We start from the raw sequence: 57,671 nt of genomic DNA, 5'->3' as shown, positions 1-57,671 counted from the left end.
AGCATCATGGGCTTTACCGGGGTATATTTTTCCTGCATCGGGGAATCCAACGTGAATGTAGACAGCCCAGCCTGCCTGCTGCCCTCCACCATCGCCCATGAGCTGGCCCACCAGCGGGGCATCGCGTGGGAGCAGGAGTGCAATTTCTTAGGCGTGCTGGCCTCCGTCACCAGCGGACTGCCGGATTATGCCTACTCCGGCTGGCTGTTGGGCTTTATCCATCTGGGAAATGCCCTGTACGATACCGACCCGGCGGCCTATTGGGCCATCCGGGATACCCTGCCGGAAACGGTGGAGGCGGACCTGCGGGACAACAATGCCTACTGGGACCAGTTCCGGGACAACATAGTGGAAAAGGTGTCCGACACCGTGTATGACGCGGCGCTGAAATCCTACGGCGATGCCAACGGAATGCGCTCCTACAGCATGGTGGTGGAGCTGCTGGTGGCCTATTATCGGCATATAGTGTGAAAAAAGGACCTTTGCGGTTTTTACCGCAAAGGTCCTTTTGTTTGTGTTTCCGGTCAATCCGGCCGCTCGTTTTCCTTGGGCCATGGGTGCAGCGTGTAGGACTGCTCCGGCGTCATAGCGAAGTATTCCTCCGCTGCCGTGGCTCCCTGATCGCCCCATGTGGCATCAATATGGACGGTCTTCCCATCCAGCACGGCGACCGTCCAGATGTGAGTGGCGTTGGGGAGAGCATAGCAGTCGATGCCCTCTAACTTCAATAGAAGGTTATACGCGCCGGTGTAACCATCGCACACAGCCTTGCCGTTATGGAACACGCTGTAGGGCAGATGGCTGACGGAGGTATTGTCCCCGGCGTCATCGTAGACGCAGTTGGCGGCGATCCACTGATAGTAGGCCCACGCGGTCTCCCGCTGGGTAGAGGCGGCGGTGATGATGCCCTGCTCCCACAGCTGGTCATGCACGGCGATGGCGGCGGAGAGGGCCTCCGCCCGGTATTCCTCGGTTTTGTCCCCGGCGATGGAGCTGAACTTTACCGTCATGGTGCCGGCGGGCGAATAGGTGCAGGCGGCGTTGTTGTAGCCCTGCTCACAGTAGCGCTTTACCGCAAGCAGTGCGGCGTTCAGCGTTTCCTGTGCCGCCGGGATGGTAAAGCCGGCGGGATTTTGGACAGTCAGCGTATGCTCCCCCTGTGCGAGCATATAGCGGATGTCCGAATCGTAGTCCGCCGCCGTGGCCGGGGCGGCAATGTATTCCCCAATCGTCACGAAATCCTCGTAGGCCGCGCCCTCGGCACTGAAAAGGTCAGTGAGATTCCAGTCCGGCGTCAGCCGCAGGGTCGGGTCCACGATTCGGGTCAGCATGGCCGCCGCCGCGCCTCGGGTAATGGGAGCGTTGGGGAAAAACGAGCCGGCGGTGTCGCTGCCGATGCTGACGCCGCAGCGGTAGAGCTTTAAAATGTCCTGATAGTAGGGCGTGTATTCCGTGACGTCCGTAATTCGGCGGCGGCTGGCATAGCCCTGTGTGACAAGGGAATCGTTGATGAGGGGCAGTGCCTCCTCCGGCAGAAGATTTGCCAGCACATGGGCCATCTGCGCCCGGGTGGCAGGCTGGGTCAGGCAGTCATCCAGCGCCTTATCCAATACGCCCTCGGATTGGAGATACCAGAGATAGGGGGCATAGACCCGCCAGGCGTCCTTCTGGCTGACAGCCGCCGCAGCAAAGGCGGCGGGACCTGCCTCCGGGTCTCCGGTGCGGTAAAGGCTGCGGATACGTCCGGCAAAAATAACGGTCTGCCCCACGGTCATGGGGGCGGTGAGGCCGAAGGTCCCGTCGGCCTGTCCCACGGAGAGGCCGTATTCGTACAGAGCGGCTACATTTTTATAAAAGGTGTGGTCCTCCGGCAGATCGGAGAACTGGCCGGTGTAGGTCTTGGAGCGGACAAGGTTTTCCGTGCCGCTTTCCGCCGCCAGTGCGGGGACGGACAGCATGGACAGCGCCAGAAGACAGGAGAGAATGCGTTTTTTCAAGAGCTTGCTCCTTTCCGGAGGTCAGGACGGGAGATTCAGGTCCTCCGCAGTCCGGTCCTCCACATAGGGATTGAGGTAGGTGTTCACCACCGTCAGGGTCTCGGTGGGGTCCAGATAAATGTAGGGAGAGTGCCATTCATTCGGCAGTGTGGAGAAGTCGATTTTGTCCACACCCATTTTCAGCACCTCCGTTCCCAGCCAGACGAGGTTTCCCAGCGTCAGGTCGGTTTCCACGTACTGATTAAAAATGCGGGCGTAATCGTCGATTTTTGTGGCGATGTTCCCGGCGGTGAACATCTTTTTTGCCACGGCCTTCAAAAAATTTTGCTGGGTGGACATACGGCCCAGATCCTCGCTGCCGTAGCCGGTACCGTCGTTATTGTGGCGGAAGCGGACCACCCGCAGGGCGTCCGCGCCGTTGAGGTGCTGCATTCCCTTCTGGAAGTGGATGCTGAGGTTCTGGATAGGGTCATCGTAGTTCATGTTGATGGGGACCTCAAAATCAATGCCGCCGATAGCGTCCACCAGCGCGGTGAAGCCCTTCAGGTCCACGCAGACGGTGTGATCCACGGGAACCCCCAGCTGCTCGGAGACCGTGTCCGCCAGCAGGGAGATTCCGCCCTTATTGTAGGCGTAGTTGATTTTGTGGGCCTTACCGTCAATGATGGCCTTGGAATCCCGGGGGATGCTGACGCCGTAAACATAGCCGTTCACCGTGTCCACAGCCACTAAAATGTTCGTGTCGCTGCCGCCGTTTCCGTCATCCACGCCGGAGACAAGGATGGTATAAAAGCCGCCCTTGCGCTCCAGATGGGAGCGCAGCGCCTCCTGCGCGGCCTGCTCCTCATCGGAAGGGCTGTTTTCCTCCTCTGCGGGCTGAGAGGCGGGCAACTCCGCCGCCTTCTGCTCCGGGGCCTTCAGGAAAAAGGCCTTTACCACCACGCAGGCGGTGAGAATCACCAGAATAACGGTGAGAAAAATATGCAGGCCATGGGACTGCCGGCGGCGGGCTGCTCTGGACATAAAAAATGACGCTCCTTTGTACGCGGCGGATGGCCGCAGTTCTTTTACTCGATAAGGAAGAACCGGCAGCGGACAGCACCGGCCGATTTACATAACACATCACCCATTCTATAAGGCCGGAGAGAAAATTACAAGGGGTTTCGACAAATTTCAAATCTGTTCACAAATTTGCGGTCCGCTCCGGGCCCACAAAAAAGAGGCCCGACAGGGCCTCTCCTGCTTCAGCGGTCGACGCGCCGCTCCAACAGTGTGCGGATGTCCTCCAGCAGCCGGGTCTGGCGGGCCAGCTCGCAGTCGATGCGGCACAGCGCCGCGGACAGCGTTTCCTCCGGTTGGGTGTCCGCCTCCGCAATGGGGTGGGGCCAGCGGCGCATCACCGGCTCCGCCGCTGTTTCCGCCACGGGCAGCGGCGGCACGGCAGGCTCCTGCGGCGGATTTGGCCGGCAGCAGTTGTTGTTGCGTACAGCCATGAACGTCTCCCCTTTCCGCGCTACGCGCCCCGGTATTTTTTCCGGGTGGCGATGCCGCCCCGGATATGGCGCTGGGCCTTGTTGACGTCCAGCACCTCCTTGACCTGAAGATACAGCGTGCGGTTGAACTGCGGCAGCCGCTCGGAGATGTCCTTATGTACCGTGGATTTGCTGATTCCGAATTTGGCAGCGGCGGCGCGGACCGTGGTCCGGTTTTCTATGATGTAAAGGGCAAGGCGCTCGGCCCGCTCCTCCATGTTTCCCTTCAAAGCACAACACTCCCCGCCTTTTGTTGGTTCATCCTATGCGGGGAGGCGGGGGCTTATGCGCCGGGGGACCTTGAGCGGGCGAAAAAAGCGCCGGGGCTGCCGACAGGCAGTCCCGGCGCAGTGCGGGTATGGTTCAGGTCTTATAACAGCCGCCGCCCACGAACTCCCGCAGCAGCGAGGTCTTGGGAACGTTGTCCGCCGGCAGGGGCAGGAAGTAGTTCAGGAATTTCAAAAGCCGCTTGGCCTCCAGATATTCCGGGCAGTCATGGGGCACGCCGAACAGCAGCGGCTCCACATAGGGCTTCAGCAGGGCTGTTTCGTAGATCAGAGCGGAGTTGAACACGGTGTCGGCGCTGTCCTGATAGGGGAAGATGTTTTCCTCCTCGCCCCGGCGGACGGAGGGCCACATTTTAATGGTGGCCCGGGCACCGTAGCCCCGGGTGCGGGCATCCCGCTCAATACGGCGCAGCAGACGGGCGTCTGTGGTGGGGATGCGGTTGTGGTCATCCACATTCAGGGTGGTCAGGCAGCTGATGTAGATGCGGTACTTGCTCTCCTTGGGCAGCGCCTTGGAAAATTCATCGTTCAGGCAGTGGATGCCCTCAATGACCAGCACATCGTTCTCCCCCAGCGTCAGTGTCTCACCGTTGTACTCCCGGACACCCTTGATGAAGTTATAGGTGGGCATCTCCACGGTCTCGCCGTTCAAAAGGCGGTTCATATCCCGGTTGAAGCCTTCCACGTCCATGGCGCCCAGACACTCAAAATCGTATTCGCCCCGCTCGTCCCGGGGGGTGTCCGCACGGTTGCGGAAATAGTTATCCGTGGCGATGGCGTGGGGCCGCAGACCGCAGGCGATGAGCTGGGTGGAAAGACGATGGGAGAACGTGGTCTTGCCGGAGGAGGACGGGCCCGCGATCATCACGAAGCGAACGCCCTTCCGGGCGGCGATCTCGTGGGCGATGTCGCCGATCTGCTTTTCCATCATGGCCTCGTGGGAGAGAATCATCTGTGTGGCCTGCCCCCGGGAGATGACATCGTTCATCTCCCCTACATCGGAGATGTGGAGTACTGCGGAGAGGTCCTCAGCCTCGTGCATGGCCTGAAAGACCTTCATGGGGGGCTTGAAGTCCCCTAACTTTTCCGGGTCTGCCTGATCCGGCAGACGGAGAATGAAGCCATCGGCAAAGGACTCCAGTGCGAACCATTTGAGATAGCCGGTGTCCGGCACCATATAGCCGTAGAAATAATCCGTAAAACCGTCCAGCGTGTAGACGTTTACATGGGAGTTGATGCGGTAGCTCAGAAGACGGGCCTTGTCCTCAAGGCCGCAGGCGCGGAACATGGCTACGGCATCGTCAATGTTGACGGAGCGCTTTTCAATGGGCAGCGCCTGGGCGGCGAGCTCCCGCATCCGGGCCTCTACCCTTTCCAGCAGAGCCTTATCCGGCGTGAACTGCCCTTTGGCGCGGCAGAACAGAGCGTTGCTCAGGGAAAACTCCACGGTGATTCGCTCCGCATTTTCCCGGCCTACCGTATCATAAAAGGCTTTCAGCATCAGCAAGATGGCGCTGCGCTCATAGGTCTGGCGTCCGGGCTTGTCGGCGGCGGTGATGAAGGACAGTGTGCAGTCCCGGTCCAGTACTTTGTGCAGCTCCCGGAGCTTGCCGTCCCGGTTTACCAGCAGAATATCGTGGGGAATCTCAGCCTGATGGTCGGCAGCAATGACGCGAAACGGCGTCCCGGCGGGGTATTGGCGAGTGCTTCCGTTTACGGTGACGTTCAGCATAGTCTGTTCCATAGTGGGTCTCCTTCCAATATCAGATGGCGGATTTGATGACTTTATTATAAAGGCGTGGACCGGGCGGTTCAATGGTTAAAATGTAAACATCTGTCTGAGCCGTTAAAAAAGCGGCCGGGGGAGCATTTTGGCGAAATAACCGTTGGCGATTTGAAAAAAGCGTGATACAATAGCCGCAGAATGAAAAAAGCGCCCGGCGAAGCACCGGAGCATTTGAGAAAGGGAGCAACGAGCATGAACGAGACACTGAAGATTTTAAAGGAGCGCCGCAGCATCCGCAGCTTTCGCCCGGAGCCTGTCCGGGAGGAGGACCTGAACGCCATTTTGGAGGCGGGCATTTACGCACCCTCCGCGAAAAATCTCCAGAGCACCAAGCTGGTAGTGGTGCAGGACCGTGAGACGCTGGCACTGCTGGAGCGGGTGAACGCGGAGCTGTTCGGCGATGCCGACGGACATCCCTTTTACGGCGCGCCGATGGCGGTGGTGGTGCTGTCCGACAGCACATACCCCTGCTGGCTTCAGGATGGCGCCCTTGTCATTGGGAACCTGATGAACGCGGCGGCGGCGCTGGGCGTGGGCTCCTGCTGGATCAACCGGGCCATCGAGACCTTTGAACGGCCCGAGGGCAAGGCGCTGCTGAAGAAGTGGGGCCTTGGCGAGACGTGGAAGGGTGTCGGCAACTGCATCTTGGGCTATACCGATGCGCCGGTTCTGGGTGACAAGCCCCGCAAGGAGGGGCGTATCCTTCGCGTGTAAGGAGGACGGGATATGGACGAGAATATTCGCAAGGTGACCCATGTGCAGAACATCCGCTATGATAAGGCGGCGGAGCGGCTGTACATCATTGACCAGACGCTTCTTCCCAACGAGGAGCGGGAGATCGAGCTGCGGACGCCGGAGGAGATGGTAGAGGCCATCAAAAAGCTCCGCATCCGTGGCGCACCGGCTATCGGCATCTGCGCGGGGTACTGCCTGTACCGGCTGGCCCGGGATATCGACGCAAAGGATACCGAGGTATTTTTGAGGAAGCTCAGCGTGGACGCAGAGCTTCTGGGCGCGGCGCGGCCCACGGCGGTGAATCTCCGCTGGGCGCTGGGCGAAATGATGAAAACGGCGCAGGCCCACCGGAGCGAGGACCGGGAGGCGCTGCTGAACGCGCTGTACCAGCGGGCCGTGGCAATTCACGAGGACGATATTGCCAAGTGCAGGGCCATTTCCGAGTATGGACTGAGTTTGCTCCACGAGGGAGACGGTGTTTTGACCCACTGCAATGCCGGGCCGCTGGCTACCTCCCGATACGGCACGGCACAGGGGCCGTTCTTTTTAGCGGCGGAGCGTGGCATGAGGGTGAAGGTATTCGCCGACGAGACCCGTCCGCTTTTGCAGGGCGCCCGGCTCACCAGCTATGAATTGCAGCGGGCAGGGGTGGATGTGACCCTTATCTGCGACAACATGGCCTCTATGGTGATGAAAAACGGCTGGGTGCAGGCCTGCTTCGTGGGCTGTGACCGCATTGCCGCCAACGGCGACTTTGCCAACAAGATCGGCACCAGCGGCGTAGCCATTCTGGCGAAGTATTATGGCATCCCGGTTTACACGCTGGGGCCCACCTCTACCATTGACATGAGCTGCCCGGATGGGGCGCATATCCCCATTGAGTTGCGGGACGGTGATGAGATCAAAAGTCTCTGGTACGAAAAGCCCATGGCTCTGCCGGAGGTCAAGTGCTTCAATCCCTCCTTTGATGTGACGGACCACAGCCTGCTCACCGGTATCGTGACGGAAAAGGGCATCTGCTATCCGCCCTTTACCGAGAGTCTGGCGGCACTTTTTAAAACGAAGTAATTCAATAGGAAATTTATACAAATAGGAATACGGCGGTGCGCTTTGCGCCGCAGCGGAGAAACAGGAAAGGCAACGCATGATGTATCGTACTGTTATTTTTGATTTGGACGGTACGCTGCTGGACACCATCAGTGATCTGGCGGCTGCCGCCAATTATGTCTGCCGGGAAAATGACTGGCCGGAATATACCGTGGCGGAAGTGGAGTCCATGGTGGGAAACGGGATTCCGAAGCTGGTCGAGCGGTTTTCACCGGAAAACGCCCGCAGTCCCCTGATGCTGGCGAATACGCTGCATCAGTTCAACCGCTATTACGGCGCACACAACATGGAGAGCACAAACCCCTACCCCGGCATCCCGGAGCTGCTGCGGGAGCTGCATGACCGGGGGCTTCAGATGGCGGTGTGCTCCAACAAGGCGGACGAGTTCAGCCGGGTCATCGTGGAGCACTACTTCCCCGGAATATTCCGGTTGGTCCGGGGAAATATCCCGGGAACGCCGGTGAAGCCGGACCCCGGCGTGGCAAAGGGCATTATGGAAAGGCTGGGGGCAGAGCCCGGCGAGACCCTGATGGTAGGCGACAGCGATGTGGACATCCACACCGGGCACAACGCCGGACTGCGGGCCTGCGGCGTGACGTGGGGCTTCCGCAGCCGGGAAAATTTAGTGGACGCCGGGGCGGATGTGCTGGCGGACACAACGGCGGAGCTGAAGGCGGTTATCTTGGGCTGAGGTTCCGAACTGCAAATTCGTATAGGGCGGCGCTCTCTGCAAGCGCCGCCCTGATTTTATTTTACGGGCCGACGGATCTCGACAGGAGCCGACCGGGTATCTCCTATAAAATGGAAGCGTGGAAATGGGCGGCACGGCGCCGCCGCCCATGCGCGGAAAATCAGGAAAAGCCGCTCTGAAATTGCGGAGCGGCTATCGTTGAGGTGATAGCCGGTTATAGAAAATAAACAGTAACAGTTTGTTCACAAATTGTGCTATACTCACAATAGAGGAGAGAGGAATCCGAACCTGTTTGTGCTAAGAGACAACTGGAAACCAAGACGTAGCAACAAAATCGTGAAAGAACAAGAAGGAGGAACCCACATGGGCAATACTCTAAACAGCAAAAAAGCCAATGGTCTTGCGCTGATCCCGTTCCTGATCTTTATCGTTGTTTACATGGGCGCCGGCCTCATCTATCAGGCGCAGGGCGTTGAAATGGCATTCTATCAGTTCCCCTCTGTTACGGCAATGTTCCTTGCTGTTCTGGTGGCATTCATCATGTTCAAGGGCAGCATCAATGAAAAGTTTGATACGTTCGCCAAGGGAGCCGCCAACGTGGATGTGCTCACCATGCTGATCATTTACATCCTCGCTGGCGCATTCGCTACCGTGGCAGCCTCCATGGGCGGCCGCGACGCCACCGTGAACATGGGCCTGAGCCTCGTTCCCGTCCAGTTCCTGGCCGCCGGCCTGTTTATCATCGGCGCGTTCATGGGTACGGCAACCGGCACCTCCATGGGTACCATCTCCGCCATCACTCCCATCGCTGTGGGCGTTGCGGAAAAGGGCGGATTGAACCTGCTGGTGGTTCTGGGCGCCGTGATCGGCGGCGCAATGTTCGGCGATAACCTCTCCATGATCTCCGATACTACCATCGCCGCTACCCGCAGCCAGCACTGCGAGATGCGCGATAAGTTCCGCGTGAATTTCATGATTGCACTGCCTGCAGCCATTCTTACCATCGTAGTTCTGCTGCTGGTGGGTCGTCCCGAGACCGTGACCGCTGTGGGCGACCTGTCCTACAGCTTCATCAAGGTCATTCCCTATCTGCTGGTTCTCATTCTGGCTCTGGTGGGCATGAACGTGTTTCTGGTGCTGACCATCGGCATCTTCGCTGCCGGTATCGTGGGTATTGCCACCGGCTCCATGGATCTGGCCGGTTTTGCTCAGGCGATCTACAACGGCTTCTGCGGCATGAACGAGGTCTTCTTCCTGACCCTGCTGTGCGGCGGCCTTTCCGAGCTGATTACCAAGAATGGCGGCATTGAGTGGATCATCCAGAAGCTGCACAATGTTATGAAGGGCAACAAGTCCGCTCAGGTGGGCATTGCCGCTATGGTCTCCCTCTGCGACTGCGCTACTGCGAATAACACCGTGGCTATCATCGTGGCTGGCGACATGGCCCGTCAGGTCTCTCATGAGTACAAGGTGGACCCCCGCCGCACGGCTTCCCTGCTGGATGTGTTCTCCTGTGTGTTCCAAGGTATTATCCCCTACGGCGCACAGCTTCTGACCGCTGCCGCTCTGTGCAATGCCACTGTGACCAACGGTTCCGTTATCAGCGGCGCCAACATCCTTGGCTCTCTGTGGTATTGCTGGTTCCTGGCTGCCTTTGGCCTCCTGTCCATCTTTATCCCCTTTGCCGATGGCGTCTGCCGCAAGGACCCCTGGAACTGGGAGTATGACTGCGCTGAGTCCAACGTGGCTGCCAAGAAGGCCCTTATGGAAAAGGAAGCCGCTGAGGCCAACCAGTAAAAAAAGCAGTAAAGTCTGTAAAGGCTATTCTCTCCCCCGATTATACTCCGACTCTCCTACTCTCAAAAGCGCGGTACCGGCCAAATGGCCGGTACCGCGCTTTTTTAAGGCCGTATTGCAGCGGCCATCTTTTTCATTATAAAAAATGTTGGATGCGTCAGCCCTTTTCGGCGGAAAGCTGTTCGTGGACTTGTGAGGTATAGGCGATAGAGCGCTGAATTGATGCCTCCAGCAGATGAACAAACTCCTCAGCGTGGGAAGAGAGCTTTGCGTTTTTCAGGGCAATCCAGCCCAACCGGACCGGATCCTTGGCCTCCAGCGGAATCGTCACTACACCGGCAGGTGACAGGTCCTTGACCAGAAGGCCGCTGCCGGTACTGAAGGCGTCCGTATTGGCGAGGACGTTCATGGCGGTGGAGCGGTTGTTGACAATGATGCACTTGGAGGGCTTCCGCATGGAGACCATTTGGCACTCCTCAGCGAAATCCACGGCAACGCCCTGTGCCTGCTCAAAGGAGCTGTAGGGGTATCCGTCCAAATCCTCCTCCGTAATGTGCTCCAGCTTGGTGAGAGGATGTCCCTTCCGCACAAAGACGCAGGGCGGAACGGCTGCCAGCTCATGAAAGGTCAGCTCCCGGGCGTCCAGCAGGCGGCAGATAATCTTTTCTGTCAGCTTTGTGAGGAAAATCACGCCGAGGTCCGCCCGGTGGTCATATACATCGTCGATGACGCCATCCATGCCGGTTTCCTTGATGGTAAACTGATAGCGGTTATCCTGCGCCCGGCGGAGCATTTCCAAAAAGGCGTCCTCCGTAAAGGGATAGCGCTGGGTGGATACGCTGAAATGCACCGGCGCTGCCGTGGTGCGGGCCTCGCCGTACAGCCGCTCAATTCGCTGTTTCTGCTCCAGGAGCGACACGGCATAGCCTAAAAATTCCTTGCCCGCCGGCGTAAACTCCACACCCCGGTTGCTGCGGACGAAAAAGCGGATGCCAAGCTCCTCTTCCAGCTCCCGGACAGCTGTGGAAATGCCGGACTGAGAAAGGAACAGTTTGTGGGCGGCCTTATTGATAGAGCCACACTTGGAGATCTCGACCACATAAGTCAACTGCTGGAATGTCATGGACTCCCTCCCCTCCAAAAATCAAAGAAAACGGTTCCCAACGGAAAATCCATGCTCAAGAGACAAACGGCACGAAAAAGTCCGCCTGCGCTGGAAACCTTTTCCAATTTACTTAATGTTATTATAGGAACCGTATTTTGAAAAGTCAATCCATTATTAAAAAAACTGTGAATGGATTGCGAAAAAGAGTTACTAACACCTTTTGCCAGACTGTGGTACTCTAATAGTAGAAAGCAACAAAAGCACCGAGCGGGTCACCGATGAATTACGGCATTGTACACATAGAAAACCCGCATGTACATCTCTCCTCATTCTCTGGCCTCTCTCTCCGCCGGAAGGCAGCGGTCCCCGCTTCGGTAAAGGGAAAAACGATAACAATAATTGCCGGCATTGCCGGCCGAGAAAAGAAAGGATGGCATATTTATGGATTGCAAAAACATGGGCTTTGCTACTCGTCAGATTCACGCCGGTAAGCACGATAACGGTGTCGGCGCGCTGTGCACCCCGATCTATCAGACCTCTACCTTCGAGTTTGATACCGTGCAGCAGGGCGGTGCCCGCTTTGCCGGTCAGGAAGAGGGCTACATCTACTCTCGTCTGGCCAACCCCTCTTTGACTCAGGTCGAGGAGAAGCTGGCGGCTCTGGAGGGCGGCGAGGCTGCTCTGGCTACCGCTTCCGGCATGGGCGCTATCTCCTCCGCTCTGTGGAGCTCCGTTGAGGGCGGCGACGAGATCGTTGCCAGCGATACCCTGTACGGCTGCACCTTCGCTCTGCTGAACCATGGCATGACCAAGTTCGGCGTCAGCGTGAAGTTCGTTGACTTCGCCGATCTCGCTGCCGTGAAAGCCGCTCTGACCGAGAAGACCAAGGTTGTCTATTTGGAGACCCCCTGCAACCCCACTCTGAAGGTGGTTGACATCGCTGAGGTCGCCAAGATCGCTCACGAGTACAACAAGAACATCCGCGTTATCGTGGATAACACCTTCTGCTCTCCTTACATCCAGCAGCCCCTGTCCTTGGGTGCCGATGTGGTTGTCCACAGCGCTACCAAGTACATCAACGGCCACGGCGACGTGATTGCGGGCTTCGTGATTTCTGACGCTGAGTTCATCGGCAAGTGCCGTATGTTCGGCCTGAAGGATATGACCGGCGCCGTTATGAGCCCGTTCAACGCTTTCCTGATTGCCCGCGGCCTCAAGACGCTGGACATCCGTATGGAGCGCCACAGCGCCAACGCTATGAAGGTTGCTCGGTTCCTGCACGATCATCCCGCCATCGATAAGGTCTATTATCCCGGTCTGGAGGACTTCGAGGGCCACGAGATCGCCAAGAAGCAGATGAAGCTGTACGGCGGCATGATGTCCATTGAGCTGAAGGCCGACCGTGACGCCGTTGCCAACGCTCTGAACAAGCTGCAGCTGTGCACCATCGCCGTGTCTCTGGGCGATGCCGAGACGCTGGTCGAGCACGCTGCTTCCATGACCCACTCCACCTACACTCCCGAGGAGCTGAAGGCTTCCGGCATTTCCGAGGGTCTGGTCCGTATCTCCATCGGTCTGGAGGACCCCGAGGATATCATCGCCGACCTGAAGTCTGTTCTGGATACGCTGGTCTGATCTGTTCTATAAAATCCGCCGCTCCTCGTGGGAGGGGCGGATTTTTCCAAACGCCTGTTGAAAAGCGCAGCGCGAAATGCTATACTTGATATATGGATGCGTCCCCGCCCCCTGTCCTTTGCGGAGCGGGAGATGCATTTTCAGCAAGGCTGATTCCATTATAATATGAAAGGAAGTATCTCATTATGAATTACACAAGCACTCCTGATGCACCCGCCGCAATCGGCCCCTATTCTCAGGCTATCTCCGCCAACGGTTTCCTGTTCGCCTCCGGCCAGGTCGCGCTGATGCCCGGCACCGGCGAGGTTGTCGGTACCACCATTGAGGAGCAGGCCGAGCGCTGCTGCCAGAGCATCAAGGCAATTCTGGCCGCCAACGGCCTCGGCTTCGAGGACGTCATCAAGACCACCTGCTTCCTCGCCGATATGGGCGATTTCGCCGCGTTCAACGCTGTGTACGGCAAGTATTTCACCGGCAAGCCCGCCCGTTCCTGCGTTGCCGTGAAGGAGCTGCCCAAGAAGCTGCTTTGCGAGGTCGAGATCATCGCTGTCTGCAAGAAGTAAAAAAACGGCCCTGCCGTTAAACTCCCCGTCGCGCTTTGCGCGGCGGGGAGTTTTTTGCGTCTTGGGAAAGAAACCGCCACTATCGGCAATCAATGTTACAACCGTGTAACAAATAAACCAAACCTCTTGCGATTTAAAAATTGAAATGTTATCTTAGCATTACAAAACATGCAGAACTATGAACCGTCCCGGTTCAGATACCGGGTAGGCTAGCCACGATATGTAAATCGGGGCGCGGAAAAGGGACGCTCGTTTTGTAAATCAACTCCCCACGCGGGAGAATCTAAAAGGAGGAAACCCCATGAAGAAGTTCCTTTCTCTGGTACTGGCTCTGGTGATGACCATGTCTCTGGTCACTGTCAGCGCCGGTGCCAAGGACTTCGCCGATGACAGCAAGATCACCTACAAAGAAGCTGTTGACGTGATGTCCGCCGCGAAGGTAATCGACGGTTATACCGACGGTTCCTTCAACCCCACCGCCACTCTGACTCGTGGCGCTGCCGCCAAGATCATCTGCAACCTGATCCTTGGCCCCACCACCGCATCCGCTCTGGTTGCTGACGCCGCTCCCTACAGCGACGTTCCCACCACCCACACCTTCGCTGGCTATATCGCATATTGCCAGAAGGAAGGCATCATCTCCGGTTATGCTGACGGCACCTTCCGTCCCGCCAACACCCTGACCGGCTATGCCTTCATGAAGATGCTGCTGGGCGCCCTGGGCTATGACGCCGAGGTCGAGCAGTACACCGGCGCTAACTGGTCCATCAACGTTGCCAAGCGCGCTCTGAACATCGGCCTGGACGATGATCTGGTGGGCGACTTCAACGGCGTTAAGGCTGTCACCCGTGAGGAGGCTTGCCTGTACGCTCTGAACACCATGACCGCTGACATGGTCGAGTATGATGCCAAGACCACCGTTTCTACCAACGGCACCACTGTTGTCATCGCTGGCTCCAAGGCCAAGGAGATGGTCAACAACGGCAACACCGATGGCAAGATTTTCGGCAAGGACGGCGTCATGCAGTTCGCTGAGAAGTACTTCGACAACCTGTCCGTCAAGACTGGCTCCGACGAGTTCGAGCGTCCCGCTAACGTGTGGAAGCTGAAGGCTGAGGAGATCGGCACCTACACCAACACTCCCGACCTGACCTACACCAAGAAGGTCGAGGCTGGCGACATCTACAAGGATCTGAACCTGGGCAGCACCGTTGCCGCCAAGGACGTGACCGTGTATGTCAACGGCGTTGAGGCTACCGCTGCCGAGATCGACATCAAGAAGGGTTCTGATGTTGCTATCGGCAAGGCTGTCAACACCAATGGCAACGGCGTTCTGACCGAGGTCTTCTATGATGACGATGCCGATACCATCACCATCACTCAGGTCGTCACCTACATCGGTGAGATCGCCAAGACCGTCAAGGCTACCGACAAGAAGGACGCCTATGTGGTCGTCACCGGCAAGGCTGCTGAGAACAACAGCTTCGCTACCATTCCCGTCTCCGTGACCGGCACCAAGGCTGGCGCTCTGGAGTTCGAGACCGACGAGAAGTTCGCTGACGAGACCTATGTTCTGTACACCTACTCCTTCAAGGAGAACGAGGTTGAGTCCGTTGCCGCCGCTCAGAAGGTCGAGGGCTATGTCTCTCAGACCATCAACAAGGCCAACAACGAGGACCAGAACAACGGCATGACCATTGCTGGCACCGCTTACAAGATGTCCAAGGCCAACGCCGGCGAGAAGCTGGGCAACGTGTCCGTGAAGCAGGATTACACTGTCTATCTGGACCAGTACGGCTACATCATCTATGTTGAGGAGATTCAGGAGATCGGCAACTATGCTCTGCTGCTGGCTACCGCTTCTAAGGGCTCCTTCATCGGCGATAAGGCTCAGATCCTGACCACTGAGGGCAAGGTCAAGTTCGTCAACACCGACGAGAACTATGCCTCCGGCGACAAGAAGATCGCTGACAACACCATCGTCACCTTCCGCGAGAACTCCGATGGCACCTACACCCTGAAGGCTGTCAAGAAGGACGGCAAGATTGCTACCGTTGCTACCGATGCTGCTAAGGCGTTCAGCATGAAGAACGACAAGGCCGGCATCGAGCTGTACAAGGCTGGCGAGGCTACTTCTACCGTTGTCACCGCCAACAGCGCTTCCGTGTTCGTGGTTGCCGATCAGGACGATTACAACAGCAAGTTCTCTGAGATCGACGATTGGGATGCTTACACCGGCATCAAGAACGCTCCCACCGTCACCACTCTGACTGATGCTGGCTCTGCTATTGCCGGCGCTCAGGTCACCGCTTACTACTACTGCAAGAACAGCATGGTCACCGTGATGTTCGTGGTTCCCAACAAGCTCGCGAACGTTGAGGACGGCACCAAGAACGCCATCTACTTCGCTGTCGAGTCCGTTTCCGACCTGATCCACGATGAGGACGGCGACTACTTCACCTACAACGCTATCGTTGATGGCAAGATCACCACTGTGAAGGTCGACTCCGACCTCACCGGCGCTGCTTCTCTGAACGGCCTGTACAAGTCCTACGGCACCAACAGCAAGGGCTACATCACCAGCCTGAAGGCTTATGACACCTACAGAGTTGGTAACAACAAGGAGGCTCTGAACGAGGGCATTGGTATTGCCAAGACCTCCAAGGAGTACACCGTTACTCTGGACACCTACACCGGCCTCATGACCGATGGCACCACGCACACCGGCAAGAATGCCACCATTACCGTTGATGACAACGCCAAGATCTACTTCGTGGATAAGGACGGCGTCATCACCGACTCCAGCTACGCCGCTCTGTATCCCGATGACAACGACTTCGTGTACGCTGTTGTTGAGGATTACCTGGTGAAGACCCTGGTCGTTGAGGAAGTCAAGGACGCTGACACTGTTGTCACTCCGACCCTGAAGCCCGGCCAGAAGCCCGTGACCACCATCTCCGGCGCTACCATCACCGTCCCCGAGATCGACGTTGCTAAGAGCACCGCTGTTCAGATGTCCGATGCTGTCAACGCTCTGACCGATGCCGGCTACACTGTGACCGGCTCTCTGGGCACCGGCACCATCATGGCCTCTAAGGACGGCAAGAGCTATTCCTTCGTTATCGTCACTGCGCAGTACATCACCCTGACTGTGGATGGTAAGGTCGTCGAGTATGTGGCTGCTAACGGCTCCTTCAAGGCTACCGCCGACTCTACCACCGTTGCGAAGGACATCGCCGGTAAGGGCACTGGCTATCTGAAGAATGGTACCTACGCTGCTTACAGCACCACCGGCACCGCTCCTGTGATCGCTAAGTCCTCTAACACTACCACCGTCATCGAGACCGGCTATGTCACGGTCGGCACTCAGGCTTCCACTGTCACCGGCCTCACCAACGCTACCGTTACGGTTAAGGGCGTGACTTCTGGAAACGCTCTCTACAATGGCGTGTCCGTCGAGATCAAGGCCGCTAAGGCTGATGTGACCAAGGATTACACCATCACCGTGATGAATGGCTCCGATGTTGTTAAGACCTTCACCGCTAAGGCAGGTGCTGACATCGACGAGACCGTTTCTCTGGGCAATCTGACTGCTAATGTTGCTGCTAATGCCATCACTGTGAAGGCTGACGAGATCAAGGCCACTCACAGCATCTCCTATCCCACCGCTGTTACCAGCAATGGCGTCACCATGACCGTGACCGGCCCCGCCACCGCTAAGGAAGGCGAGACTGTCACTGCCAAGGCCACCTTCTCTGGTACTGCTGCTGGCGCTGCCTCCTTCACCGTTGGCAATGTGACTCCCACTTGGGATGCCACTCTGCCCTCTGGCATGACTGCTTCCAGCACGACTGTTACCATTGCTGATGGTACGGCTTACCTCACTGCTGTTGAGGTTCTGTTCACCTTCACCATGGGCAGCAGCAACGTCACCATCACTCTGGCGTAGTCAGAAGGACGTCTGATTGGATATGTCAGGAAGTTTGAAAGATGGCTGCTTTAGCAAATCCTGACGGAATTGCTGAAGTATCTGATTGAAAAGCTCCTTGGCCTCTGATTGGCAACCTCCCCGCTCCGTAAGGAGCGGGGAGGTTTATTTTTTGTCTTACTTTGCATCTAAAATAGCAAATAAGCTGTAAACGGTGCCATTGGTGTTGGCGATGTCAGGGGCGGCGTTGGGCCGGGATAGCGTAACGCTGTCCTCCGTCCATGTGACATCATAGTTGCCTGCGCGCCCGGCATAGTAATTGTAGCCCTTTTCTGCGTTGTGCATCAAAACGTAGAAATATCCAACGCTGATGATAAGGACAAAGACTGGCTTTGCGGGAAATGTGTGTGTCCGCTCCCCTTCACCGTCCCCGGTGTAGCTGGCCGTGTAAAATTGGCAGTTCCGCTTTGCCAGCGCCGCCTCGATTTTTGCGTTGTCTGCGTTGAAGTCCTGCATCTGGATGCGGTCGCTCATTTCCCACTGGTTCAGTCCGAATTGCGCGGTTTTCTTCATAGTCCTTTCCCTCCGTTACATTCACTTACTGCAATATTGGCGTATTTCTTGTTATGTAATCATAACTTTACCAAACACCCGCACATATTTGCCCCCTGTTGCACGAAAACGTGCAACAGCCGCGAAAATTTTTCAAATTTTCCGCAAAAAAAATTGCGCCCGCCTCCCGGCGCGCGCTCCGCGTTTCCCATGGGGCTTGACATTTCCGCCCCCGCCTTATATAATTGAGCATAGAAAAGGGCGCTGTTGCCGACGGTCAGCCCTCAAGAGTTAAACAAAGTTTCCTATGTTAACCGCTCGGTGGCCGCCGGGCGGTCATTTTCATTGCTTGACATTTCTGGTCATAGCTTTTATAATAAACATGAAAAGGGCGCTGCGACAAGCGGTTAGCCCAGTGAGTAATTAGTTAGGAAATCCTAAGAAACCGTCACTTGGCAGAGTGGCGGTTTCTGCTTTTCACAATGATCGTCACGGTAAACCGTCCGATATGTAATGTGATACGCATAGACAGCACCCCCTTTCGGGTGGTGTAGCTAACCGCCTGCCGTTCGTGCAGCGCCTGACAATATTTTACCAATTCTGCGGCCCACTGTCAATAAAAGCGCCCTGTTTCAAGCGAAACAGGGCGATTTTGTCGGTTTTGGAAATCAGTCCACCAGACCGGCGGTGATGATAGCCATGGAGTAGACCTCCTGGGCGTTGCAGCCGCGGGACAGGTCATTGATGGGAGCGTTCAGGCCCTGCAGAATGGGGCCGTAGGCGTCGAAGCTGCCCATGCGCTGGCAGATCTTGTAGCCGATGTTGCCGGCATTGATGTCGGGGAAGATGAAGGTGTTGGCGTGGCCGCCCACAGGGCCGTCGATGTGCTTGGTCTTGGCCACAACGGGAGACACGGCGGCGTCGAACTGGAACTCACCGTCCACGGGGACGTCGGGCATAGCGGCCTTGGCCTTTTCGCAGGCGTTGCGCATCTTGTCCACGTCCTCGCCCTTGCCGGAGCCGTGGGTGGAGTAGCTCAGGAAGGCAACCTTGGGGTCAATGCCGAAGACCTTGGCGGTCTTGGCGGTCTCAACGGCGATCTCCACCAGCTCATCCTCGTTGGGCTTGATGTTGATGGCGCAGTCGGCCATAGCCAGCACCTCGTTCTCGCCGGTAGCAGAGGGACGGACCATAATGAAGCAGGAGGATACGATCTTGTTGCCCGGCTTGGTCTTGATGATCTGCAGAGCGGGACGGACCGTATCGGCGGTGGAATAGGTAGCGCCGCCCAGCAGAGCGTCGGCATAGCCCATCTTCACCAGCATGGTGCCGAAGTAGTTGGCCTGAGAGAGCGCCTTGCGGCAGTCCTCCTCGGTCATCTTGCCCTTGCGGAGCTCTACCATCAGGGCCACCATCTTGTCCATGTCGGCAAAGGTGGCGGGGTCGATGATGATGGCGCCGCGAATGTTGAAGCCGGCCTTCTCGGCGGCCGCCTGAATCTCGGCCTCATTGCCCACCAGAACGGGGGTCAGGAACGTACCGGACAGCAGACGGGCGGAAGCCTCCAGAATGCGGGGATCGGAGCCCTCGGTGAAGACGATCTTGCGGGGATGCGCCTTCAGCTTGTTGATCAGAAACTCAAACATGATGATTCCTCCAATTTTTAATTCAGGGAATGAATTTTACAATTCCACTCCTTATTATACACGGTCCTTGTGTTTGGTCAATAAAAAATGTGCCAAATTCCGGGGTAATTTTTGCGGAGTTTTGGGGCTTTCCTGTTAAAAATCGACACAAAACCACCGTCAGAATCAATAAAAAACCTGCAAAATGGCAGATGTGCCTTGACGGATAGGGCGAAAGGCTGTAAAATAATTCGGTAACAAATTGTAACCATTTTGACCTTTTCGGTTTTTTATATAGGAGAACTATGAATCACGATAGCGATAAAACCTACAAGCTGCCGGACTGGCCCGAGGAAACGGAAAAGCCGGCGGAGACGCCCCGGCCCCGCCGCCGCAAGCGCCATGTGCCGGAGGAGCCTTCGGACTTCTGGGGCAAGCTCCGCTTCCGCACCGGGAAAAAGCTCCGCTGGTTCGGCCGCCGCAGCCGCCGCGTCATCCGGGAGGCCAAGGCGCAGCGCTTTCCGGAATCCAACCGTCTGCCGCTGCAATTTCTGCTGATGCTGTGGGGCCTGCTGCCCTCCGCAGCCAGCGGCCTTGCGGAAAAGATTCGGGGCCGCCGCAAGGAAAAGATTCGCCGTTCCGGCCGGCTGGCAGCTTGGATCGAGTCCCGCTTTGACGATAAGAAGAAGCGGCAGCACTCTCTGATTTTTCTGGGCGGAAGCTGCGTATTGGCGGGCATCATTCTGTTTTTCTCGTTTTTCACCATTGGCACAACAGTGACCTATGATGGAACAGTACTGGGGGCGGTGGCGTCCAAAAAGGAGGCGGAGAGCGCCCGGAAGGATCTGGAGGCCATCACCGCGCAGACGCTGGGCAAGACCTATGCCATTGATGCTTCTCTGCTGCAATACGATTCCGGCTGGATGCTCCGGCAGGACCTGGAGGATAAGGAGACCTACGAAACGGAGCTGTCCGATTGCATCGGCCTTGTGACAAAGGCGTACTGCCTCTATGTCAACGGGGACCGCATCGGCACCACGCCCTATGAGGGCGCGCTGGACGAGCTGCTGGTGCAGCTTCAGAAGGCGGCCTCGGATGAGGACACCATTTCCTGCAAATTTAAAGAGGATGTGGAGATTCGGCAGGAGTATGTGCCTACCAGCGAGATCATGAATCTGGGCTACATCGCGGAGCTGCTGTACAGCACCAAGACCGCCGAGGTCACTTATGAGGTGAAAAAGGGCGATACGTGGTCTCAGATTGCCGCCCGGAACGATATGACCTCCGGCGAGTTGCTGGCGCTGAACCCCGGCTACAACATCAACAAGCTGCAGATCGGCGAGGTGCTGACGCTGTCCGCCTCTGTCCCCTACCTGACGATGACAGTGGAAAAGCAGGAGCGGTATCTGGAGGATGTCTCCTACGATATTGAGTATACTGACAGCGCCAATCTCTATCAGGGCGATTATAAGGTCACCTCCAAGGGCGAATACGGCAAGGCGGACGTGATGGCCAAGGCCACGTATGTCAACGGCGAGGAGACGGAGCGCACCATCCTTTCCTCTGTAACGCTGAAGGAGCCGGTGACGGAGTATCGCCTCCGGGGCACGAAGGCCCGGCCCACATGGCTCCCCACCGGCAGCTTCCGCTGGCCCACCAGCGGCCGCATCACCTCGTATTTCGGCGGGCGAAAATCCCCCGGCGGTATCGGCTCCACCAACCATAAGGGCATTGACATCGCTGTCCCCAGAGGGACGCCCATCTATGCCGCAGATGGCGGCACCGTGACCTACGCCGGCTGGATGAGCGGCTACGGGTATCTTGTGGAGATCAACCACGGCAACGGCTACGTCACCCGGTACGGCCACAATTCCAGCCTGACCGTCAGCGTGGGACAGCACGTTTATAAGGGCCAGCAGGTAGCCCGGGCCGGCTCCACCGGCAACTCTACCGGCAACCACTGCCATTTTGAGGTACGCTATAACGGCGTGGCGAAAAACCCGCTGAACTACCTTTCGTAATATTCGGAAAAAGGAGGACGTCTGTCCTCCTTTTTCTTGTATCCGCCGGGGCTTTGTGCTATAATTATTTTGTGAGAATATCGGAATTTCTCCGCGTGTCCCCCAACGCGCGGAGAGTTGAAAGGAAATAGAAACGCGAAATGGAGACTTTGAAGGTACTGATGTTCAACGGCAGTCCCCGCCCCAACGGCAATACTGCCGTGGCGCTGCGGGAAATAGAAACAGTTTTCCGGGAAAACGGCGTGGAAGTAGAAACGGTCATTATCGGAAACCGGGCGATTCGGGGCTGTGTGGCCTGCGGCGGCTGCGCCAAGATCGGAAAGTGCGTATTTGACGATGCTGTCAATGAGCTGGCCCCGAAATTTGAGGCGGCGGACGGTCTGGTGGTCGCGAGTCCGGTATATTACGCCTCGGCCAACGCGACGCTTGTCGCGTGCCTTGACCGGCTGTTTTACAGCACGCCCTTTGATAAGACCATGAAAGTGGGGGCCAGTGTGGTGTGCGCCCGCCGGGGCGGCTGCTCTGCCACCTTTGATGAGCTGAACAAATACTTCACCATTTCCGGGATGCCGGTGGCCTCCAGTCAGTATTGGAACAGTATCCACGGCCGTACCCCCGGTGAGGCGGAGGCCGACGGGGAGGGCCGCCAGACCATGCGGACGCTGGCAAGGAACATGACGTTCCTGATGCGGAGCATCGCCTTGGGGAAGGAGCGCTTTGGCCTGCCGGAGCAGGAGGCGAGAATCGCCACGCATTTTATCAGATAATTGGAGGAAGAACCACTTGAAGCGGGAAAATGTACTGGTATCCGAGGACGCACTGGCGCGTCAGAGGGACTTTGAGGCAAAAATCAAGGCGATGTTCGCGGCGCGGGAGGCCCATCCCGTTGCCTGTGTGGACACCTTCGGCTGTCAGCAGAATGTGGCGGACGGTCAGATGCTTATGGGAATGCTGGCGGACTGCGGCTTTACGTTCACGGAGGACGCCAAGGAAGCAGACCTTGTGATTTTGAATACCTGCGCTGTCCGGGAGCACGCGGAGCAGCGGGTGTTCGGCAATTTGGGCATTCTGACCCATACAAAAAAGGAGAACCCGGAGCAGGTCATCTGCCTGTGCGGCTGCATGGCGCAGGAGGAGCGGGTGGCAAATCGGGTGAAGGCATCCTACCGCCATGTGGACCTTGTGTTCGGCCCACACGCCCTGTGGAAATTCCCGGAGCTTTTGTGGCAGGTGTATGAGACCCGGAAGCGGGTCTTTGCCACGGACGATGAGGATGGTACCATTGCCGAGGGCATTCCCGTGGTGCGGGAAAAGGGCGTAAAGGCATGGGTCAGCATCATGTATGGCTGCAACAACTTCTGCTCCTACTGCATCGTGCCCTACGTCCGGGGCCGGGAACGCAGCCGGGACCCACAGTATGTGCTGCGGGAGGTGCGGGAGCTGGTAGAGGCCGGGTATAAGGACATCACCCTGTTGGGCCAGAACGTCAACTCCTACGGCAACGATCTGGAGGGGGACTATCGCTTCCCGGATCTGCTGGAGGACATTGATAAAATTCCCGGCGAGTATCTCATCCGCTTCATGTCCAGCCATCCCAAGGACGCTACGAACCGCCTGTTCGACGTCATGGCGAAATGCAGCCATGTCGCAAAGCAGCTCCATCTGCCGGTGCAGTCCGGCAATGACCGGGTGCTCAAGGAAATGAACCGCCGCTATACCCGGGAAAAGTATCTGGAGGAGGTCCGCTACGCCAGAAGCGTGATGCCGGGACTGGTAATTACCAGCGACATCATCATCGGTTTCCCCGGCGAAACGGAGGCGGAGGCCATGGACACCGTTTCCCTTGTGGAAGAGGTGGGCTACGATGCGCTGTTTACGTTTATCTACTCCCCCCGTCCCGGCACAAGGGCGGCGGAAATGCCCGACCCCGCCACCCGGGCCGAAAAACAGAAGTGGTTCGATAAGCTGCTGGAGGTGCAGAACGCTCATTCCGCAAAGGTCCATGCCAGCTATGTCGGCAAAACGCTGCGGGTGCTGGTGGACGGTGAGAGCGATGACGAGCGCTTCCCTCTCACGGCCCGCACCGAGGGCAACCGGCTGGTGCGCCTGAAGGGCGACAAGGACCTCATCGGGCAGTTCATAAATGTAAAAATCACCGACAGCAATACGTGGGCGCTCTACGGAGAGGCGGTATAAAGCGGACTTTGCCTGCCGGACGCACCGCATAACGCCCCCGCCCTGCGGCTGAAAGCCGTATTTCCCTGCCGCCGCGGTGCGGCAAAATAAATCAGAAGTTTAAGCCAACGAGATAGAAAGAGGTATTTTTATGGCGGAGCTTACCCCCATGATGAAGCAATATCTGGAAATTAAAAAGGAAAACCCGGATTCCATTTTGTTTTTCCGTCTGGGGGACTTTTATGAAATGTTCGCCGATGATGCCAAGCTGGCCTCTAAGGAACTGGACCTGACCCTGACCTCCCGAGACCACGGCAAAAATGCCAAGCCTGCCGAGGAGCGGGTTCCCATGTGCGGCATCCCCTATCACGCCAGCGAGTCCTACATTGCCCGGCTCATCGCCAAGGGCTACAAGGTGGCCATCTGCGAACAGATGGAGGACCCCGCCACCGCCAAGGGGCTGGTGAAGCGGAATATTATCCGGGTGGTGACCCCCGGCACCGTCATCGATGCCGCATGTCTGGATGATAAGTCCGGAAACTACCTCTGCGGTATTTATCTGGACAGTCAGGGGGGCGGCATAGCATTCTGCGACCTGTCCACCGGTGAGACTCACCTCACCGCCTTCTCAGGTAAAGATACCCTGACCCACATCATCAATGAGCTGGGCCGGTTCAGCCCCGCCGAAGCCATTCTCAGCGACGGGGCATTCAGCGAGAAGGCGCTGACAGACGTCCTTACCGACAAATTCCACTGCCGCTATGAAAACGGTGGTGAGCGCCGGTTCCGGCTGGCGGAGGCGGAGAAAAATATCCGCGCCCAATTTGGTGAGGAAGCCTTTTCCAGGCTGCCCGCCGGGGAACCTGCCGCCGCCATGGCTCTGGGCGGTTTGCTGAACTACCTCTACGAGACCCAGAAAACCGACCTCTCCCACATCCGGGAGCTGGATTACTACCGTCAGGGCCGGTTTATGGAGCTGGATCTGGCCGCCCGCCGGAATCTGGAGCTGACGGAGACCCTTCGAAGCAAGGAGAAAAAGGGCAGCCTCCTCTGGGTGCTGGACAAGACGAAAACGCCCATGGGCGGGCGGATGCTGCGAAGCTGGTTAGAACGCCCCCTCCTGTCCGTGACGGATATTGACCGCCGCAGCGGCGCCGTGGCGGCGCTGGTAAACGATACCATCCGCCGGGAGGAGCTCATCGCCGGAATGACCGGCCTTGGAGACATGGAGCGGCTTATCGGCCGCATCGTCTACGGCACCGCCGGCGGGCGGGACATGGTATCCCTCCGGGCTGCTATTGAAAAGCTGCCGAATTTGAAGGAGCAGCTTTCTGCCTTTTCCGACCGCCGCCTGACCGAGCTGACGGAGGCCATGGACACGCTGGATGACATCGGCGGCGACATCGCCGCCACGGTCTGCGACGAGCCGCCGTTTTCCGTCCGGGAGGGCGGCATTATCCGGGACGGCTGCAATGAGGAGGTAGACCGCCTGCGGCATATCCTGAAAAGCGGCAAGGGTGTCATCGCTGAGATGGAGGCCAAGGAAAAGGAGAAAACCGGCATCCGCACGCTGAAGATCGGCTACAACAAGGTGTTCGGCTATTATATCGAGGTCTCCAACGCTTTTAAGGAGCTGGTGCCGGAGACCTATATCCGCAAGCAGACCCTGGTGAACGGCGAGCGGTTCATCACCCAGGAGCTAAAGGATCTGGAACACGAGATCCTGACGGCCTCCGAGCGGGTGGTGGCGCTGGAATACGAGCTGTTCTCCGCCCTGCGCCAGCGCATTGCCGACAGCGCCGCCCGTATCCAGAAAACGGCGGCGGCAGTGGCGGAGTGCGACGCTCTGTGCTCCTTTGCCGCCGTGGCAGTCCACAACAATTTCTGCCGCCCGGAGGTGGACGAGTCCGGGGTCATTGAGATTCGCGAGGGCCGCCATCCGGTGGTGGAAAAGGTTTTAAAGGACAGCCTGTTTGTTCCCAACGATACGTTTATGGGCGAAAAGGAGGAGCGGGTGGCTATCATCACCGGTCCCAACATGGCCGGTAAATCCACGTATATGAGGCAGGTGGCCCTCATTGTGCTCATGGCGCAGATGGGGAGCTTTGTTCCCGCCAAGTACGCCCACATCGGCGTGGTGGACCGTATTTTCACCCGTATCGGCGCCAGCGATGATCTGTCCGCGGGACAGTCTACCTTCATGGTGGAGATGACGGAGGTTTCCGATATTCTCCATCAGGCCACGAAAAATTCCCTGTTGATTCTGGACGAGATCGGCCGGGGCACCTCTACGTTTGACGGTATGGCCATTGCCCGGGCGGTATTGGAATACTGCGCCGACAAAAAGACGCTGGGAGCAAAGACACTGTTTGCCACCCATTATCATGAGCTGACGGAAATGGAAAATACCCTCCCCGGTACGGTGAACTACAACATCGCGGTGAAGCGCCGGGGCGAGGACATTATTTTCCTGCGGAAGATCGTCCCCGGCGGCGCCGACCGCAGCTACGGCATCGAGGTGGCCAAGCTGGCGGGACTGCCGGATAAGGTGGTCCAGCGGGCCAAGGTCATTCTCAAGGAGCTGGAGGAGGAAAACGGCGTACAGTATGTGGCGGCTCGAAAGGAAACCGATCAGGTCTCGCTGGATGCCATCGGCGAGGGTGAGGTGCTGGATGCCATCCGCCGCTGTCAGCCGGACACGCTGACGCCCATCGAGGCCATGGGGCTTTTGTATGAGCTGAAGCAAAAGCTAAGCAAGTAACAGCCGCTTTCACGCCGTATGGCGGGATATCGTCCCGCCCCCTTGAAAGGGAAAATCAAAAAAGGAGCCCTGCAATGGCAAAGCGAAAATCCTCTCCCTATATGTCCCCCGGCGAGCAGATCGCCGGTACGGTGTTTTTTGTGATCTATCTGGTGGTGCTCCCCTTTGCCACGGCATCGCTGTTCCGCTTGGCGGAGCGGCTGCTGGCGGTGAGCATCTCCCCTTCCCTGCAAAACGCCATTTATTACTATACGCTTTTCGCCGTGACGATTTTGATCTTCCACGGCTTTATCGGTCGCACCACCCGGAATTTTGCCGATAATCTGGGAAACGCCTGCAAGGCCGTTGTGGTGGGTCTGATCGCCCTGTACGGCCTCAATGAGCTGATGTACCGCCTGACGCGGCTGCTGGTGAACAACCATACCAATCTCAATGACTCCACCATTTCCGCGCAGATTCACGATGCGCCCCGGGTCACGCTGCTGATCGTGATTTTTCTGGCGCCCTTTGTGGAGGAGGTGCTGTTCCGGGGGCTGGTATTCGGAAATCTGAAGCACAAGAGCCGCGCTGTCGCCTATGCCGTAAGCTGTCTGCTGTTCGCCCTGCTCCATGTCTGGCAGTTTGCCGTGAAGCGGCAGGACATTACGTATTTTCTGCTGATGGTACAATATCTGGTTCCGGGACTGGTGCTGGCGTGGGCCTATGACCATACCGGAACGCTGTGGAGCTCCGTTTTGCTCCACGCAGCAGCCAACGCCCTGAGTGTCTGGGCGTCCATGTAAGGAGAACACTATGCCGCATATTCAACAATTATCATCCCATGTCGCTGACCTCATCGCCGCCGGCGAGGTGGTGGAACGGCCTGCCTCCGTTGTCAAGGAGCTGGTGGAAAACGCCATTGACGCCGGGGCCTCCGCCATCGTGGTGGAGATACAGCGGGGCGGCATGGGCCTCATTCGGGTTACGGACAACGGCTGCGGCATCGCCCCGGACGAGCTGCCCACCGCGTTTCTGCGCCATGCCACCAGCAAGCTCCGCACGGAGGAGGACTTGGGGAAAATCGGAACGCTGGGCTTCCGGGGCGAGGCTCTGGCGGCCATTTCCGCTGTCAGCCGGGTGGACGTACTGACCCGGCAGAGTGAGGACGCCATCGGCGCGGCCATCCACGGTGAGGGCGGCGCGATGGGCCCCGTCCGGGAGGAGGGCGCTCCCGCAGGCACCACGATTCGCGTGGCAGACCTCTTTTACAACACGCCGGCCCGGCTGAAATTCATGAAAAAGGACAGCGCGGAGACTGCCGCCGTGGCGGGGCTCATGCAGCATTTAGCGCTGAGCCACCCGGATATTTCCTTCAAATTCATCAAGGACGGACAGGAAACGCTGCATACGCCCGGCGACGGGAAGCTGGAGTCCGCCGTTTACGCGGCGCTGGGCCGGGAGTTTGCCAAAACGCTGGTGCCGGTGGAGGGCCGGGGCGGCGACATTACGGTGCAGGGTTTTGTCACCGCGCCGGTAAACGGCCGGGGTTCCCGCTCCATGCAGGTGTTTTTTGTCAATGGCCGGTTCATCAAGTCCCAGCTTTTAACGGCGGCGCTGGAGGAGGGCTACCGCAACCAGCTTCTCAAGGGCCGCTTCCCCGGCTGTGTGCTGGAGGTGACGCTGCCGGTCACGGCGGTGGATGTCAACGTCCACCCCGCGAAAACGCAGGTGAAATTCGCCCGGGAGCACGAGGTGTTCGAGGCGGTGTACCACACGGTCATGGACGCGCTGGAGGCCCGGGGCGGCGCAGTGACGCGGCCGGCAAATCCGCCGCAGCAGGTGCAAAATCCCCGGCAGGACTTCTTTCAGTCCATGGACGTCAAGACGTACCGGGAGCAGGGCGGAAAGCCCGCCCCCACGCCTCAGCCACCCAAACCGGAGAGCCGGGCCGCCTTCGGCGTGCAACCGATCTCCGCGCCGGAGCCGGTAAGGCCAACATGGAACACGGAATGGCGCTCCGCCGCCAAGGTGTCGGACAGCGTGCAGCCGGTCTGGCCGCCCAGAGGAATGGCAAAGGCCCCCAGCTCCGCCTTGGGGAAGGCGCCGGCCTCCGTGACCGCCCCGGCAGCGGCGGCAGAGCGGGAACAGCTGCCTGCGCCGCGGCCCTTTGTACCGGCAATTCCCGCCGCGCCCGCACCGCAGGCGTCCATGGAGCTGCCGGGTCAGGAAACGGTGCTGCCCCACGAGGCACCGTGGCGCATTGTGGGCGAGGTGCTGCACACCTACATCGTCTGCGAGGATGAGAGCGGCAATGTCTGGCTCATTGATAAGCATGCCGCCCATGAGCGGGTGAACTTTGACCGGCTGATGGCGGCCAAGGAGCCGCCCATGCGGCAGACGCTTTTGCAGCCCATCGCTGTAGAGCCGGGACGGGAGGATGCCGCTCTGCTGCTGGAAAATTTGGAGCTGCTGGAGCAGCTCGGCTTTGGGTGCGAGGATTTTGGCGATGGCGCGATTCTCGTGCGGGAGATCCCGGCGGATATGGACGCGGCGGACACCGCCGCCACGCTGGAGGAGCTGGCCCAAAAGCTGCGCTCCGGCCAGAGCCCGGACGAAAAGCGGGAGGCGCTGCTGCACACCATGGCCTGCAAGGCCGCCATCAAGGGCGGCTGGACCAGCGACCCTGCTGAGCTGCGGGTGCTGGTGGAGAAGGTGCAGAGCGGCGAGGTTCGCTACTGTCCCCACGGCCGACCGGTGGTGGTCAAGGTTTCCAAATACGAGTTGGAGAAGCTGTTCAAGCGCGCATAATGGCTGAAAGGAAAACAAAAATGAAGCTGCTGTTTGTAAATTGCTGTATCAGCCGCCGTGGCGCAGGCTCCCGTACCCATGCGCTGGCGGAGGCGTTTTTGACCGCCTTCCGGGCGGCGCATCCCGACGCGGCGGCGGAGGAGATAACGCCGGAAACGCTGTTGGCCCTGAAGCCATTTGACGCGGCGCTGCTGCAAAAGCGGGACGCGCTGGCGGAGGCCGGGAATTTTGACGCCCCGGTGTATGCGCTGGCCCGGCAGTTCCGGGAGGCGGACGCCGTTGTGGTGGCGGCGCCGTTCTGGGACCTCAGCTATCCGGCGGCCCTGCGGACGTATATCGAGTATATTTCCGCCGTTGGGTTGACCTATCACTATACCGAGGCGGGCTGCTGCGGCGACTGCGCCGCGCAATGGCTGGTGTATCTCACCAGCGGCGGCGATGTGGAGCGGGAGGACAGCATCGGTGTGCTCCACTGGCGGCAGTTAGCCGCCATGTTCGGTATTCCGAAATTTGACTATGTGTTTGCCGGCGGGCTGGACGCGCACCCGGAGACCGCCGGAGAGACGCTGACCGCCGCCCGGAGCCTTGCGGAGACGCTGGCACGGACACTTTGAGCACGGAGAGGAGAACACCTGTGGAGCGACGGAAGGTGATTTGCGTTGTCGGCCCAACGGCCTGCGGAAAAACCACGCTGGGCGTTCTGCTGGCTAAAAAATACGGCGGCGAGGTGGTCTCCGCCGACTCCATGCAGATTTACCGGGGCATGACTATCGGCACCGCCGCCCCCACGGAGGCGGAGATGCAGGGTGTACCGCACCACATGATCGCCGTGGCGGACCCGGCGGAGCAATGGAGCGCCGCGGAATATGTGCAGCGGGCTACGCCGGTGGTGGACGATATTCTGGCCCGGGGCAGGCTGCCGGTGATCGTAGGCGGCACGGGGCTGTGGATGGACGCTCTGCTTCGTGGACACGGCTTTGCCAAGGGCAGTGCCGGCGGCGCAGTCCGCCGGGAGCTGGAGACCCGTTTCGAACAGGAGGGTATCGAGCCGCTGCTCGCAGAGCTGCGGCAGGTGGACCCGGACAGCGCAGTGCGCCTCCACCCTGCCGACACGAAGCGGATTTTGCGGGCGCTGGAGGTCTACCGGGAGACCGGACAGACCATCACGGCCCACAATGCGGCGACACAGGCGATGCCTGACCGCTACAGCGCCGTAAAAATAGGGCTGCGGTTCGCGGACCGGGAGGATATGAAGGCGCTCATTGACCGCCGGGTGGATAAAATGGCGGCGGAAGGGCTGCTGACGGAGGTCCGCGCCCTGCTGGACCGGGGCCTGCCAAAAAACGCCACCGCCATGCAGGCTATCGGCTACAAGGAGTTTTTGGGCGTGCTGGACGGTACGCTGACAGAGCCGGAGGCGCTGGAGCTGGTAAAGCTCCGCTCCCGGCAATATGCAAAGCGGCAGCTTACCTGGCTGCGCCGCGATCAAGACATTCATTGGATCGAATGGGGAAAGCAGCGGGATTTTGCCCGTGCACTACAGATTTCAACAGAAATTTTGGCTGCCTCTGGTTTAGGATAAAACCGGGGGCGGACTGCCGCTCCCAAATATAAAGAAGGAGCGGATCAAGATGCAAAAGAAAGTAAATTTACAGGACCTATTCCTCCTGCGGGCAAGAGAGGACCGGCTGAACGTCACCGTGTTTTTGATGAACGGTTTTCAGATGCGCGGCATTATCACGGGGTATGACCCCTTTGTGGTGGTGCTGGACACGGACGGTAAACAGCAGGTCATTTATAAGCACGCCATCTCCACCATTGTGCCCATCAGGCCGGTGGAGCTGCGGGAGGCGGAGGAGCCTGTACCGTAATACATAAGAGGTCACATGAAAAACAGCTCGCTTACAAGTAAATTGCTGGCAGCGGCGTTGACGCTGGGGGTCCTGGCCTATTTCGGCGTGCAGATCTACCGCTATGTGGACGATCCCTTCTCCACCACGCTGGTCTACAGCTACCGGGTGGAGGATACGCTGGACATCAGCGGCTATATGGTCCGGCAGGAGCAGGTGCTCACCGGGGAATCCGGGGGACTGATGCGCCTGCAGAAAAACGAGGGGGAGCGGGTCAGCACCGGCGGCGTCATTGCCTCGGTCTATGCCGATCAAGCGTCGCTGGACCGGCAGAACGAGATGGAAACGCTGAATGACCGAATTGCCCAGTTGGAATACGCACAGGAGACCATGCTGGGCGCGGAGGTCACGCTGAAGCTGGACAACCAGATCTCCCGGACGCTGCTGGATTACCGCGCCGCGCTGGCGGCAGGGCGGCTGGATGCGGCGGAGGGTCGGGGGCAGGAGCTTCGCTCCCTTGTTTTGAAGCGGGATTACACCTATTCCGGCACCGAGGACCTCAGCGGACAGATCAGCGAGCTGAAGACGCAGTTACAGACTCTTCGAAAGCAGGCGGCAAGCTCCGTAAAAACCATTAAGTCACCGCGCTCCGGGCTGTTTTCCGCCGTGGTGGATGGGTATGAGAGCGTTCTGATGCCGGAGAGTCTTGACACGCTGACGCCCTCCGGACTGGACACTCTGACAGCGGGGGAAATCCCCGCCAATACCGGAAAACTGATTTTGGGTGATAGCTGGTACTATGCCGGGACGCTGTCCGCCAAGGACGCGGAAACGCTGAAGAACCGCAGCAGCCACATGACGGGCAGCGAGCGGCTGTACCTCCGGTTCACGAAAAATGTGGACCGTGATTTAGAGGTAGAGCTGGTATCCATCGGACAGGAGGAAAACGGACGCTGTGTGGCGGTGTTCCGCGGCAATACATATCTGCAGGAGTTGACGCTGCTGCGCCGCCAGAGCGCGGAGATCGTGCTGGACAGCACGGACGGTATCCGCGTCCCCCGTGCGGCGCTGCGGTCCGCAGTCCGCGAGGTGACGGAGACGGACCCTGAAACAGAAGAGGAAACTACAAAGCAGGTCAGCGTCACCGGCGTATACTGCGTTTCCGGCGCCAAGGCCGTATTCAAGCCGGTGGAGGTGCTCTATACCGGCGAGGATTACGCGGTGGTGCGAACCACGGCGGACGCCGAGGCAGAGAAGCTGAGGCTCCGTCCGGGGGACGAGGTCATTGTGGCGGCCCGGGACCTGTATGACGGAAAGGTCATCACTTCATCATAAAGAGAGAAAGAAGGAGCGTTTATGTCGATTCAGGAAAATATCGCGGAGATTCGCCGGCGGATTGCCGTAGCCTGTGCGGAGTGCGGGCGGGACCCAAAGGAGATCACGCTGGTGGGCGCCAGCAAAATGAATGACGCTGCCGCCTGCCGGGAGGCTATTGCCGCAGGCATTGATGTGCTGGGTGAAAACCGGGTGCAGGAGATGACGGAAAAGCTGGCGCAGGGCGCATACGAGGGCGCCCCCCTCCACTTCATCGGCCATCTTCAGCGCAACAAGGTCAAGCAGGTGGTCGGCAAGGCGGCGCTGATTCAGTCCGTCGGTTCCCTGCCGCTGCTGGAGGCCGTTGAAAAAGAGGCGGAAAAGCAGGGCATTGTGCAGGATATTCTGCTGGAGGTCAACATCGGCGGTGAGGAGGCCAAGAGCGGCTTTGCACCCGCCGAGCTGACCGGCGCGGCGGAGGCGGCGCTGCAGATGGCGCATATCCGGGTCCGGGGTCTGATGACCATTCCGCCCGCAGACAGCGACCGGGAGACAAATATGCGGTATTTTCAGGAGGTACGGGCACTTTTTGTTGACATCAACGAAAAAATGTTCCATAATAAATTAAAATGTCTCTCCATGGGAATGAGCGGCGATTTTGAGGATGCCATCCGAAGCGGCGCTACCATGGTCCGCGTGGGTACCGCTATTTTCGGCGCCCGGCATTATCCCACTTGATTTCAGGAGGTTCCGTCATGGGCATTTTGGATGAGCTGAAGAAGCTGACCCATCCTTACGACGATGAGGATGAGGAATATGAGGAGTTGGAGGAGCCCCGTGAGCGCTCCTTTGACGAGCGCCGCAACAAGGCGGAGGATCGCCGCAATAAGGTTGTGAATATCCACGCTACCACACAACTGAAGGTAGTGCTGGTGAAGCCGGACCGCTTTGAAAATGCGTCCGAGATCGCCGACCAGCTTAAGGACAAGCGGACGGTGGTGCTGAATTTGGAGTCCACCAACAAGGATGTGGCCCGGCGGCTCATTGATTTCCTCTCCGGTGTGGCCTATGCCGGCGAGGGCAAGATCAAAAAGGTGGCGGCCAACACCTATATCATCACCCCTTACCATGTGGAGCTGGAGGGTGATCTCATCGATGAGCTGGAAAGCAACGGCTTGTATTTTTAAGCGGGGAGGACATCGGATATGCTGACACCTCAGGAGGTTTCTACCCATTCATTTTCCAAGGCGTCCTTCGGCGGCTACAATATGGCCATGGTGGACGAATTTTTAGACGAGCTGACGGACGATTATACCGCCCTTTATAAAGAGAACGCGGCTCTGAAGGCCAAGCTGAAGGTGCTGGTGGAGAAGGTGGAGGAATACCGCGCCACCGAGGATTCCATGCGGGCTACCCTGCTCACCGCGCAGCGGATGGCGGACTCCATTGTAAAGGAGGCCGAGCAGAAGCGGGATCAGATGATGACACAGGCGGAGATCGACGCGAAGCTGAAGATCAACTGCCTGAAAAACGAGGCTATCGCCGCAGAGGAGCGTCTGCGCCGGGGCAAGGAGGAACTGGAAAAATTTTCCGCTGCGGTCCGGGCTGTGTGCGATAAGGAGATTCAGCTCCTGGAGCAGCTTCCCCAACTGCCGGTGGAAACGGAGCCGGAAGCGGCGGATGCCGCGGATTCTGTGCAGGAGATCGAGGACAATGTGATGGCGGCGTTCAACGCCGGCGACCCTGTCGCCCCGGAGGCGGCGCCCGCAGAAGCGGAGGAGAAGGCACCCGCAGAGCCGGAAGCGGAGTCTGCGGCGCCTGCGGAAGCGGCAGACCCCTTTGCGGACCTGTCCGCCACCCGCCAGATCAATCTGGACGAACTGAAATTCGGCCGTAATTACAATAACAATGACTGAGAAAAGCGGCTTTTCAATTTGAAAAGCCGTTTTTTGTCATAAAGGAGGAGCTTATGGACAAGCAGACGCCCATTATCGCCTTTCTCTACGATTTTGATAAGACCCTGTGCACCACGGACATGGAGGACTATGCCTTTATCCCGGCGCTGGGCTACACCCCAGCGGAGTTTTGGGCCAAGGCCAACAGCTTTGGCTGGAGCAACCGCATGGATGGCCTGCTGGCCTATATGTACACCATGATTCAAGAGTGTGCCGCCCAGAGCATCAAGCTGGACCGGGCCTTCCTCAACCGCTGCGGAGCGTCGATTCAACTGTTCCCCGGTGTGCGGGAGTGGTTTGGGCGAATCAACGCCTTTGCCAAGAGTTTGGGCGTGCAGGTGGAGCACTATGTCATCTCCTCCGGCCTGCGGGAGATCATCGAGGGCAGCGGCATCGCCCATGAGTTCCGAGAGATTTATGCCTGTGAATTTTACTACAACGGAAACGGTGATGCCTGCTGGCCGAAGCTGGACGTCAACTTCACCAACAAAACGCAGTTCGTTTACCGCATCAACAAGGGCATTCTGGACGTTTCCCGGGATAAGGAGCTCAATGACTCCATGCCGGACGATTCCAAGCGGGTCCCGTTTACCAATATGATCTACATTGGGGACGGACTTTCCGATGTCCCTTGCATGAAAATGATGCGGGCTTATGGCGGACAGGCCATCGCCGTATATCAGTCCGGCAACCGGCAGGGAGTGGAAAAGCTGCTGGCGGATGGTCGGGTGGATTTCATGTTCCCGGCGGATTACCGGGCGGGCACGGAGCTGGACCGCACCGTGCAGGATATTTTGCAGCGCATGGCCATTACGGACCGGCTGCTGGAGACGAATACCCACCAGCTCTGCAGCATCGGCAAGGGCGAACTGCCAAATCAGGTGGAGCTGTTTTGACGGAATAATGAGAGCGGCAGCGGGCAACCGCTGCCGCTTCGGCTTGTTAAAAATTTTTTGGTCAGCAGCGAGAGCGAAAACATGGGGGATTTTGCGGAAAAATTCTTTACTTTTTGTATCCTGTTTGCTAAACTATACACTGTGTATTGACTAATTCGGCCGGGGCATTGCCCCGGCTGTTTCACGGAGGGAATCCATGGCAACAGAATTTTCCAGAACGCTGTCCCTGCTGCGAAAGGAACGGGGCATCTCCCAGCGGACCGCCGCCGGGGACCTTGGGGTGTCGCAGGCGCTTTTGAGCCACTATGAAAACGGCATCCGGGAGCCGGGACTGGCATTTGTGGTGCGGGTGTGCGACTACTACCATGTCTCCGCAGACTATATGCTGGGCCGGACGCTGGCCCGGGATGGCAGTATGCTGACAGCGGAGGAGGTTCTGGACATGGCGGAGCCGGGGAATATTCTGCAGGGCAGTGTGCTGGCTACGCTGCGGAGCAAGCTCCTTACCGGCGCTGTGGGCGTACTGTTCGGGCTTTTGGGAAAGCTGGGAGACAAGGCTGCCATCAACGCCGCAGCGGACAGCCTGAGCTGTCAGATCTACCTTCTGTACCGCCAGCTCCATCGGGCGGCGGGGGGCAGCGCGGATTATTTTGCACTGCCGGAGGAGGACTGCGCAGCGGGAATCGCGGCCTCCGGCGCCTCGCTGGCGCAGGCGGAATATGCCCGGGCTATCCGGGAACGGGCAAGAGAGAAGGCGGAGTTCCCCGACTTGTCCCATGAGGCGGTAAACGCCGCCTATCCCGGCCGGAGTCAGGGCTTTATTCAGGTCCTCAGCACGGCGGACGGACAGCTCAGCCATCTGAACCAGACAGAGCGATGAACGTACAATCCCTGACATTTCTGGTTTTTCTCACCGGGACGGTGTGCCTTTGCCGCATGGCGGGCCGGTGGGGGCGGCAATGGCAGATCACGCTGCTGCTGGCGGCCAGTCTGATTTTTTACCTGTGGAGCGGTACGTCCGACGCGCTGTGGGGCTGCGGCCTGCTGGCCTGCTCCGCCATGGTGACGCTGCTGGCGGCGAACGCTCTGCGGAAAAAACGCAGCCGGAGCGTATTGGCTGCGGCTGCCTGTTGGCACCTTGTGGTGCTGATGCTTTTCAAATACACCGGCTTTTTAAGCGGCGGCGCGGTGCGTGTACCGTTTGTGCCCATGGGCATCAGCTTTTTTACGTTTCAGCAGCTCTGGTATCTCCATGAGGTGTACACCGGCGCGTTTGCGGAAGTACCGCCGGCGGCGGAATACCTGACCTACAGCCTGTTTTTCCCAACAGTCTCCTCCGGGCCGATTTTAAAGCCCCAGAGCTTTTTTCCGCAAATCGAAGCGCCCATCTCCCCTACCGGCCATGATACGGCGGCGGGACTGTACGCCGTGAGCCGTGGCCTTGCCAAAAAGGTGCTGCTGGCGGATAATCTTGGGATTTTGGTGAACAACGGCTGGGAGAATTTATCGGGCCTCACCGCCATGACAGCGTGGTTCGTGATACTGGGGTATTCGCTTCAGCTCTACTTTGATTTTTCCGGCTACTGTGACATTGCCGCCGGGTGTGCCCGATTGCTGGGACTGCGGCTGCCGGTGAACTTTGATTCGCCCTACCGCAGCCTCTCGGTCACGGAGTTCTGGAAGCGCTGGCACATGACGCTGACCGCGTTTTTGCGGGAATGTGTCTATTTCCCGCTGGGCGGCAGCCGCCGGGGTCAAGGGCGGACGTATCTGAACATTCTGGTGGTGTATCTCATCAGCGGCATCTGGCATGGGGCCGGGTGGACATTTATCGTCTGGGGACTGCTCCACGGCGCGGCGCAGGTCACAGAGCGCCTGTGGGGCGGCAGGCGGGACGCGCTGCCGAAATGGCTCCGCTGGGTCATGACGTTTTTCTTCCTGAACCTTGCGTGGGTGTTTTTCCGGGCACCGGATATGCCGGCGGCGGCAGCGCTGCTGAAAACCGCTGTAACCGGGGGCTTTGGCGGGATTCGTCCATGGCTTGTGAACGGCCTGTTCCGGCGGGAATTCAGCGCACTGGAGCTGCTGGCACCGGCTGTGCGGCCCTATACGACGTATCTGCGGGTGGCGCTGATCTTGGGCGCGGGACTGCTGACCGCCCTGTGGCCCCGGAACACCGTCCGGCAGATGGAGGTGTTCCGCCCGACAGTGAGAAGCTGCCTGACCACGGCGCTGCTGGCGGCATGGTCGATTTTGTCCTTTACCGGTGTGGTGACGTTTATCTATTCCAATTTCTGAGAAAGGAGGCAGCCTCTGTGAGCGACCGCGCATATAAAAGGTGGAGCTGCGGCCTCCTGCTGACGCTGCTGCTGGTGCTGGGAGCCTGTGCCGCCGTGGTATATTGGGTGGACCCCTGCTTCTATTACCGAATGCCGAAGGACCGCGCCCCGGTGTTTTTCAGCGAGCGGTACCAAACGGCGGGCATCGTCCGCAACAATGCGGCGGACGTTGTGCTGCTGGGCTCATCCATGACCGCAAACTACCGGGGCAGCAAGGTTGGAGCAGTATTTGGCGGAACGGGCCTGCGGCTGACGATTCCGGACGGTTACTACAGCGAGTTTGATGAGGTGATGACGCTGCTGATGCGGACGCACCCGCCGGAGCGGGTGCTTTTTGCCATGGACGCCAATATCCTCACCCGCTCCCCGGCAGGTGTCACCGGCGCCATGCCGGACTATCTCTACGATGACGATTCTCTCAATGACGCCCGCTATCTTCTGAATAAAGACACGCTGTACTATAGCCTCTACGCGCTGATGAGCCAGCGCTGGAATGCGGGGGAAACGCTGGATACCGGCTTTATGTGGGATGACACGGTCTGGTGGAACCACATGGAGGCGCTGGACGAGTACGAACGCCCGGAGGTAGCGGCGGTCTCCATGCCGGCGGGTGCGCTGCTGGCGGACACCGCCGAAAATCTGGCGGTGGTGACGAACTGGGCGACCCGGTACCCCGATGTGGAATTTGATTTATTTTTCTCTCCCTACAGTATTCTCTACTGGGATAAGATCGACCGCATGGGGGAAACGGACGCGGTATTCGCCGCGCTGGAGCTGGCCTGCAAAACGCTGCTGCCCTATGAGAACATAACGCTCCACGGACTGCTGTTTGACCGGGACATCATTGAGCAGTTGGATTATTACTGCGACTATGTGCACCACTCCGCCGAGGCGGGAGAGCTGGTGCTGGCGAAGCTGAGCTCCGGCGCGGACCGGCTGACGGAGGAAAATTACCGGAAAACTCTCGCCAACTGGCGGGATTTTGTGGTAAACTATGACTACGAAAAATTCTGGGACGAGCATTACTGGTATCAGTTCCATACGCCTAACAATTCATGAAGCTCTGCGGAGGTTTACCTGTATGACCAAACAAAGCAACATTCGCAATTTTTCCATTATCGCTCACATCGACCACGGCAAGTCTACGCTGGCGGACCGGCTGTTGGAGACCTGCGGCGCGGTATCCCAGCGGCAGATGGCAAATCAACTGCTGGACAATATGGACCTGGAGCGGGAGCGGGGCATCACCATCAAGGCCCGGGCCGTTAAGCTGAATTACAAGGCGCAGGATGGTGAGACCTATGAGCTGAACCTCATCGACACGCCGGGACACGTGGACTTCAACTATGAGGTCTCCCGGTCTCTGGCGGCCTGTGAGGGCGCCGTGCTGGTGGTGGACGCCACGCAGGGCGTGGAGGCGCAGACCTTGGCCAACACTTATCTTGCTATGGAGCACGATTTGGAGATCGTGCCGGTGTTCAACAAAATCGACCTGCCCGCCGCCGACCCGGCCAAGGCCAAGCAGGAGGTGGAGGACATCATCGGCCTGCCCGCCATGGACGCGCCGGAGATTTCCGCCAAGCTGGGAATCAACATCGAGGCCGTGCTGGAGGATGTGGTGAAGAACATCCCCGCTCCCACGGGCGACCCGGCAGCGCCGCTGAAGGCGCTGGTATTTGACAGCCAGTATGACAGCTACCGGGGTGTTGTGGTGTACTTCCGCATTATGGAGGGAACGATTCGTACCGGCCAGACCATCAAAATGATGGCCACCGGGGCGACGTATCAGATTGTGGAGTGCGGACATCTGCTGCCGCTGGGGCTGGAGCCGTGCAAGGAGTTGTCCGCCGGTGAGGTGGGCTACTTCACAGCGTCTATCAAGACCGTCAGCGATACCCGGGTGGGCGATACCGTTACCGATGCGGCAGATTCCACGGCGGAGCCGCTGCCGGGCTACCGTCCTGTACAGTCCATGGTCTACTGCGGCATTTATACGGAGGACGGTTCCAAGTATCCCGACCTCCGGGACGCGCTGGAAAAGCTGCAATTAAATGACGCTTCGCTGAGCTTCGAGCCGGAATCCTCCGCGGCGCTGGGCTTCGGTTTCCGCTGCGGCTTTTTGGGAATGCTCCACATGGAGGTCATTCAGGAGCGCCTGGAGCGGGAGTTTGATCTGGACCTCGTTACAACCCTCCCCTCTGTTATCTATCATGTCTATAAGACCAACGGCGATCTGGTGAAGGTGGATAATCCCCATAATTACCCGGACCCGTCTGTCATCGAGCGGGCGGAGGAGCCGTATGTTAAGGTGAACATCATCGCCCCTAACGAGTATGTAGGCAATATCATGCCCATGTGTCAGGACCGCCGGGGTGAGTTCAAGGATATGCAGTATTTGGACACGCATCTGGTAGAGCTGCATTACCAGATGCCTTTAAATGAGATTATCTATGACTTTTTTGATGCTTTGAAGGCCAACACCAAGGGCTATGCCTCTCTGGACTATGAGCTCTCCGGCTATCGGCCCAGCGATCTTGTGAAGGTGGACCTGCTGCTTAACGGCGATCAGGTGGACGCTTTGAGCTTCATCGCCCACCGGGATAAGGCATACCCCCGTGCCCGGCGGCTGTGCGAAAAGCTGAAGGAGAACATCCCCCGCCAGCTTTTTGAGATTCCCATTCAGGCCGCCATCGGCGGCCGGGTCATCGCCCGGGAGACTGTGAAGGCCATGCGGAAGGACGTTCTTGCCAAGTGCTACGGCGGCGACGTTACCCGCAAAAAGAAGCTGCTGGAAAAGCAGAAGGAAGGCAAAAAGAAGATGCGGGCACTGGGAACGGTGCAGATGCCGACAGAGGCGTTTTTGGCTGTGCTGAAGCTGGATGAATAATCTCTTTTTGCCTTCCTGCGAGCCGCAAAGCGGCGAGCCGGCGCTGTGCGCCGCTATTTCAATCAGCTTTTGAAACGCGGAGCGTTTTCAAAAGGCAAAAAGAAGATGCGGGCACTGGGAACGGTGCAGATGCCGACAGAGGCGTTTTTGGCTGTGCTGAAGCTGGACGAGTAAGGTGCAGACAACACAAAATAAGACAGGAGCGCTCCTACTTTGGTAGGAGCGCTCCTGTTTTTAATCAATCGGCTGCCGCAGATAAATGATTTGCCAAATGCTCAGTCAACAGCGATCACGGCGCCGTCAAACTTCTCGGCGATGAAATTCTTGATGGTATCGGAATGCAGCGCCTCGGCCAGAGCCTGAATGGCCTCGTTATTTTCGTTGCCCTCCTTGCAGACCAGCACGTTCACATAGGGAGAGTCAGAGGACTCCAGAGCCAGCGCATCGGTGACAGGATTCAAACCGGCCCCCAGCGCATAGTTGGAGTTGATAACGGCAATGTCGGCGTCGGAGAGAGTGGTAGGCAGGTTGGCGGCCTCCACCTCAATGAAGGTCAGGTTCTTGGGGTTCTCGGTGATGTCCTTGGGGGTAGAGGAGAGGTTGGAGTCATCGGCCAGCTTGATAAGGCCCTGTGCCTCCAGCAGCAGAAGGGCACGGCCCTCGTTGGTGGCATCGTTGGGGATGGCTACGGAAGCACCGTCGGCCAGCTCGTCCAGCGTGGCGGTCTTGCCGGCGTAAATACCCATGGGCTCAATGTGAACGCCGGTGACGCTCACCAGATGGGTGCCGCGCTGGGCGTTGAAGTCATCCAGATAGGGGATGTGCTGGAAGTAGTTGGCATCCTCCTCACCGTCCTCCACAGCGGTGTTGGGGATCACATAGTCGCTGTACTCATGGACCTGCAGGTCAATACCCTGCTCTGCCAGAATGGGAACGCACTCTTTCAGAATTTCGGCGTGGGGCGTGGGAGAGGCGGCTACGTTCAGCGTCACGGTCTCCTGATTTTCGGCGGGCTGCTCCGCCTGGGCGTCGCTGTTGGCGGCGTCATTGGACTTGCTGCCGCAGGCGGTCAGGGACAGGGCGAGGGACAGGGCCAGCAGAGTGGCAAAAATCTTGTTTTTCATGGTTCTTTTCCTCCAATATAATATTTGATTTCATTTATTTTTCAAACGCTTGCCGGGACACGCCCCTTGTGCACGGAGGGGGTGTCCGATCCTACGGGACAGGCGATGAAAGCGAATTTTGAAAAGCGGTTATTTTGTGTGGGTAAAATGCGCGAGGAACTGAAGCGGAGTAAAATCGGCGCTTTGATCCGTGCGCTGGCGCTTGTCGATTTTTTTCGTCAGCCAACTGAAAAAGGATTGGACGATTTGGACCAGCACGATAAGGATGACCACCGTGACCCACATGACGGAGGTGATGCCCCGCTGATGGCCGTAGCGGATGGCGATGTCGCCCAGTCCGCCGCCGCCCACGGAGCCGGCCATGGCGGTATAGGCCAGAATGGTGACAATGGAAATGGCACCGCCCAGCACAAGGGAGGGCTTGGCTTCCGGCAGATAGACCTTCCAGATGATCTGGAACGTGGAGGCACCCATGGACTGCGCGGCCTCCACCACGCCGGATTCCACCTCCGCCAAGGAGGTTTCCACCATGCGGGCGATAAAGGGAGCGGCAGAAACAATCAGGGGAACGATGGCGCCCTTCACGCCGATCTTCGTGCCGACGATGAGCTTGGTAAAGGGCATGATGGCCACCATCAGAATGATAAAGGGAAGCGAGCGGCCCACATTGACGATCCAGCCGAGAATTTGGTTGACAGCCCGATTGGGCCGGATGCCGTTGGGCTGGGTGATGGTGAGAATCACGCCCAGCGGCAGGCCGATGAGATACGCAAAGATGGTGGAAATGCCGGTCATGACCAGCGTATCCCATGTGCCTTTCAAAAGATCGCTGCCGTATTTAGCCCAGAACACGGTAATGGTATCAAGCATGGTATTCCACCTCCTCAGCGGTGATGTTTGGTTGGGAACGAATATAGCTCAGGGCCTTGGCGGCCTCGTTGGGGTCATCCGGCAGCAGCAGAAGCATGGTTCCGAAGGCCTTTCCGTCGATGGTGCGTGTGTCGGCACCTAAAATCGTGACCTTCACGCCGCAGTCAATAGCAAGGGAGGCGATGAGGGGGTCATAAACTGTGCCGCCGTTGAAGGAAACACGGACCGCCCGGGTGCCGGTGGGGTACTGCTTGACGCTGACGCCGCCGGGGTACACCAGCCGCCGGGCCGCGTCCGTGGAGGGATGAGCGAAGATGTCCTCCACCCTGCCCTCCTCGGCCACCGCGCCGCCATCCAAAATAGCAACACGAGTGCAGATTTCCTCAATGACACTCATCTGGTGGGTGATGATGACCACCGTGACGCCCAGCTTTTGATTGAGCTCCTTCAAAAGAGAGAGGATGGAATTGGTGGTGGTGGGGTCCAGCGCGGAAGTGGCCTCATCGCACAGGAGAACCTTTGGGTCCGTGGCCAGCGCACGGGCGATGGCTACCCGCTGCTTTTGTCCGCCAGAGAGCTGTGAGGGATAGGCATTGGCCTTTTCCTTCAGCCCTACCAGCTCCAGCAGCTCCTGCGCCTTTTTCTCGGCCTGCGCTCGGGGCACACCGGAGAGCTCCATGGGAAAGCACACATTTTTGAGGCACGTTCTCTGCATCAGCAGGTTGAAGCTCTGAAAGATCATGCTGATTTTCTTTCTGGCTTGCCGCAGCTCCCGCTCGGAAAGGCTTGTCAATTCCTGACCGTCCACAGTGACGGTGCCGCTGGTAGGCCGCTCCAAGAGATTGATGCAGCGGACCAGCGTAGACTTTCCGGCACCGGAGAAGCCGATAATGCCGAAAATCTCGCCATCTTCGATTTCAAGAGACACATCCCGGACAGCGTGTACGCCGCTGTCGGGACCGCCGAAGGTCTTGCTGATATGCTCCAGTTTGATCATCGTATCCTTCTTTCCGTTTTCCGGGCAAACTAAAAGGGGCGGAAAGCGCTGCCGCTTTCCGCCCCGAAACAGCTTCTTGGCTGCTTACATTTTGGGAGGCTTATTCGCGGAAACGCACAAAGACATGGGCATGGTCATCATTCCCATGTCCATCATGCACATCTCCATACCAAAGCGAATAGCGATCATGTCGGTGCGTCTCCTTCCTGTCCCCGGTGTCCCGGTTCGTTTCGTTGTGCACAGGGTAGCACTGAAAACCTATCATGTCAATAGATTGATTTATTTTTGGAAAATGCACCGAAATTTTGCGCGGCAACAAATGTTCCTTTTGTCAAAATGGAGCGGGAAAACAGAAAAATGCCCCGAAAGGTCTGCCTTTCGGGGCGGTGACAATGCGATACGGAATGGAAAACCGATGCTAAACGATGTCGTACAGACTGTCGGCAAGCAGCCATATCTGAGAAAACGGGCGCATGAGATTCCAGATTCCGCCGCCGAGAAAGCCGTATTCGGCAATAAGGCGGAGCTTGGCGGAAAGGCTGCGGGCGTCCTCAAACCAGACCTCGTGGATGATACCGTCCTCGGCGGTATAGTGAAAATAGGGCGACTGGGCCGTTTGGTCATATTGAATGGCAATGCGGTATTGCAGGGCAAGATCGATGGCCTGCTGGTTGGAAATGGATTTGGCCCGGGTCTGCCCCTGCACAAAGGGCAGTGGCCAGTCATAGCCGTAGTTTGGGACGCCCAGCAGGAGCTTTTCCGCCGGGAGCTCCGTCACGGCATAGTCCAGCACGGCCCGGACGTTGGGCAGCGGCGCTACCGCCATGGGCGGCCCCGCCGTATAGCCCCATTCATACGTCATCAGCAAAGCGGCGTCTACGGCGGCGCCGAGGGCGGCATAGTCATGGCCCTCATAGAGAAGTCCCCGCTGGTCGGCGGAGGTTTTTGGGGCCAGCGCCACCCACAAAAAGCGGCCTATGGGCCGCAAAATGCGCCGCAGACGCTCCAAAAACGCGGCGTAGGCCCCGGAGAGATAGCCGGGCAGATACTCAAAGTCCACATCCACCCCGGCAAAACCTTTGACGCGGACCGTATCCGCGATTTGGGTCAGCAGTGCTGCCTGCATGGCCCCATCGGTTAAGACCGTTTCCGCCCGTTCCGTGCTGAATTGGCCGTTTTCCGTCAGGGTAGAGAGGTGCAGCACCGGGGCTGTGCCGTGCAGACGGGCGGCGGCAATCATCTCCTCATCCGATAGAGGAAGCAAGGCACCCTCTGATGTGATGCCATAGGTAAAGGGAGCTAAGTCGGTCAGATAGGGGAGCTGTTCCGCCAGCAGCGCTGGAGAAATATTAGGGTAGGCGTAGCCGTTGAAAACGGCGGGACCCAGCTTTTCCTCAAAATAAGAGATGACCAAGACCTGTCCCGGCCAAACAGTCTCTTTGCCGCCAAGCGGCCAGTTGTTCCGCCAGAGCTGCCGGATGGAAATGCCGTAATCCCGGGCAATGGAGGAAAGGGTCTCCCCTGCCCGAACGGCATGGACCTGCCGGGAAAAGCGGACTACCAGCGTCTGCCCCACTGCCAACTGCCCGCCGGAAACGGTGTTGTCTGCCGCCAGCCGGGCGGGGTCCACACCGTAATGCTCCGCAATGGCGGCAAGGGTCTCTCCGGTTCGTACCACATGAATCGTCATAGCTGCTCCCTTCTGCCGCTTGTGCCGCAAACGGCGGGGCGATGCCCCTTTTGGGAGACCCTATGACGGTTTCGCCGCAGTTATGCCCTTGGCGGCAAAATCGCCGTGTTCTATTGAAAAAGCATTAAAATCACACCGTAGATCACCGAAGCCAGTGTGCCGAACGTGATGACAGGTCCGGCCACGGTGAACATTTTGGCCGCCATGCCGGTGACAAACCCCTCACTTTTAAAGTCGATGGCTGGGGAAACCACAGCGTTGGCAAAGCCGGTAATAGGCACCAGCGTTCCGGCACCGCCGAAGCGGGCCAGCTTGTTGTAAAGATTCAAGCCTGTCAGCAGGGCGGAGAGAAACACCAGCGTACAGGAGGTGGCGGTCCCGGCGTCCTCTTTGGAAAGCCCCGCGGCGGCCCAGCCGTTTTGAATGGCCTGCCCCAGCACACAGATAGCGCCGCCGATGACAAAGGATAGACATACATCCTTCAAAAGCGGGGATTTTTTCATCCGCTGCTGTACATAGCTCTGATATTCCTGGGGCGTCATGTCCATAGCGCATTCACCTCACACATTTTTCACAGTATTTGCGCCAAATAGGGAAATGATACGGCGGTTCTTGCAATTTTGCCGGAAAAGCGGTAAACTGATGCCACTACGATGCAAAATGGGAGGGTGTTGCCATGAAAACCGTTCTGCCGCTGGGCCTGTATCTGCATATTCCCTTTTGCAAGGCGAAGTGCATTTACTGTGATTTCTATTCCCTGCCCCATGCGGAGGACCGTATGGATGCCTATACGGATGCGCTGTGCGCCCATTTGACAGAGGCGGCGCCCAACGCGGCCTCCCACACGGTCGATACGATTTATTTTGGCGGCGGCACACCCAGCTATCTTGGGGAAAAGCGGCTGTGCAAAATTTTGAAAACGGTGCAAAAGCGCTATCATATTTCCCGAGATGCGGAAATCACCCTTGAGGCGAACCCGGACTCCGCCGGGGACTGGAAGGCTCTGCGCGCCCTGCGGCGCTGCGGATTCAACCGCATATCCCTTGGGATGCAGTCCGCCTGCAATGAAGAGCTGCGCGCCATCGGCAGAGTGCATACCGTGGAGCAGGTACAGCAGGCGGTGGAGGCTGCCCGAAGGGCAAAAATCAAAAATGTGTCTCTCGACCTTATTTACGGCCTGCCCCACCAGACGGCGGAGCGCTGGATGGAAAATCTGGCCGCCGCCGTGGCACTGGCCCCGGAACACCTGAGCTGCTATGGGCTGAAGGTGGAGGAGAGGACGCCCCTCTATGCCGTGCGGGACAGTGCCGGCCTCCCGGGAGACGAGGAGCAGGCGGATATGTACCTTCAGACGGTGGAGTTTTTGAAGCAGTACGGCTACGTCCAGTATGAGATCTCCAATTTCGCAAAGCCGGGCTTTGAATCCCGGCATAATCTGAAATACTGGCAGCTTCAGGAATATGCCGGCTTCGGCCCGGGCGCCCACAGCGATTTCGGCGGTGTACGGTACGCCTACGAAAAGGATGTAGAGAGCTATATCGCCGCCGCCCACGGCGGCGTGTTCCGCTTTTCGGAAAACACCGTCATCCCGCCCCGGGACCGGGATGTGGAATGGCTCATGCTGGGGGCGCGGACGGTCTACGGTCTGGACCCCAAGGACTACGAGAACCGCTTCCGCCGCCGGTTCGACCCGATCTTCCTGCCGTTTCTGCAAAAGTGCGCGGCAGCGGGCTACGCCGTTATGGAGAAAGGCCGCTGGCACCTGACGCCACGGGGCTTTTTAGTCTCCAATCAAATCATCGGCGGACTGCTGGACGCGCAGGCGGAGGAAAAGCAGCGCCGCGCGGAGGCCGCCGCCCGGGGCGATTTTCGGGTAGATTCTTACCAGTAAGTGACAAGAAAGGATGATTCCCTTGTACGTCTATTCTCCGGGCCAGTGGGCTCTGCTGTTTTTCTTTTACTGCTTCTGCGGCTGGGTGTGGGAATCCTGCTACGTTTCCGCCAAGCAGCACCATTGGGTAAACCGCGGCTTTCTCCACGGCCCACTGCTTCCCATTTACGGCTCCGGCGCTATCATCATCCTGTTTGTAACGCTGCCGGTGGCGGATAACCTCTGGCTGGTGTATATATTGGGCCTGCTGGCCGCCACGGCGCTGGAATACGTGGTGGGCGCCGTAATGGAGCGGCTCTTTAAGGTCCGCTACTGGGACTATACGAAGCAGCCCTTTAATCTCCACGGCTACATCTGCCTGACCAGCTCCATTGCGTGGGGCTTCTTCTCTATTTTGCTGGTGCGGTTTGTGCACCCACCTATTGACCGGCTGCTCCACAAGCTGCCGGCGCTGCTGGTAAATCCGCTGGCGGGTATCATCACCGCTGCGTTCCTATACGATACCGTAACCTCCACCAGAGCGGCCATCGATCTGCGGGAGGTGCTGACAAAGCTCACGGAGGAGAACGCCGAGCTGCGGCGGCTGGCTGAAAAGGCCGAGGCCGCGCAGGCCCGCACAGCAGAGGAGCTGAAGGCATTCCGGGAAAAGACGTCCTTGGACAAATACCTGCTGCAAAGCTATCTTTCCGATGAGTTGGAGGCCCACCGCGCCGCAAAGCAGGCCCGCCGCAAGCGCCGCCGGGAGGCCGTGGAGAGCGCGTTCCGCCGCCGGGTGGAGGGCAAGCTGGATATTCTCTCTACTATCGCGCAGTCCTTGGAAAAGGCCCGCGCCGCGCTGGATGACGGTATTGACCCCGATGAGGAGGCGCTGGCCCGGCACCGGCAGGAGCTGGAGGACCTCATCGCCGCTGTTCATCGCAAGGAGGAACAGGTCCGCACCCGTTCTATTCGACGGTACGAGGCTGCGCTGCGTGTCCTCCGCGGCAACCCCACCGCAAAGGCCCGGGAGGAGCTGGGAGAGGCCTTCGAGTCCCTGCGTAAACTGCTGGAGCGCTGAGAGACCAAAAACACCGTTCTGCCTTATATGACAGAACGGTGTTTTTCTATGCGGAAATTATTTCTTTCGGTCCAGCAGGGCCAGCAGCGTGCCGCCGAGGACAATGGCGAAGTCCGCCAAATTCCAGACATAGCGCCATAGCCTGGGGAGCTTGGGAAAACGGACATAATCGTAGACCCGTCCATAGCGCACACGCTCCCACAGATTGCTGAGCCCGCCGCCCAGCGCCAGTCCCGCGCCAAGGGGGCTGCGGCGGCGGAACAGCCACACAAACGGCAAGATCAGGATGGAGAGAAGCACCACCCATCCGCGCTTCAGCGGCAGGGAAAAGGCGGCACCCTCATTCCAGAGGGCGGTCAGACGGATTCGACCGTTTCCAAATTCCCGGTCCGTCCGCTCCGGGCGGTCCAGATACCGCCGCAGCCCTACACAGGCGGCAAAAATCGCCGCCGCAATGAACAAAGTCACTTTTTCCCCTCCTTTGCCTTTTCCAGCGCGGCCCGGAGGGCGCCGGTGCGCGCCTCGCTTTGATTGTTGCGGAATACCGCGTCACCGATCTGTTTTTGCACCTCGGCCATTTCCTCATGAAAGGCGGAGGCCGACAGCCGCAGGGCACCGTGGCCCAGAATGATGACCTGCTCCGGCCCATCGGAGGTAGCCACCCGGACCCGGTGCTGCCGCCCGATCTCGTAGGTAGCCCGCTCAATGTAGGCGTCCGCCGTTTCGGCCTCGCGGGTATAAACGATGGTGATGTTGTGGTATTTTTCCACACTGCCGAGACCGCCCTTGACCTTGTAGGCGTCAAATACCAGAATGACCCGGCATTTTCGATAGCCCTGATAGTTGCACAGCAGCTCGCAGAGCTGCTTGCGGGCGGCGTCCAGATTTTCAGCGGCGATTTTATTCAGCTCATCCCACGCGAAAATGATGTTGTAGCCATCCACCAGCAGATATTCCTCGCCGGAAAAGGCCCGCTTCAGCTCCCGCCGCTTTTCCTCTGAGGTGTCCGCTATGGGCCGTCGGGGGGCCTTGGGCGGAATAAATTCCCGCCGCTTCACCGTACCATAGGTCCGCTCAAAAATGGCCTGCAATTCCCTGTCCTGTTCTATGGTGCCCGCATAGGCGCTGACGGTCCGCTGCTTTGGCCCCGAAGTCTCCGGCTCCGGTGCCGCGCTCTTGGGCTGCCAGCCGCTTTCCACCTGTGCGTGGTCGCAGACCTCGAACCATGGGACAATAACGCCCGCGCCGTGGGAGCAGAATACGGAGTCGGCGGGATTTTCCGTGTCCCGCTCCGGGTCATAGCCTATGGCGGCGATGACGCTGTCCGCCTCGGCGCAGGGGAAGTACCCCGCCGGGGTGCAGGACAGCCGCCCCCGGCCCCGGGTATAGACCGCTACCTCCCGGCCATAGTCCCGCAGACCCGCCACCGGTGCGCGGCCGGTGAGTACGGCGTCTTCCCCAATCGTTTCCGGCAGCTCGACCTCGCCGTTCATCCGCTGCAAATCCGTCATGGCGCGGCCCACCTGTTCGGCGGGAAGCTCCAGCCGGAAGCGGTACCACGGCTCCAGCAGCACGTTCTCCGCCTGCATAAGCCCCTGACGCACCGCCCGGTAGGTGGCCTGCCGGAAATCGCCGCCCTCGGTGTGCTTTTCATGGGCGCGGCCAGTGAGCAGCGTGAGCTTGATATCCGTGACCGGCGCACCGGTGAGCACGCCGCAATGCTCTTTTTCCAACAGATGCGTTAAAATCAATCGCTGCCAGTTGAGATTCAGCTCGTCCGTGGGGCAGACAGAGGCGACGGTGACGCCGCTGCCCGGTTCCCCCGGCTCCAGCAGCAGATGCACCTCCGCGTAGTGCCGCAGCGGCTCAAAGTGGCCGATGCCCTCCACGGCGTTTGCAATGGTCTCCCGGTAGCAGACCGTTCCCGCGCCGAAGGAGACCTCCATCCCCAGCCGCTCCCGGATGAGCCGTTGCAAAATTTCCATCTGAACCTCACCCATGAGCTGAATATGAATGTCTCCGCCGCTCCAGACAAGGTGGAGCTGGGGGTCCTCCTCCTCTAACTGCTGCAGCTTTTGCAAGGCGGTATGGGGGTCCGTGCCGTCCGATAGTTCCACCCGGTAGGTCAGCACCGGCTGCAAAACGGCCCCGGCCCAGTCCGGTTCCGCTCCCAAGCCCTGACCGGGAAACGTGTGGCTCAGACCCGTTACCGCCACAACGGCGCCGGCCTCTGCCTCATCCAAGGACTGAAATTTGGCCCCGGAATACAGCCGGAGCTGGTCGGCCTTTTCCTGCCAGAGAGTATCGCCCTCTCTGCCGGTAAGAACATCCTTGACCCGCAGTGTGCCGCCGGTGAGCTTCAGGTGCGTTAGCCGTGCGCCCTGTGAATCCCGGGTGATTTTGAATACCTTGGCGCCGAAGTCCGCCGGGTACACCGGCCGGGGGGCATAGCGCTCCACGCCGGAGAGCAGGGCGTCCACGCCCTCTACCCGGAGGGCGGAGCCGAAATAGCAGGGAAACAGCTTCCGCTCCGCGATGAGCGCGGACAGTGCCGCGTTGGAGACCTCCCCGGTTTCCAGATAACGCTCCAGCACTGCCTCATCTAAGACAGCGGCCTCCTCCGCCAGCGTTTCCGAATCTCCGAAATCCACGCACCCGCCGTCCAGCTTTTCCTTTAGGTGGGCCAGCAGCGCGTCCCGGTCCGTTCCGGCAAGGTCCATTTTGTTGATAAAAAGAAACGTGGGAACATGATAGCGCTCCAAAAGCTCCCACAGCGTCCGGGTGTGGCCCTGCACACCGTCTGTGCCGGAGATCACCAGCACAGCGCAGTCCAATACCTGAAGCGTCCGTTCCATCTCGGCGGAAAAGTCCACATGGCCCGGCGTGTCCAACAGCGTCACGCGGACGGAGCCAAGCTCCAGCACCGCCTGCTTGGAAAAAATGGTGATGCCCCGCTGACGCTCCATGGCGTCCGTATCTAAAAATGCGTCCTGATGATCCACCCGGCCCAAACGGCGGATAGCCCCGGCCCGGTACAAAAGCGCCTCGGACAGCGTTGTTTTCCCGGCGTCTACATGGGCTAACACACCTATGCAACAGTGCTTCATAATGTCAAAAACTCTTTCATGATATACTGATAAGCCTTCCTAAGCGCGGATATAGATGTATTTCAATACTATCTGGCTTTTCCGGATTTCGATAGTACGTGATCTTTTCCATCAACAGTTTCCACAAACGATTCTTTTCTTCCGGGGTCATGCGGTCATAGTAATCAAGAATGTGTGCGGTAGTCGGCAGAAAGATCTCCTGCGCTTGCCTATATGTGTTCTTATTATGGCAGATTTCCTTTAATTCTTCAATGCCTGACTGCAACTCTTTTATCTCCTCTTGCAGCAGCATTTCTTATTAGACGCATGTGTTCTCCATAGCAGAAACTCTATTACAGAGCTCAAGCAGTTCCTCATCCGGATCCTCACTGGCCAGAATCCGCCATTGCCTCGCCGGTATTCAGTCAGATCAAAATTGGCAATAAAGACAGAATCATTCCCGCTGCCACGTTCAGCAGGATCTGTTGTCAGAAACTTCGTATTACATGGATATCTCCATCTTGTCCGTACGGTCAAAAAAGCAGTAAAGCTGCACGCCCTTTTGGCGTGCAGCTTTACTGATAAATGACTATAGCTGTGCTCAGCGTCTTCTTATGCTTAGCGCTGCGGGGCACATTCTGCACATTGGCCTAGAAACCGGGGCTCTCTACCCTCACAATTACCTGCAGTCTGTTTAAAGGCCCAGCATAATATTCAGGATCTCCTCATCGGTGTGCCGCATTCCCTGTCGGGCCATACGGCCAACGTTGAAAATGGTCTGCTCCACGTCAGCACCGATAATGCCTTCGCCATTCACAAAGCCCAAATCGGTCTTTGCCATTTCATAGCCGTCAAGACCGGCTTCCACTGCCGCCGCGATCTTCGCCGCGCAGGAAGACTTTGCACCATCGCAGACCATGCCGGAACAAATACCCAGGGTATTGACGATGGTTTTGGCAATCACCTCCGCCTTTGCACCGTCCAGATAGGCAATGCCGCAGGCAGCACCGCAGCCTGCGCTGGTCGCGCCGCAGAATGCGGACAGACGGCCAATACCGGTCTTCTGATGGATGGTAATCAGATCCGATACTGCCAGCGCCCGCAGCAGAGCCTCATGGTCCGCTCCAATGGCCTCGGCATATTCAATAACCGGCAGAGACGCCGTCATGCCCTGGTTGCCGCTGCCGGAAACAATGACAACCGGCAGCTCACAGCCATTCATACGGGCGTCAGAACCAGCGGCGGCGGCGGCCCGCAGCTTGGTCGGCAGGCTGTCCCCATGGAGCTTTAGCAGAGTGCGGCCCATTTCAGCGCCCCAGCCGCCCTTTAAGCCCTCTTGAGAGATAGCGGTGTTGTACGCGATCTGTCGTTCCAGAACGGGGGCCACATCTGGAACATCAAGCGTATCTGCAAATTTCAAAATCTCCTGAACGCTGAGCACAGAGCGGTCTGTCTGCGCCGTTTGAGTGGATGCGCCCTCCTGATTTTGGAACAGGATCTTATCATCCTTACGGATCTGCGTGATATTGGTGTGGAAATCCACAATCTCACAGTCTGCCGTATGACCGCCAGCCGCAACTGTCACCAAGATATAGAATACCCGGTCTCCGCCGGAGGGCAGCACCTGCATGGAGCAGGTTTTTAGGAATTGCGCCATTTCGGCGATTTCCTCCTTTGTGACCCGGGACAAAACCTCCAGTCCCAAATCCGGACGGCCGCCCACGATGCCGGCGGCCGCAGCGGCTTCCAAACCCTTCATACCGCCTGTATTGGGCACTGTTACTGCCTTTACGTTTTTAATAATATTGCCGCTGACCTCTACCCGGCAGGCCTCTGGTGTAGCTCCCAGTGCCTCTGTAGCCTTAGCCGCCGCCAGTGCCACGGCAATGGGTTCTGTACAGCCCATTGCCGGGATCAGCTCTTCCTCCAGGATTTTCAAATAACTTTCATAATGGGGGGTATGTTTCATTGAGATGTTCCAAGCCCTTCCATTCCCATAAAAATCGTTCCGCTCTGTAATACAGGAGATTTGCGGATTTTCAATACTCATGGGAAAGCCGAGGCGACACCGCTGATAGGTCTCCCCTCGGCTTTTACCCGATCATTTACATGTAAGGAATTCGAAAAATCAATCCTTCACGCCGGCAACTGCCTGAATCTCAAAGAGGAACTTGGGAGCGGTGAAGGTAACTTCGGTGACGCTGCGGGTGGTAGGCACGCCCTGACCCAGGAAATACTCATCGAAGATCTCGTTCATCAGAGCGAAATCTTCCCGGTGAGCCAGGAAGCAATCGCAGTGGAGCACCATGTCCATGCCGGAACCGCCGGCCTCCAGAGTGTTCTTCAGGCTCTCAAAGCAGCCGCGAATCTGCTCCTCCGGCGTGGTGGGCATGGTGCCGTCAGGCCGGGCAGCGGAGTGAGCTGTGGTGAAGATCAGGTCGCCATAGCGGATAGCGCGGGACCACTTGGTCTTCAGGCTGTTGGGGGGAACGATTTGAATTTTCTCGTGTTTCATGGAAATATCCTCCTTAAAAAAATTATAACTTGATTTGCTTCCAAGTACCCTTGCGCCAGTGCAGATACAAACAGATCCAGCGCAGGGTATGGGCCAATGTAAAGGCAGCCCAGATTCCCACTTGATAGAGCCTCATGGGGTAGCAGAACAGCCACGCGGCGATAGGCCGCAGAATCGCCACCACCCAAAGAGTGATCCGGGCAACCACTTTGGTATCTCCGGCCCCCCGGAGAATCCCGGCATAAACAGAACTGCCGGAGCAGGGGATGCAGCCAGCTGCCACAAAAAGCAGCAGCATACCGCCATGTTGGATCACATAGCTGTCCCCCTTGGCGAAAATTGCAAGAATCGGGCGGTGAAACAGCGCAAAGCCAAACGCAATGACAAACGCCGTTCCATACCCCATCCATACAGCATATTTTCCGGCCTGCTGCGCCCGCTCCGGCTCTTTCATGCCAAGACTTTGGCCAGTCAGGGCCGTAGCTGCTGAGGCGAAGCCGTCATACGTATATCCCTGCAAATTCGCCAGATTCATCACAAATTGATAAATTGCAAATTCCACAGTTCCCAAGGATGCGGCGATCCGGGCAAACACAAAGACACCCAGTCTCTGAAAAAACTGCTCATGGAACGCACTGGAGGCAATGTCCCAGGCCTTTTTCAAGAGCGGGAGGTCCAGCCTAAACGGCTCCTGTTTCAAGTCTAAATGCAGAATCCCGCCGTTTCCTTTCCGAACGGAATAGAGGGAGATCGCCAATGCGGCAAAGCTACCCAAAGAGGTGGCAATTGCCGCCCCTTTGACTGCCAGCCGTGGAAAGCCGCAGTTTCCTTGAATCAGAAAATAGTTGAATATCAAATTCACTGCATTGGCCGCCGTATTGGTCAGAAGGGTGACTCTGGTTTTTCCCTCCGCCCGCAGACAGGCGTTGATGGTCAGACTGATCGCCTGTGGGACCTGACCAACTACTAAAATACGAAAGTAGTCGGATGCGTCCTTTAAGGTCTCATTATTCGCCCCGGAAAGTCTCATCAACGGCGCGGCAAATAGAAAACCAACTGTATAGAGCACCAGCGCCATCAGAATACTGACCCACAGGAACTGATGCATACAATGGTTGGCTTCCTTTTTTTCTCCCGCACCGATCCGGCGGCTGACCCATGCGGTAGCTGCCACATTCAGCGCCAAGGTGAACATCAGCAGGATTCGCTTCGGCTGGCTGGTAACACCTACCGCTGAAACGGCCGTCAGCTTCAGAGACGACACCATTGCCATATCCACTAGATCCACCACACCGATCAGCAATGCCTCTAATGCGGCAGGCCAAGCGATTCGGAAAACCTGGCGGCTAAGGCCAGGCTCCCTTAAGGGATGCTCTCCTTCAGTCTTGGCCATGGCGGTGATTATACCAATAGGACCACAGGGCACTGCTGGTGATCAGGACGCCGCCCAGAATACTGGAGTCTGCCAGCGGCTCGCCAAATACAAGATAGCCGATCAGCATAGACACTACAATGCCCACATAGTCATAAATACTGACCTCAGAGGCCGGAGCCTTCTGATAAGCAAAGGTCAGACCGATCTGACCGCCGGACGCGAATACGCCGATCAGGATCAGCATGATTACGTCCCGGAAAGTAGGCATGGTAAAAGTGGGCAGCATAAGGAAGAATCCTGCTATCGTGCTGAACAGGGAGAAATGGAAAATCACTGTCAGGGGATGAACCTTACCTTTGCAGAAAGCGATCATGGTATAGGCAAGGCCGCTGGACACCGCCGTGGCGGCGGCCAAAAGCAAAGGCAGGATATTAGAATCAAAAGAGGGCTGCATTGCCACCACTGTACCCGCAAGACACAAGACGATCACCGGCACCTGCACCTTTGAGATTTTCTCCTTCAGGATCAGCGCAGCGAAAACCGTCGTCCAAATAGGGGATGTCCGGCTCAGAATAGCAATATCCGCCTGCCGGGCATTGGCTGTGGCATAGAAAAGCATGATCACGCCGATAAAGCCGAAAAAGGAACGTGCGCAAAGCGCCGGCTGATACTGCTTTTCCCCTAAAAAGGGAAGCTTCTCTTTCCAGATCACAATACCTACCGCGATCAGACTCACCAGATTGCGGAAAAACACCTGCTGCAAAGTGCCCACAGTGGTTGCGGAAAGCTTTACCACCATGGACATCAGGCAGAAGGACGTAGTGGACATCAGCATGAGGGCTGTTGCCTGCCCCCGGTTACTTTTTATCTGCTGCATCAGAAGGCGTTGTAGCTGACGATTTCGTCCACAGGCTTCCGGTCCCGGCGGGGCTGGGTGCCATCATGATAGCCCAGGGGGATCATGGTCACGACCTTCACATCTGCGGGGATATGCAGAACTTCCTTCACAGCGTCAGCATTGAAGGCGCCCAGCCAGCAGGTGCCCAGGCCCTGGTCATAGGCCTCCAGCATCATGTAAGCGCCACTCAGCGCCATATCAATAGGGTGCTTGACCTCACCGCAGGGCATAGCGTCCTCGTGCTCGGTATCAGGCGTGGCGCACAGCACAAGAACCACCGGAGCCTGCTCGATCATGGGCTGGGTGCCGGCCTTGTCGTGGATTGCCTTCTTCACAGCGGGATCAGTGACCACAATAAACTTGCGGCACTGGCTGTTGTAAGAAGACGGAGCCAGACGGCCTGCCTCCAACACCTTTTGCAGCTTCTCTTCCTCTACCGGAGTAGGCAGATAGCTCTTGACACTCTGGCGGCCCTTTAAGGCTTCCATAACTTCCATGAATTGAAACTCCTTTCACGGGGACAAGGGTCCCACCGAAAAACGGCAGAACCCTATCCCTTTTATAGTCCTATATTATTCGCGGTTGTCCTCGATCAGGGTAGCACCCTTCAGGATGGAACCAACGCAGCGCTGATAAATGCTCAGCCAGCCAGTCTTGGGCTGGAGACGCAGCTCAGCAGCAGCCATACGCTTTTGCAGTTCTTCATCGGACAGCTCAATGTTCAGCTCACGCTTCTCAATATCGTAGTTGACCCAGTCGCCGTCCTGCACCGCGCACAGAGGGCCGCGGAGAGCAGCCTCAGGAGAGGCATAGCCGAAGCAGGCACCGGAAGCGGCGCCGGACAGACGACCGTCAGTCACGGTGGCCACATCGTCCTTCAGGTGGCTGCCCTTCAGAGCGGTGGTGAACGCATAAGAGGTGTGAGGACCGGCCTTAGCACCCTGATAGATAATGAAGACCACGTTGCCAGCCTCGATCCGGCCATCACGCAGGGCGGCGATAGCGTCGTCCTGATCGTAGAAGACCTTAGCGGTGCCGCGGAACTTATGCAGCTTGGCGGGAACAGCGGACTGCTTGATGAAAGCGCCCTGGGGCACCAGGTTGCCCTTGCACAGGATCAGACCGCCATCGTTGTCCAGAGGCTCAGCCAGGGTATGGATGATCTCCTTATTGTGGTTGACAGCGCCCTCGATATTCTCGCCCAGGGTCTTGCCGGTAACGGTCATGCCAGTCAGGTCCAGCTTCTCCTTCATCTCGTTGAGCAGAGCGCTCATGCCGCCGGCCAGTTCAAAATCAGCCAGACAGTAGGGGCCATTGGGACGGATGCCGATCAGCAGAGGCACCTCGCAGCTTGCCTCAGCATAGATGGAGCTGCAGTCCATATCCAGGCATGCCTCGGTGGCAACAGCGGGAATGTGGATAATGGTGTTGGAGGAGCCGCCGATGGCCATGCAGACACGGATGGCGTTGGTAATAGCCTTCTCCGTGATGATGTCGCGGGGACGGATATTCTTCTCCCACAGATCCATGACATGGCGGCCAGCCTCACGGCTAAGGTTGATCAGCTTGCCGGAAACAGCAGCAGTGGTGGAGTTGCCGGGCAGAGACATACCCATGGTCTCCGTCAGCATGCTCATGGTGTTGGCGGTGCCCATCATGCCGCATGCGCCCTTGCAGGGGCCACAGACATGGATCAGCTCGTTGAACTTCTCCATGGACATCTTGCCTTCCTTGACCTTGGAAATGCTGGCGCCGATATCAATGAAGTCCACGTGCTCGCCATCCAGATAGGGAGTCTCCATATAGCCGCCGGTAACGATAACCGTGGGGATGTTCACGCGGC

General features: G+C 58.1%; 51 protein-coding genes (2 of these 51 only partly in view). 29 read left to right on the top strand and 22 right to left on the bottom strand.

What is annotated here, in order from left to right:
* Positions 1-471, top strand: the end of a protein-coding gene (locus PY311_RS01565; RefSeq protein WP_286146914.1) for a DUF3810 domain-containing protein. Its footprint begins 636 nt before the window's first position; the window shows 471 of its 1,107 coding nt (coding positions 637-1,107); the start codon falls outside the window, past its left edge; its stop codon occupies positions 469-471.
* A 53-nt stretch (positions 472-524) separates the two neighbouring features.
* On the opposite strand, the gene PY311_RS01560 is transcribed toward PY311_RS01565, so the two are convergent.
* From PY311_RS01560 to PY311_RS01540, 5 genes are all read right to left on the bottom strand, one after another.
* Positions 525-1,997 (bottom strand): S-layer homology domain-containing protein, encoded by a 1,473-nt coding sequence (locus tag PY311_RS01560; RefSeq protein ID WP_286146913.1) that lies wholly within the window; start codon positions 1,995-1,997, stop codon positions 525-527.
* Between the two features lie 21 nt (positions 1,998-2,018).
* On the bottom strand, positions 2,019-3,020 hold the full coding sequence (locus PY311_RS01555) for an LCP family protein (RefSeq protein WP_286146912.1): 1,002 nt from the start codon (positions 3,018-3,020) through the stop codon (positions 2,019-2,021).
* Positions 3,021-3,241: 221 nt separating this feature from the next.
* Positions 3,242-3,490, bottom strand: a complete 249-nt coding sequence (locus PY311_RS01550; RefSeq protein WP_286146911.1) for a hypothetical protein — start codon at positions 3,488-3,490, stop codon at positions 3,242-3,244.
* A gap of 20 nt (positions 3,491-3,510) precedes the next feature.
* Entirely contained in the window at positions 3,511-3,759 is a 249-nt protein-coding gene (locus tag PY311_RS01545; protein WP_286146910.1) for a sporulation transcriptional regulator SpoIIID, read from the bottom strand.
* A 133-nt stretch (positions 3,760-3,892) separates the two neighbouring features.
* Positions 3,893-5,560: a nucleoside kinase gene (locus PY311_RS01540; RefSeq protein ID WP_350309691.1), complete on the bottom strand. Its 1,668-nt coding sequence runs from the start codon at positions 5,558-5,560 to the stop codon at positions 3,893-3,895.
* 234 nt (positions 5,561-5,794) lie between these two features.
* Between PY311_RS01540 and PY311_RS01535 the strand changes: the two genes are divergently transcribed.
* The 4 genes from PY311_RS01535 (at position 5,795) to PY311_RS01520 (ending at position 9,932) form a co-directional block, all read left to right on the top strand.
* Positions 5,795-6,316, top strand: a complete 522-nt coding sequence (locus tag PY311_RS01535; RefSeq protein WP_286146909.1) for a nitroreductase family protein — start codon at positions 5,795-5,797, stop codon at positions 6,314-6,316.
* Positions 6,317-6,328: 12 nt separating this feature from the next.
* On the top strand, positions 6,329-7,405 hold the full coding sequence (mtnA, locus tag PY311_RS01530) for an S-methyl-5-thioribose-1-phosphate isomerase (RefSeq protein ID WP_286146908.1): 1,077 nt from the start codon (positions 6,329-6,331) through the stop codon (positions 7,403-7,405).
* 76 nt (positions 7,406-7,481) lie between these two features.
* Complete coding sequence (locus PY311_RS01525; RefSeq protein ID WP_350309690.1) at positions 7,482-8,135, top strand: HAD family hydrolase; 654 nt, start codon at positions 7,482-7,484, stop codon at positions 8,133-8,135.
* 336 nt (positions 8,136-8,471) lie between these two features.
* On the top strand, positions 8,472-9,932 hold the full coding sequence (locus PY311_RS01520; RefSeq protein ID WP_286146907.1) for a Na+/H+ antiporter NhaC family protein: 1,461 nt from the start codon (positions 8,472-8,474) through the stop codon (positions 9,930-9,932).
* Between the two features lie 157 nt (positions 9,933-10,089).
* On the opposite strand, the gene PY311_RS01515 is transcribed toward PY311_RS01520, so the two are convergent.
* On the bottom strand, positions 10,090-11,055 hold the full coding sequence (locus tag PY311_RS01515) for a LysR family transcriptional regulator (protein ID WP_286146906.1): 966 nt from the start codon (positions 11,053-11,055) through the stop codon (positions 10,090-10,092).
* A gap of 423 nt (positions 11,056-11,478) precedes the next feature.
* Between PY311_RS01515 and megL the strand changes: the two genes are divergently transcribed.
* The 3 genes from megL (at position 11,479) to PY311_RS01500 (ending at position 17,184) form a co-directional block, all read left to right on the top strand.
* Positions 11,479-12,672: a methionine gamma-lyase gene (gene megL, locus PY311_RS01510; protein ID WP_286146905.1), complete on the top strand. Its 1,194-nt coding sequence runs from the start codon at positions 11,479-11,481 to the stop codon at positions 12,670-12,672.
* A gap of 185 nt (positions 12,673-12,857) precedes the next feature.
* The gene (locus PY311_RS01505; RefSeq protein WP_286146904.1) at positions 12,858-13,235 is read left to right on the top strand and encodes a RidA family protein; all 378 of its coding nucleotides are present in this window, start codon (positions 12,858-12,860) and stop codon (positions 13,233-13,235) included.
* A gap of 301 nt (positions 13,236-13,536) precedes the next feature.
* Entirely contained in the window at positions 13,537-17,184 is a 3,648-nt protein-coding gene (locus PY311_RS01500; RefSeq protein WP_286146903.1) for an S-layer homology domain-containing protein, read from the top strand.
* 156 nt (positions 17,185-17,340) lie between these two features.
* Here PY311_RS01500 and PY311_RS01495 read toward each other — a convergent pair whose 3' ends face one another.
* Together PY311_RS01495 and pta are read right to left on the bottom strand one after the other, a co-directional pair.
* Positions 17,341-17,736 (bottom strand): hypothetical protein, encoded by a 396-nt coding sequence (locus PY311_RS01495; protein WP_286146902.1) that lies wholly within the window; start codon positions 17,734-17,736, stop codon positions 17,341-17,343.
* 647 nt (positions 17,737-18,383) lie between these two features.
* Positions 18,384-19,361, bottom strand: a complete 978-nt coding sequence (gene pta / locus PY311_RS01490) for a phosphate acetyltransferase (RefSeq protein ID WP_286146901.1) — start codon at positions 19,359-19,361, stop codon at positions 18,384-18,386.
* Between the two features lie 284 nt (positions 19,362-19,645).
* On the opposite strand from pta, the gene PY311_RS01485 reads away from it, so the two are divergent.
* The 19 genes from PY311_RS01485 to PY311_RS01395 all read left to right on the top strand — a co-directional run bounded on the left by PY311_RS01485 (position 19,646) and on the right by PY311_RS01395 (position 40,499).
* Positions 19,646-21,361: a peptidoglycan DD-metalloendopeptidase family protein gene (locus PY311_RS01485; protein ID WP_286146900.1), complete on the top strand. Its 1,716-nt coding sequence runs from the start codon at positions 19,646-19,648 to the stop codon at positions 21,359-21,361.
* Positions 21,362-21,510: 149 nt separating this feature from the next.
* A complete protein-coding gene (locus PY311_RS01480) occupies positions 21,511-22,128 on the top strand; it encodes a flavodoxin family protein (protein ID WP_286147063.1) in 618 nt (205 codons plus the stop codon).
* A gap of 16 nt (positions 22,129-22,144) precedes the next feature.
* Positions 22,145-23,557, top strand: a complete 1,413-nt coding sequence (gene miaB, locus PY311_RS01475) for a tRNA (N6-isopentenyl adenosine(37)-C2)-methylthiotransferase MiaB (protein WP_286146899.1) — start codon at positions 22,145-22,147, stop codon at positions 23,555-23,557.
* A gap of 130 nt (positions 23,558-23,687) precedes the next feature.
* A complete protein-coding gene (gene mutS, locus PY311_RS01470; RefSeq protein ID WP_286146898.1) occupies positions 23,688-26,297 on the top strand; it encodes a DNA mismatch repair protein MutS in 2,610 nt (869 codons plus the stop codon).
* 74 nt (positions 26,298-26,371) lie between these two features.
* Positions 26,372-27,079: a CPBP family intramembrane glutamic endopeptidase gene (locus tag PY311_RS01465; protein WP_286146897.1), complete on the top strand. Its 708-nt coding sequence runs from the start codon at positions 26,372-26,374 to the stop codon at positions 27,077-27,079.
* Between the two features lie 10 nt (positions 27,080-27,089).
* Positions 27,090-29,084: a DNA mismatch repair endonuclease MutL gene (mutL, locus tag PY311_RS01460; RefSeq protein WP_286146896.1), complete on the top strand. Its 1,995-nt coding sequence runs from the start codon at positions 27,090-27,092 to the stop codon at positions 29,082-29,084.
* Between the two features lie 20 nt (positions 29,085-29,104).
* The gene (locus PY311_RS01455; RefSeq protein ID WP_286146895.1) at positions 29,105-29,698 is read left to right on the top strand and encodes an NAD(P)H-dependent oxidoreductase; all 594 of its coding nucleotides are present in this window, start codon (positions 29,105-29,107) and stop codon (positions 29,696-29,698) included.
* A 20-nt stretch (positions 29,699-29,718) separates the two neighbouring features.
* Complete coding sequence (gene miaA / locus PY311_RS01450) at positions 29,719-30,666, top strand: tRNA (adenosine(37)-N6)-dimethylallyltransferase MiaA (protein WP_286146894.1); 948 nt, start codon at positions 29,719-29,721, stop codon at positions 30,664-30,666.
* 49 nt (positions 30,667-30,715) lie between these two features.
* Positions 30,716-30,955: an RNA chaperone Hfq gene (hfq, locus tag PY311_RS01445; RefSeq protein WP_286146893.1), complete on the top strand. Its 240-nt coding sequence runs from the start codon at positions 30,716-30,718 to the stop codon at positions 30,953-30,955.
* Between the two features lie 15 nt (positions 30,956-30,970).
* On the top strand, positions 30,971-32,269 hold the full coding sequence (locus PY311_RS01440; protein WP_286146892.1) for a biotin/lipoyl attachment domain-containing protein: 1,299 nt from the start codon (positions 30,971-30,973) through the stop codon (positions 32,267-32,269).
* Between the two features lie 21 nt (positions 32,270-32,290).
* The gene (locus PY311_RS01435; protein WP_286146891.1) at positions 32,291-32,986 is read left to right on the top strand and encodes a YggS family pyridoxal phosphate-dependent enzyme; all 696 of its coding nucleotides are present in this window, start codon (positions 32,291-32,293) and stop codon (positions 32,984-32,986) included.
* Between the two features lie 17 nt (positions 32,987-33,003).
* A complete protein-coding gene (locus PY311_RS01430; protein WP_286146890.1) occupies positions 33,004-33,435 on the top strand; it encodes a cell division protein SepF in 432 nt (143 codons plus the stop codon).
* An 18-nt stretch (positions 33,436-33,453) separates the two neighbouring features.
* A complete protein-coding gene (locus tag PY311_RS01425) occupies positions 33,454-34,164 on the top strand; it encodes a DivIVA domain-containing protein (protein ID WP_286146889.1) in 711 nt (236 codons plus the stop codon).
* A 53-nt stretch (positions 34,165-34,217) separates the two neighbouring features.
* Positions 34,218-35,099 carry an HAD family hydrolase gene (locus PY311_RS01420; protein ID WP_286146888.1) on the top strand — a complete coding sequence of 294 codons (882 nt, stop codon included), beginning with the start codon at positions 34,218-34,220 and terminating at the stop codon, positions 35,097-35,099.
* Between the two features lie 196 nt (positions 35,100-35,295).
* A complete protein-coding gene (locus tag PY311_RS01415; protein ID WP_286146887.1) occupies positions 35,296-35,979 on the top strand; it encodes a helix-turn-helix domain-containing protein in 684 nt (227 codons plus the stop codon).
* Positions 35,976-37,397 (top strand): MBOAT family O-acyltransferase, encoded by a 1,422-nt coding sequence (locus PY311_RS01410; RefSeq protein WP_286146886.1) that lies wholly within the window; start codon positions 35,976-35,978, stop codon positions 37,395-37,397. The genes PY311_RS01415 and PY311_RS01410 overlap by 4 nt, the downstream gene beginning before the upstream one ends.
* Positions 37,398-37,414: 17 nt before the next feature.
* Positions 37,415-38,497: a hypothetical protein gene (locus PY311_RS01405; RefSeq protein WP_286146885.1), complete on the top strand. Its 1,083-nt coding sequence runs from the start codon at positions 37,415-37,417 to the stop codon at positions 38,495-38,497.
* Positions 38,498-38,519: 22 nt separating this feature from the next.
* Positions 38,520-40,325, top strand: coding sequence for a translation elongation factor 4 (lepA, locus tag PY311_RS01400; protein WP_286146884.1), 1,806 nt, complete (start codon positions 38,520-38,522; stop codon positions 40,323-40,325).
* Between the two features lie 45 nt (positions 40,326-40,370).
* A complete protein-coding gene (locus PY311_RS01395; protein WP_286146883.1) occupies positions 40,371-40,499 on the top strand; it encodes an elongation factor 4 family protein in 129 nt (42 codons plus the stop codon).
* Positions 40,500-40,600: 101 nt separating this feature from the next.
* Here the strand turns inward: PY311_RS01395 and PY311_RS01390 are convergent, their stop codons facing one another.
* The 5 genes from PY311_RS01390 to spoVAC all read right to left on the bottom strand — a co-directional run bounded on the left by PY311_RS01390 (position 40,601) and on the right by spoVAC (position 45,554).
* Positions 40,601-41,449 carry a MetQ/NlpA family ABC transporter substrate-binding protein gene (locus PY311_RS01390; protein ID WP_286146882.1) on the bottom strand — a complete coding sequence of 283 codons (849 nt, stop codon included), beginning with the start codon at positions 41,447-41,449 and terminating at the stop codon, positions 40,601-40,603.
* Positions 41,450-41,578: 129 nt separating this feature from the next.
* Positions 41,579-42,319: a methionine ABC transporter permease gene (locus PY311_RS01385; protein WP_286146881.1), complete on the bottom strand. Its 741-nt coding sequence runs from the start codon at positions 42,317-42,319 to the stop codon at positions 41,579-41,581.
* Positions 42,312-43,316 carry a methionine ABC transporter ATP-binding protein gene (locus PY311_RS01380; protein WP_286146880.1) on the bottom strand — a complete coding sequence of 335 codons (1,005 nt, stop codon included), beginning with the start codon at positions 43,314-43,316 and terminating at the stop codon, positions 42,312-42,314. The genes PY311_RS01385 and PY311_RS01380 overlap by 8 nt, the downstream gene beginning before the upstream one ends.
* A gap of 418 nt (positions 43,317-43,734) precedes the next feature.
* Entirely contained in the window at positions 43,735-45,006 is a 1,272-nt protein-coding gene (locus tag PY311_RS01375; protein WP_286146879.1) for a glycoside hydrolase family 18 protein, read from the bottom strand.
* Between the two features lie 110 nt (positions 45,007-45,116).
* Positions 45,117-45,554, bottom strand: coding sequence for a stage V sporulation protein AC (gene spoVAC / locus PY311_RS01370; RefSeq protein WP_286146878.1), 438 nt, complete (start codon positions 45,552-45,554; stop codon positions 45,117-45,119).
* 128 nt (positions 45,555-45,682) lie between these two features.
* Here spoVAC and hemW point away from each other — a divergent pair, with 128 nt between their 5' ends.
* Together hemW and PY311_RS01360 are read left to right on the top strand one after the other, a co-directional pair.
* Positions 45,683-46,897 (top strand): radical SAM family heme chaperone HemW, encoded by a 1,215-nt coding sequence (gene hemW / locus PY311_RS01365; protein ID WP_286146877.1) that lies wholly within the window; start codon positions 45,683-45,685, stop codon positions 46,895-46,897.
* 13 nt (positions 46,898-46,910) lie between these two features.
* On the top strand, positions 46,911-47,954 hold the full coding sequence (locus PY311_RS01360; protein WP_434059924.1) for a putative ABC transporter permease: 1,044 nt from the start codon (positions 46,911-46,913) through the stop codon (positions 47,952-47,954).
* Positions 47,955-48,011: 57 nt separating this feature from the next.
* Here the strand turns inward: PY311_RS01360 and PY311_RS01355 are convergent, their stop codons facing one another.
* The 9 genes from PY311_RS01355 to ilvD form a co-directional block, all read right to left on the bottom strand.
* Positions 48,012-48,422: a signal peptidase II gene (locus tag PY311_RS01355; protein WP_286146875.1), complete on the bottom strand. Its 411-nt coding sequence runs from the start codon at positions 48,420-48,422 to the stop codon at positions 48,012-48,014.
* Positions 48,419-51,061, bottom strand: a complete 2,643-nt coding sequence (locus tag PY311_RS01350; protein WP_286146874.1) for a translation factor GTPase family protein — start codon at positions 51,059-51,061, stop codon at positions 48,419-48,421. The genes PY311_RS01355 and PY311_RS01350 overlap by 4 nt, the downstream gene beginning before the upstream one ends.
* Before the next feature lie 16 nt (positions 51,062-51,077).
* Entirely contained in the window at positions 51,078-51,353 is a 276-nt protein-coding gene (locus PY311_RS01345; protein WP_286146873.1) for a hypothetical protein, read from the bottom strand.
* A gap of 381 nt (positions 51,354-51,734) precedes the next feature.
* Positions 51,735-53,009: an L-cysteine desulfidase family protein gene (locus PY311_RS01340; RefSeq protein WP_286146872.1), complete on the bottom strand. Its 1,275-nt coding sequence runs from the start codon at positions 53,007-53,009 to the stop codon at positions 51,735-51,737.
* A 159-nt stretch (positions 53,010-53,168) separates the two neighbouring features.
* Complete coding sequence (locus PY311_RS01335) at positions 53,169-53,555, bottom strand: RidA family protein (RefSeq protein WP_286146871.1); 387 nt, start codon at positions 53,553-53,555, stop codon at positions 53,169-53,171.
* Between the two features lie 22 nt (positions 53,556-53,577).
* A complete protein-coding gene (locus PY311_RS01330; RefSeq protein WP_286146870.1) occupies positions 53,578-54,948 on the bottom strand; it encodes an MATE family efflux transporter in 1,371 nt (456 codons plus the stop codon).
* The gene (locus PY311_RS01325) at positions 54,935-55,807 is read right to left on the bottom strand and encodes a DMT family transporter (protein ID WP_286146869.1); all 873 of its coding nucleotides are present in this window, start codon (positions 55,805-55,807) and stop codon (positions 54,935-54,937) included. Before PY311_RS01325 ends, PY311_RS01330 begins: the two co-directional genes overlap by 14 nt.
* Positions 55,807-56,325, bottom strand: a complete 519-nt coding sequence (locus PY311_RS01320) for a nitroreductase family protein (protein WP_286146868.1) — start codon at positions 56,323-56,325, stop codon at positions 55,807-55,809. The genes PY311_RS01325 and PY311_RS01320 overlap by 1 nt, the downstream gene beginning before the upstream one ends.
* A 75-nt stretch (positions 56,326-56,400) precedes the next feature.
* A protein-coding gene (gene ilvD, locus PY311_RS01315; protein ID WP_286146867.1) for a dihydroxy-acid dehydratase crosses the window boundary here: on the bottom strand, positions 56,401-57,671 show its 3' portion. The gene runs 403 nt beyond the window's last position; only the last 1,271 of its 1,674 coding nucleotides appear in the window; its start codon lies off the right edge, out of view; the stop codon is at positions 56,401-56,403.

This window comes from Neopoerus faecalis (genome assembly GCF_029218125.1).
GTDB lineage: Bacteria > Bacillota > Clostridia > Oscillospirales > Oscillospiraceae > Oscillibacter > Oscillibacter faecalis_A.
The sequence above is the reverse complement of the archived record's forward strand: the minus strand, read 5'-3'. Positions and strand labels throughout refer to the sequence as shown.

Bases quoted from the DNA above. Each gene is read 5' to 3' on its own strand.
- PY311_RS01555 (WP_286146912.1), bottom strand. From the start codon at position 3,020: ATGTCCAGAGCAGCCCGCCGCCGGCAGTCCCATGGCCTGCATATTTTT.
- PY311_RS01550 (WP_286146911.1), bottom strand. From the start codon at position 3,490: ATGGCTGTACGCAACAACAACTGCTGCCGGCCAAATCCGCCGCAGGAG.
- PY311_RS01540 (WP_350309691.1), bottom strand. From the start codon at position 5,560: ATGGAACAGACTATGCTGAACGTCACCGTAAACGGAAGCACTCGCCAA.
- PY311_RS01535 (WP_286146909.1), top strand. From the start codon at position 5,795: ATGAACGAGACACTGAAGATTTTAAAGGAGCGCCGCAGCATCCGCAGC.
- mtnA (WP_286146908.1), top strand. From the start codon at position 6,329: ATGGACGAGAATATTCGCAAGGTGACCCATGTGCAGAACATCCGCTAT.
- PY311_RS01525 (WP_350309690.1), top strand. From the start codon at position 7,482: ATGATGTATCGTACTGTTATTTTTGATTTGGACGGTACGCTGCTGGAC.
- PY311_RS01515 (WP_286146906.1), bottom strand. From the start codon at position 11,055: ATGACATTCCAGCAGTTGACTTATGTGGTCGAGATCTCCAAGTGTGGC.
- megL (WP_286146905.1), top strand. From the start codon at position 11,479: ATGGATTGCAAAAACATGGGCTTTGCTACTCGTCAGATTCACGCCGGT.
- PY311_RS01505 (WP_286146904.1), top strand. From the start codon at position 12,858: ATGAATTACACAAGCACTCCTGATGCACCCGCCGCAATCGGCCCCTAT.
- PY311_RS01500 (WP_286146903.1), top strand. From the start codon at position 13,537: ATGAAGAAGTTCCTTTCTCTGGTACTGGCTCTGGTGATGACCATGTCT.
- PY311_RS01495 (WP_286146902.1), bottom strand. From the start codon at position 17,736: ATGAAGAAAACCGCGCAATTCGGACTGAACCAGTGGGAAATGAGCGAC.
- pta (WP_286146901.1), bottom strand. From the start codon at position 19,361: ATGTTTGAGTTTCTGATCAACAAGCTGAAGGCGCATCCCCGCAAGATC.
- PY311_RS01485 (WP_286146900.1), top strand. From the start codon at position 19,646: ATGAATCACGATAGCGATAAAACCTACAAGCTGCCGGACTGGCCCGAG.
- mutS (WP_286146898.1), top strand. From the start codon at position 23,688: ATGGCGGAGCTTACCCCCATGATGAAGCAATATCTGGAAATTAAAAAG.
- PY311_RS01465 (WP_286146897.1), top strand. From the start codon at position 26,372: ATGGCAAAGCGAAAATCCTCTCCCTATATGTCCCCCGGCGAGCAGATC.
- mutL (WP_286146896.1), top strand. From the start codon at position 27,090: ATGCCGCATATTCAACAATTATCATCCCATGTCGCTGACCTCATCGCC.
- PY311_RS01455 (WP_286146895.1), top strand. From the start codon at position 29,105: ATGAAGCTGCTGTTTGTAAATTGCTGTATCAGCCGCCGTGGCGCAGGC.
- hfq (WP_286146893.1), top strand. From the start codon at position 30,716: ATGCAAAAGAAAGTAAATTTACAGGACCTATTCCTCCTGCGGGCAAGA.
- PY311_RS01440 (WP_286146892.1), top strand. From the start codon at position 30,971: ATGAAAAACAGCTCGCTTACAAGTAAATTGCTGGCAGCGGCGTTGACG.
- PY311_RS01435 (WP_286146891.1), top strand. From the start codon at position 32,291: ATGTCGATTCAGGAAAATATCGCGGAGATTCGCCGGCGGATTGCCGTA.
- PY311_RS01430 (WP_286146890.1), top strand. From the start codon at position 33,004: ATGGGCATTTTGGATGAGCTGAAGAAGCTGACCCATCCTTACGACGAT.
- PY311_RS01425 (WP_286146889.1), top strand. From the start codon at position 33,454: ATGCTGACACCTCAGGAGGTTTCTACCCATTCATTTTCCAAGGCGTCC.
- PY311_RS01420 (WP_286146888.1), top strand. From the start codon at position 34,218: ATGGACAAGCAGACGCCCATTATCGCCTTTCTCTACGATTTTGATAAG.
- PY311_RS01415 (WP_286146887.1), top strand. From the start codon at position 35,296: ATGGCAACAGAATTTTCCAGAACGCTGTCCCTGCTGCGAAAGGAACGG.
- PY311_RS01410 (WP_286146886.1), top strand. From the start codon at position 35,976: ATGAACGTACAATCCCTGACATTTCTGGTTTTTCTCACCGGGACGGTG.
- lepA (WP_286146884.1), top strand. From the start codon at position 38,520: ATGACCAAACAAAGCAACATTCGCAATTTTTCCATTATCGCTCACATC.
- PY311_RS01390 (WP_286146882.1), bottom strand. From the start codon at position 41,449: ATGAAAAACAAGATTTTTGCCACTCTGCTGGCCCTGTCCCTCGCCCTG.
- PY311_RS01385 (WP_286146881.1), bottom strand. From the start codon at position 42,319: ATGCTTGATACCATTACCGTGTTCTGGGCTAAATACGGCAGCGATCTT.
- PY311_RS01380 (WP_286146880.1), bottom strand. From the start codon at position 43,316: ATGATCAAACTGGAGCATATCAGCAAGACCTTCGGCGGTCCCGACAGC.
- PY311_RS01375 (WP_286146879.1), bottom strand. From the start codon at position 45,006: ATGACGATTCATGTGGTACGAACCGGAGAGACCCTTGCCGCCATTGCG.
- spoVAC (WP_286146878.1), bottom strand. From the start codon at position 45,554: ATGGACATGACGCCCCAGGAATATCAGAGCTATGTACAGCAGCGGATG.
- hemW (WP_286146877.1), top strand. From the start codon at position 45,683: ATGAAAACCGTTCTGCCGCTGGGCCTGTATCTGCATATTCCCTTTTGC.
- PY311_RS01360 (WP_434059924.1), top strand. From the start codon at position 46,911: ATGATTCCCTTGTACGTCTATTCTCCGGGCCAGTGGGCTCTGCTGTTT.
- PY311_RS01350 (WP_286146874.1), bottom strand. From the start codon at position 51,061: ATGAAGCACTGTTGCATAGGTGTGTTAGCCCATGTAGACGCCGGGAAA.
- PY311_RS01345 (WP_286146873.1), bottom strand. From the start codon at position 51,353: ATGCTGCTGCAAGAGGAGATAAAAGAGTTGCAGTCAGGCATTGAAGAA.
- PY311_RS01340 (WP_286146872.1), bottom strand. From the start codon at position 53,009: ATGAAACATACCCCCCATTATGAAAGTTATTTGAAAATCCTGGAGGAA.
- PY311_RS01335 (WP_286146871.1), bottom strand. From the start codon at position 53,555: ATGAAACACGAGAAAATTCAAATCGTTCCCCCCAACAGCCTGAAGACC.
- PY311_RS01330 (WP_286146870.1), bottom strand. From the start codon at position 54,948: ATGGCCAAGACTGAAGGAGAGCATCCCTTAAGGGAGCCTGGCCTTAGC.
- PY311_RS01325 (WP_286146869.1), bottom strand. From the start codon at position 55,807: ATGCAGCAGATAAAAAGTAACCGGGGGCAGGCAACAGCCCTCATGCTG.
- PY311_RS01320 (WP_286146868.1), bottom strand. From the start codon at position 56,325: ATGGAAGTTATGGAAGCCTTAAAGGGCCGCCAGAGTGTCAAGAGCTAT.